General features: G+C 31.7%; 48 protein-coding genes and 1 pseudogene (1 of these 49 cut by a window edge). 29 read left to right on the top strand and 20 right to left on the bottom strand.

The features are described from left to right. The 4 genes and pseudogenes from ACY3IT_RS02950 to ACY3IT_RS02965 all read right to left on the bottom strand — a co-directional run. Nucleotides 1-184 carry the 5' portion of a hypothetical protein gene (locus tag ACY3IT_RS02950; RefSeq protein ID WP_463083660.1) on the bottom strand. Its footprint begins 101 nt before the window's first position, so 184 of the gene's 285 nt are visible here — the first part of the coding sequence; it begins with the start codon at nt 182-184; its stop codon lies off the left edge, out of view. Further along, nucleotides 174-593, bottom strand: a complete 420-nt coding sequence (gene mntA, locus ACY3IT_RS02955) for a type VII toxin-antitoxin system MntA family adenylyltransferase antitoxin (RefSeq protein ID WP_463083304.1) — start codon at nt 591-593, stop codon at nt 174-176. The genes ACY3IT_RS02950 and mntA overlap by 11 nt, the downstream gene beginning before the upstream one ends. 38 nt (nt 594-631) lie before the next feature. Next, nucleotides 632-1,540, bottom strand: a complete 909-nt coding sequence (locus tag ACY3IT_RS02960) for a hypothetical protein (protein WP_463083305.1) — start codon at nt 1,538-1,540, stop codon at nt 632-634. 431 nt (nt 1,541-1,971) lie between these two features. Continuing rightward, nucleotides 1,972-2,154, bottom strand: a pseudogene (locus ACY3IT_RS02965) (ABC transporter permease subunit); the annotation flags it as partial. A gap of 293 nt (nt 2,155-2,447) precedes the next feature. Between ACY3IT_RS02965 and ACY3IT_RS02970 the strand changes: the two are divergent. After that, nucleotides 2,448-2,579, top strand: a complete 132-nt coding sequence (locus tag ACY3IT_RS02970; RefSeq protein WP_463083306.1) for a hypothetical protein — start codon at nt 2,448-2,450, stop codon at nt 2,577-2,579. A 77-nt stretch (nt 2,580-2,656) separates the two neighbouring features. On the opposite strand, the gene ACY3IT_RS02975 is transcribed toward ACY3IT_RS02970, so the two are convergent. Both ACY3IT_RS02975 and ACY3IT_RS02980 read right to left on the bottom strand, forming a co-directional pair. After that, nucleotides 2,657-3,373: a carbohydrate ABC transporter permease gene (locus ACY3IT_RS02975; protein WP_463083611.1), complete on the bottom strand. Its 717-nt coding sequence runs from the start codon at nt 3,371-3,373 to the stop codon at nt 2,657-2,659. Further along, on the bottom strand, nt 3,289-3,510 hold the full coding sequence (locus ACY3IT_RS02980; protein WP_463083307.1) for a hypothetical protein: 222 nt from the start codon (nt 3,508-3,510) through the stop codon (nt 3,289-3,291). Before ACY3IT_RS02980 ends, ACY3IT_RS02975 begins: the two co-directional genes overlap by 85 nt. A gap of 273 nt (nt 3,511-3,783) precedes the next feature. Here ACY3IT_RS02980 and ACY3IT_RS02985 point away from each other — a divergent pair, with 273 nt between their 5' ends. Together ACY3IT_RS02985 and ACY3IT_RS02990 are read left to right on the top strand one after the other, a co-directional pair. Continuing rightward, entirely contained in the window at nt 3,784-4,071 is a 288-nt protein-coding gene (locus ACY3IT_RS02985) for an RNA recognition motif domain-containing protein (RefSeq protein ID WP_463083308.1), read from the top strand. Between the two features lie 81 nt (nt 4,072-4,152). Then, the gene (locus tag ACY3IT_RS02990; protein WP_463083309.1) at nt 4,153-5,298 is read left to right on the top strand and encodes an alanyl-tRNA editing protein; all 1,146 of its coding nucleotides are present in this window, start codon (nt 4,153-4,155) and stop codon (nt 5,296-5,298) included. Here the strand turns inward: ACY3IT_RS02990 and ACY3IT_RS02995 are convergent. The 9 genes from ACY3IT_RS02995 to ACY3IT_RS03035 form a co-directional block, all read right to left on the bottom strand. Then, nucleotides 5,277-6,941, bottom strand: coding sequence for a GGDEF domain-containing protein (locus tag ACY3IT_RS02995; protein ID WP_463083310.1), 1,665 nt, complete (start codon nt 6,939-6,941; stop codon nt 5,277-5,279). The two genes, ACY3IT_RS02990 and ACY3IT_RS02995, sit on opposite strands and share 22 nt — an antisense overlap. Nucleotides 6,942-7,038: 97 nt before the next feature. Then, the gene (locus ACY3IT_RS03000) at nt 7,039-10,125 is read right to left on the bottom strand and encodes an alpha-mannosidase (protein WP_463083311.1); all 3,087 of its coding nucleotides are present in this window, start codon (nt 10,123-10,125) and stop codon (nt 7,039-7,041) included. After that, entirely contained in the window at nt 10,122-11,150 is a 1,029-nt protein-coding gene (locus ACY3IT_RS03005) for a methionine synthase (protein ID WP_463083312.1), read from the bottom strand. Before ACY3IT_RS03005 ends, ACY3IT_RS03000 begins: the two co-directional genes overlap by 4 nt. Continuing rightward, on the bottom strand, nt 11,147-12,124 hold the full coding sequence (locus tag ACY3IT_RS03010) for a methylcobamide--CoM methyltransferase (RefSeq protein ID WP_463083313.1): 978 nt from the start codon (nt 12,122-12,124) through the stop codon (nt 11,147-11,149). Before ACY3IT_RS03010 ends, ACY3IT_RS03005 begins: the two co-directional genes overlap by 4 nt. Nucleotides 12,125-12,142: 18 nt before the next feature. Beyond that, complete coding sequence (gene ilvD, locus ACY3IT_RS03015; protein ID WP_463083314.1) at nt 12,143-13,822, bottom strand: dihydroxy-acid dehydratase; 1,680 nt, start codon at nt 13,820-13,822, stop codon at nt 12,143-12,145. A gap of 65 nt (nt 13,823-13,887) precedes the next feature. Next, a complete protein-coding gene (locus ACY3IT_RS03020) occupies nt 13,888-15,045 on the bottom strand; it encodes an iron-containing alcohol dehydrogenase (protein WP_463083315.1) in 1,158 nt (385 codons plus the stop codon). A gap of 84 nt (nt 15,046-15,129) precedes the next feature. Continuing rightward, on the bottom strand, nt 15,130-18,399 hold the full coding sequence (locus tag ACY3IT_RS03025; protein WP_463083316.1) for a diguanylate cyclase: 3,270 nt from the start codon (nt 18,397-18,399) through the stop codon (nt 15,130-15,132). Further along, entirely contained in the window at nt 18,399-20,594 is a 2,196-nt protein-coding gene (locus ACY3IT_RS03030; protein WP_463083317.1) for a diguanylate cyclase, read from the bottom strand. Before ACY3IT_RS03030 ends, ACY3IT_RS03025 begins: the two co-directional genes overlap by 1 nt. A gap of 35 nt (nt 20,595-20,629) precedes the next feature. Continuing rightward, nucleotides 20,630-21,832 carry an iron-containing alcohol dehydrogenase gene (locus ACY3IT_RS03035; protein ID WP_463083318.1) on the bottom strand — a complete coding sequence of 401 codons (1,203 nt, stop codon included), beginning with the start codon at nt 21,830-21,832 and terminating at the stop codon, nt 20,630-20,632. A gap of 69 nt (nt 21,833-21,901) precedes the next feature. Between ACY3IT_RS03035 and ACY3IT_RS03040 the strand changes: the two genes are divergently transcribed. The 6 genes from ACY3IT_RS03040 (at nt 21,902) to ACY3IT_RS03065 (ending at nt 29,019) form a co-directional block, all read left to right on the top strand. Then, the gene (locus ACY3IT_RS03040) at nt 21,902-22,795 is read left to right on the top strand and encodes an AEC family transporter (protein ID WP_463083319.1); all 894 of its coding nucleotides are present in this window, start codon (nt 21,902-21,904) and stop codon (nt 22,793-22,795) included. Between the two features lie 27 nt (nt 22,796-22,822). Further along, nucleotides 22,823-24,223 (top strand): alpha-glucosidase AglA, encoded by a 1,401-nt coding sequence (gene aglA / locus ACY3IT_RS03045; RefSeq protein WP_463083320.1) that lies wholly within the window; start codon nt 22,823-22,825, stop codon nt 24,221-24,223. A gap of 65 nt (nt 24,224-24,288) precedes the next feature. Then, the gene (locus ACY3IT_RS03050) at nt 24,289-26,001 is read left to right on the top strand and encodes a ribulokinase (RefSeq protein ID WP_463083321.1); all 1,713 of its coding nucleotides are present in this window, start codon (nt 24,289-24,291) and stop codon (nt 25,999-26,001) included. Between the two features lie 24 nt (nt 26,002-26,025). Continuing rightward, complete coding sequence (locus ACY3IT_RS03055) at nt 26,026-27,036, top strand: 2-hydroxyacyl-CoA dehydratase family protein (protein WP_463083322.1); 1,011 nt, start codon at nt 26,026-26,028, stop codon at nt 27,034-27,036. After that, nucleotides 27,011-28,237, top strand: coding sequence for a 2-hydroxyacyl-CoA dehydratase subunit D (locus ACY3IT_RS03060; RefSeq protein WP_463083323.1), 1,227 nt, complete (start codon nt 27,011-27,013; stop codon nt 28,235-28,237). Before ACY3IT_RS03055 ends, ACY3IT_RS03060 begins: the two co-directional genes overlap by 26 nt. Then, nucleotides 28,234-29,019 carry an acyl-CoA dehydratase activase gene (locus ACY3IT_RS03065; RefSeq protein ID WP_463083324.1) on the top strand — a complete coding sequence of 262 codons (786 nt, stop codon included), beginning with the start codon at nt 28,234-28,236 and terminating at the stop codon, nt 29,017-29,019. The genes ACY3IT_RS03060 and ACY3IT_RS03065 overlap by 4 nt, the downstream gene beginning before the upstream one ends. 6 nt (nt 29,020-29,025) lie before the next feature. Here ACY3IT_RS03065 and ACY3IT_RS03070 read toward each other — a convergent pair whose 3' ends face one another. Continuing rightward, a complete protein-coding gene (locus tag ACY3IT_RS03070; RefSeq protein ID WP_463083325.1) occupies nt 29,026-30,036 on the bottom strand; it encodes a LacI family DNA-binding transcriptional regulator in 1,011 nt (336 codons plus the stop codon). A gap of 371 nt (nt 30,037-30,407) precedes the next feature. On the opposite strand from ACY3IT_RS03070, the gene ACY3IT_RS03075 reads away from it, so the two are divergent. The 13 genes from ACY3IT_RS03075 to ACY3IT_RS03135 all read left to right on the top strand — a co-directional run bounded on the left by ACY3IT_RS03075 (nt 30,408) and on the right by ACY3IT_RS03135 (nt 46,524). Beyond that, nucleotides 30,408-32,879 carry an alpha-L-arabinofuranosidase C-terminal domain-containing protein gene (locus ACY3IT_RS03075; protein WP_463083326.1) on the top strand — a complete coding sequence of 824 codons (2,472 nt, stop codon included), beginning with the start codon at nt 30,408-30,410 and terminating at the stop codon, nt 32,877-32,879. 275 nt (nt 32,880-33,154) lie between these two features. After that, a complete protein-coding gene (locus tag ACY3IT_RS03080) occupies nt 33,155-33,904 on the top strand; it encodes a LamG domain-containing protein (protein WP_463083327.1) in 750 nt (249 codons plus the stop codon). A 30-nt stretch (nt 33,905-33,934) separates the two neighbouring features. After that, the gene (locus tag ACY3IT_RS03085) at nt 33,935-34,669 is read left to right on the top strand and encodes a LamG domain-containing protein (protein ID WP_463083328.1); all 735 of its coding nucleotides are present in this window, start codon (nt 33,935-33,937) and stop codon (nt 34,667-34,669) included. Nucleotides 34,670-34,783: 114 nt separating this feature from the next. Further along, nucleotides 34,784-35,779 (top strand): LacI family DNA-binding transcriptional regulator, encoded by a 996-nt coding sequence (locus ACY3IT_RS03090; RefSeq protein WP_463083329.1) that lies wholly within the window; start codon nt 34,784-34,786, stop codon nt 35,777-35,779. 22 nt (nt 35,780-35,801) lie between these two features. Further along, a complete protein-coding gene (gene arfA, locus ACY3IT_RS03095) occupies nt 35,802-37,340 on the top strand; it encodes an arabinosylfuranosidase ArfA (protein ID WP_463083330.1) in 1,539 nt (512 codons plus the stop codon). Between the two features lie 18 nt (nt 37,341-37,358). Beyond that, a complete protein-coding gene (locus ACY3IT_RS03100) occupies nt 37,359-38,048 on the top strand; it encodes an L-ribulose-5-phosphate 4-epimerase (RefSeq protein ID WP_463083331.1) in 690 nt (229 codons plus the stop codon). 18 nt (nt 38,049-38,066) lie between these two features. Further along, complete coding sequence (locus ACY3IT_RS03105) at nt 38,067-39,551, top strand: L-fucose/L-arabinose isomerase family protein (RefSeq protein ID WP_463083332.1); 1,485 nt, start codon at nt 38,067-38,069, stop codon at nt 39,549-39,551. 207 nt (nt 39,552-39,758) lie between these two features. Continuing rightward, the gene (locus ACY3IT_RS03110; protein ID WP_463083333.1) at nt 39,759-41,006 is read left to right on the top strand and encodes an extracellular solute-binding protein; all 1,248 of its coding nucleotides are present in this window, start codon (nt 39,759-39,761) and stop codon (nt 41,004-41,006) included. A 31-nt stretch (nt 41,007-41,037) separates the two neighbouring features. Continuing rightward, the gene (locus ACY3IT_RS03115) at nt 41,038-41,943 is read left to right on the top strand and encodes a carbohydrate ABC transporter permease (protein ID WP_463083612.1); all 906 of its coding nucleotides are present in this window, start codon (nt 41,038-41,040) and stop codon (nt 41,941-41,943) included. A gap of 4 nt (nt 41,944-41,947) precedes the next feature. After that, nucleotides 41,948-42,823: a carbohydrate ABC transporter permease gene (locus ACY3IT_RS03120; protein WP_463083334.1), complete on the top strand. Its 876-nt coding sequence runs from the start codon at nt 41,948-41,950 to the stop codon at nt 42,821-42,823. A 1-nt stretch (nt 42,824) separates the two neighbouring features. Continuing rightward, nucleotides 42,825-44,252, top strand: coding sequence for a family 43 glycosylhydrolase (locus tag ACY3IT_RS03125; RefSeq protein ID WP_463083335.1), 1,428 nt, complete (start codon nt 42,825-42,827; stop codon nt 44,250-44,252). A gap of 147 nt (nt 44,253-44,399) precedes the next feature. Beyond that, nucleotides 44,400-45,374, top strand: a complete 975-nt coding sequence (locus tag ACY3IT_RS03130; RefSeq protein WP_463083336.1) for an NGG1p interacting factor NIF3 — start codon at nt 44,400-44,402, stop codon at nt 45,372-45,374. Next, on the top strand, nt 45,358-46,524 hold the full coding sequence (locus ACY3IT_RS03135) for a glycosyltransferase family 4 protein (RefSeq protein ID WP_463083337.1): 1,167 nt from the start codon (nt 45,358-45,360) through the stop codon (nt 46,522-46,524). Before ACY3IT_RS03130 ends, ACY3IT_RS03135 begins: the two co-directional genes overlap by 17 nt. On the opposite strand, the gene ACY3IT_RS03140 is transcribed toward ACY3IT_RS03135, so the two are convergent. Together ACY3IT_RS03140 and ACY3IT_RS03145 are read right to left on the bottom strand one after the other, a co-directional pair. Further along, nucleotides 46,489-47,076: a helix-turn-helix domain-containing protein gene (locus ACY3IT_RS03140; RefSeq protein ID WP_463083338.1), complete on the bottom strand. Its 588-nt coding sequence runs from the start codon at nt 47,074-47,076 to the stop codon at nt 46,489-46,491. The two genes, ACY3IT_RS03135 and ACY3IT_RS03140, sit on opposite strands and share 36 nt — an antisense overlap. 3 nt (nt 47,077-47,079) lie before the next feature. Beyond that, entirely contained in the window at nt 47,080-48,468 is a 1,389-nt protein-coding gene (locus tag ACY3IT_RS03145) for a radical SAM protein (RefSeq protein WP_463083339.1), read from the bottom strand. 252 nt (nt 48,469-48,720) lie between these two features. Between ACY3IT_RS03145 and ACY3IT_RS03150 the strand changes: the two genes are divergently transcribed. From ACY3IT_RS03150 to ACY3IT_RS03180, 7 genes are all read left to right on the top strand, one after another. After that, nucleotides 48,721-50,601 carry an ABC transporter substrate-binding protein gene (locus tag ACY3IT_RS03150; protein ID WP_463083340.1) on the top strand — a complete coding sequence of 627 codons (1,881 nt, stop codon included), beginning with the start codon at nt 48,721-48,723 and terminating at the stop codon, nt 50,599-50,601. Between the two features lie 48 nt (nt 50,602-50,649). After that, entirely contained in the window at nt 50,650-51,651 is a 1,002-nt protein-coding gene (locus tag ACY3IT_RS03155; RefSeq protein WP_463083341.1) for an ABC transporter permease, read from the top strand. A gap of 31 nt (nt 51,652-51,682) precedes the next feature. Beyond that, the gene (locus tag ACY3IT_RS03160) at nt 51,683-52,543 is read left to right on the top strand and encodes an ABC transporter permease (RefSeq protein WP_463083613.1); all 861 of its coding nucleotides are present in this window, start codon (nt 51,683-51,685) and stop codon (nt 52,541-52,543) included. A 4-nt stretch (nt 52,544-52,547) separates the two neighbouring features. Then, entirely contained in the window at nt 52,548-53,537 is a 990-nt protein-coding gene (locus ACY3IT_RS03165; protein WP_463083342.1) for an ABC transporter ATP-binding protein, read from the top strand. Then, nucleotides 53,534-54,487: an ABC transporter ATP-binding protein gene (locus tag ACY3IT_RS03170; protein WP_463083343.1), complete on the top strand. Its 954-nt coding sequence runs from the start codon at nt 53,534-53,536 to the stop codon at nt 54,485-54,487. The genes ACY3IT_RS03165 and ACY3IT_RS03170 overlap by 4 nt, the downstream gene beginning before the upstream one ends. Before the next feature lie 87 nt (nt 54,488-54,574). Further along, nucleotides 54,575-55,129: a macro domain-containing protein gene (locus tag ACY3IT_RS03175; RefSeq protein ID WP_463083344.1), complete on the top strand. Its 555-nt coding sequence runs from the start codon at nt 54,575-54,577 to the stop codon at nt 55,127-55,129. Next, nucleotides 55,126-56,235: a DUF362 domain-containing protein gene (locus tag ACY3IT_RS03180; RefSeq protein ID WP_463083345.1), complete on the top strand. Its 1,110-nt coding sequence runs from the start codon at nt 55,126-55,128 to the stop codon at nt 56,233-56,235. Before ACY3IT_RS03175 ends, ACY3IT_RS03180 begins: the two co-directional genes overlap by 4 nt. Nucleotides 56,236-56,264: 29 nt before the next feature. Here ACY3IT_RS03180 and ACY3IT_RS03185 read toward each other — a convergent pair whose 3' ends face one another. Further along, nucleotides 56,265-56,465: an FmdB family zinc ribbon protein gene (locus ACY3IT_RS03185; RefSeq protein WP_463083346.1), complete on the bottom strand. Its 201-nt coding sequence runs from the start codon at nt 56,463-56,465 to the stop codon at nt 56,265-56,267. Between the two features lie 5 nt (nt 56,466-56,470). Beyond that, complete coding sequence (locus ACY3IT_RS03190) at nt 56,471-57,583, bottom strand: oxygen-binding di-iron domain-containing protein (protein WP_463083347.1); 1,113 nt, start codon at nt 57,581-57,583, stop codon at nt 56,471-56,473. Between the last annotated feature and the right edge of the window lie 88 nt (nt 57,584-57,671).

Consider the following 57,671-nt stretch of genomic DNA (forward strand, 5'->3'; position numbering starts at 1 on the left):
AAATATGATTACCAATGTCTAATATTATGTTTATCCCTGCTAAAAGTCCTCTTTCAAGGGTCCATCTAATTGATAGATTATTTATGAACTCTTCTTCTTCAATATCTTTGTATTTAAGAAGTTCTCCATAAATATTATTTAGCTCTATTAAGTTTTCTTTTATCAGGTTTTTATCAAATGTCATATGCTTTTTTAATAAATTCTAACTGTTTTCTTCTAAAAGCTTCGAGATCTTGGCATTTTTTGAGAATATTCATTTCGTATTCGTTTTCTATTTTTGTATTTTCTTTAAAAATGATTTCTCCATTCTTTATAATGTGTAGAGCAATAAATGGAGAGACTTGGGATAAGTCTATAAGATCTATTCTTTGGGTGTTAAGGAATTCCTTTATATCTTCAAGTAATCTAAAATAATCTCCCTCAAGAATTACTGCTATATCTATATCTTCAGGATTTTCTTCTTTCAAAATAGATCCAAAAAGATATGCAATCTTTACTTTATTCTTAATAAATACTTCTTTTAGATTATTTATTTTTTCTTTTATATCCTTTGACAAAGTGGGAAAATTTTTATACTTCTCCTTAACACCCATTTTTCTCTCTACTTAATTTTATTTTATTTTAACATATTTTATTTACTTACTAAAAACATACTTACATAGAGCCCTTCTCCTTGTGGTATAGTAGCATTTAATAAAAGTCCTGTGTTAGGTTCATATTCGTATTGAGCAATTGGATATTCTCTCATGTTGACCTGAGTTAATATTCCTCCATATTGCCCTCTTCCTACTATATCCCAAGATAATCCAATTTGGGATATGCTAATAATTGAATTTTGTCTAAGAAGTTGAGGGTTTATATAATATGGTCCTAAGTAGTAATTTCCTATTGCTTGCTTTCTTACTTGTCCTTGAACATCAATCAAAAATAAAGTACCTGAAGAAGATAATGCTGCAAATCTACCCATTCCAAGGGGAGTACTCATACCGTGATAACCTTGGAACAAACTTACAGATGAATAAAATTGATAAGTAGGGGAGAATTTAACAGCTGGGGGAGGACTGGTAATTTGTGGAATGTTAGTATTATATACTCTTACTAACTGGAGCTCTACAGCTGTAGATGAGCTTAATCTTTGCTTTTCTAATATAGATATTTTTTGTACTATTCCTTTGTTATCAAGAATAAATAAAATTCTTTCCATAGATTGATAATCAGAAGCCTCTATAAGGAAATAGTATAGATTATTTCCATAAGGTCCAAATTCGTATTTTAGACCAGGAGGAAGACCAGCTACTTTTACTTTTTTAACATAATCTTCCGCTTCTTGTGGATCAATAAAAATTTTACCATTAAGAAGTTCTGTTGATAAATTTAAAGATGGGTATCCAGAAGATATGCTTTGAGTAATTAGAAGGCTTATGCTGTAGACATTTAACTTATCAATATTAGTGACAACATAGATATAGTATCCTTGAGCTGCTCCTCCAGAAAAATCATCTCCTATTCTGGTACCTGAACCCATATTTGTTTGATACACAAAGGTAACTCCAGGCTTTACTCATGAAGGTATTTTTGTAAAATTAGGTTGAGGATTTTCAAACTGTCCCCATGATAAAGAGAATATTACAAGATAGAATAATAGAAGAATAAATAATAATTTAAGTCTCATATTTATCCTCCTTTTCTATCTTTCTAATTTTTAACTTAAATAATTATAAAACAATTAAATATGAATTCAAATGACTTATATCACATTTTGTAATATTAGTTATTTTCTATCTTTAGATGATCAGAAAAATAAAGATGCTGTTACAAGAGGATATAGTAGTATTTTCTTACGAACTATCCTTTTATTACCCCTGAAAGAGTTCCTCTTTTCATAAAATTGAGAGTGTAAGAGTAGAAAATTATCATAGGAATAGTAGATAGCATAGATATAGCAGAGATTTTTCTCCATTCTACTTTAAACTAAGAAAGGTAGCCTGCCATAAGCACAGGAAGAGTAGCAGTATGAGTTCGAGTTAGAATTAATGAGTATAAATATTCAGTATAGCTTGACATAAAGGCTAATATTGAAACAGCAATAAGTCCTGGCAATACATTAGGAAGAACAACTTTTAGGAAGATCTGAAAGGGAGAAGCTCCATCAACAAGGGCTGATTCTTATATTTCTAAAGGAACCATATCAAAAAAAACCTTTTAAATACCAGATACTTGTAGGGATTATCCCCACAGAATGACTAATTCCTACTCCCAAATAGGTATCCACTAATTTTGATTTTGCCATTAAATAAAATATAGGGAAGGCAAGCGCAAACCAAGGAAATAATCTAAATAATAAGAATAAATAATATAAAAATTTAGAAAGTTTATTTTGTGATCTGGAAAAAGCATAAGCAGAAGGAATAGATGTAAAAATAGAGAGAAAAGTTGCAAAAAATGCAATGATAAGAGAATTTAAAGTAGCATTCCAGATCTCTTTGTCCTTTAAGGCATCTATATGGTTGTTTAAAGTTATTTCTTTGGGAAATCCAAACTTAGTAGGAAGTTCAAAAACCAGAAAGAGAGATATTTAAGGAGTAAAATATAGGAAATAATGCCCATCCTAAGAGAAAAAGAACAATAAGAAAAATAAAAAATGTTCTAAAAGGACTCATCCTTTTTGTCTCCTTAATATGAGGAGAGTAATTACAAATGTTACTATAACATTAATAACTCCCCATGCGGATCCCATACCATAATCATATTGTAAGAAAGAAACTTTAAAAGTAGCAACTGGAAGAGTAGTAGAAGAAGTTCCAGGTCCTCCTTGAGTCATTATCCAAATTAAAGAAAAACTTCTGATAACATCAATAAGTCTTAAAAGTGCTACTAATAATATTATAGGATAGACCATAGGAAAAATAATATGCCTTACTTTTTGCCAATAGGTAGCTCCGTCTACCTCTGATGCTTCCAATGGTTCTGTATCTAAACTTTCCAATCCTGCTAATATCATCAAATAAGACATAGGGGTTCCATACCATGCATTTGCGATAGATACTGCAGGAAGAACAGTTTTAGGATTAGCAAGCCAAATTTCTCTTGGTAAACGTAGAAATTCCATTATATGATTAATTAAACCAAAAGGTTCACTATACATTAAAGCCCAGAGAATTGCAGTCGAAGAGGGGATAAAAATCATGGGTAAACTGAAAGGACTTCTGAAAACTTTATATCCTAAAAAACTTTTATAGGTAAGGAGGGCCGCCAGTTTTGCTAAAAATAGAGGGATAAAAGTAGATATTATAACCCATATAAAAGTATTATAAGCAGTTTGAATAAAAATATTACTTTTAAAATTTTTATATAGATTGCAAGCCCAATAAATTTATTGGTATGTCTTATAATGGAATAGTCAAGAAAACTAAAATATAAAGTTAAAAGTATAGGATATACAAAAAATATAACCATAACTAAGAGAGCAGGAAGAATAAAAAGATTATATTGCCAACGAAAGATTTTCACTGGCTACCCTCCTTATTTTAGCATCTTTACTTCATAATCTCATTAAATCTTTCAATTAACCTGTCTACCATTTGTTTGGGAGCATAGGTTCCAACAACCATATTTTGGGCTTCATCTATAAAGGCGGTAATTAATTGAGGACCTTGTTTTACAAATCCTAATCTTGGAGGTGCACTATAAGGGAGACTTTCGACTAATCTCAGAAATAAGATTTGACAAATAATTTTAAAGGAGTATAATTAAAGGATAAAATTTTTTAGGAGGTACGTGAAATTGGTTAAGACACTGTATGTAGGAAACCTATCATGGCAGACCACAGAGGATGATCTGCGAGGACTTTTTGCAAAAGAAGGGGATATACAAAGTATTAGGTTGATAACTGACCGTAATACTGGAAGATCCAAAGGATTTGCTTTTGTAGAAACATCAGAAGATGTGGCTCAAAAGTTAATTGAATCTTACAATGGTCTTGAGTTTGATGGAAGAAAGATCATTGTAAGTGAAGCAAAGCCAAGAGAAGATCGTAGAACTTCCAATAGGTCTCACAATCGTAGATTTTAAATTATTAGCTGATAATTTAAAAAAGAACAAAACCCCTGCTATTTATGGCAGGGGTTTTTGTTTTATAGTATAATTAACATTATGAATACTAAGAAAATCTTTTATAATGATCCAAATATTGTAAATTGGGAAAACAAAGTTATTGATATTAAAAAGGAAAACAACTTTTTTATTCTTTCCCTCTCTGAAACCATTTTTTATCCAGAAGGTGGAGGACAACCTTGTGATAAGGGAGAAATTAGATCAGATAATTGGATTCTTTTAGTTTCCCACGTATGGGAAGAAGATGGTAAAATTTGGCACAAAGGCATTTTAAATGGTTGTAGAGAACCTTTAATTGATGAAAAGGTTGAGTTATATGTAGATATTGATCTTCGTAGAGAATACATGGAGCAACATACAGCTCAACATCTTCTTTCTGCTTTAATAGAAAAGAATTATTCATTGGAGACTACTGGTTTTCAAATTTTAGAAGACCACACAAAAATAGAGATACCATATAGAGGCTTTGATCCTAAGGGTTTTGTGAATGAGATAGAGAGTACAGTGAATAGGTACATAAAAGAAGATATTTCTGTGAAGGTATATTGGAAGGATGAAGATATTCGCATAGTAGAAATAGTAGGCCTTGATGTGAATCCTTGTGGAGGACTCCATGTGAATAGATTAGGAGAAATAGGATTGTTTAAAATAGTAGATTTTTACAAAAAGAATAATGATTTATGGAGGGTGGAATTTGTGGCTGGTTCAAGGATCTTGAAAAGATTAAGTATGAGGGAAGAAGAATATAAGTACATTAAAGAAAAATTAGGAAATCCTGATATTTATGATGGTATTAGTAAGTTGTTTACAAAATTGGAAACCTTAGAAAAAGATAATAAAAGATTGAGGGAAAGGATAAACAAGTATGTAGCAAAAGAACTTATAGGTTTAGCTGTAAATAAAGAGAATATAAGAATAGTCTTAAATATTTTAGAAGAAGATATAAATACAATCAAGTTTGTTGTTCAGGAGATAATGAAAGAAAATGGTATTTTGGGTATAATTTTAAATTCACAAGGACAAGCGATAATCTTTAGAAGCTATGATGTGTCAACAGGGCTTTTTAATAAAATTTTGGAAAAGTTAACAGAAATAGGATGGAAAGGAAGTAAAGGAGAATACTTTTTGCAAGGAAAGGTTGAAGATCCAGAAAAAGCAATTAATTATATTAAATCTTTATTGTAATCTTTACTATAAATAAATACTTTATCTCTTTCTTCTTTGGCCATATATAGTGCGTCATCTGCAAGTATCAATAATTCTTTGGGATTTTCTGTGTGTACAGGGAAATTTGCTATACCTATACTTAATGTTCCTATTCTTTTTTCTATATCTATTGGGATTATGTGTTTTTCAGTATTCCATTTTACTCTCATTTTTTCTCCTACGTTATAGGCTGATGCTAAATCAGTTTCAGGTAATATACAGGCAAATTCTTCTCCTCCTAATCTTCCTATGCTATCAATAGAACGAGTATTTCTTAGGAGAAAAAGGGCAACTTCTTTTAAAAATGAATCTCCCACTATATGACCATATAGGTCATTTATGTTTTTAAAATGGTCTATATCAATAAAAAGTATACTTAAAGGATGTTTAAATCTTTGAGCTCTTTTTATTTCATTTTCAAGGATTTCGTCAAATTTTCTTTTATTGAAGACACCTGTTAAAGGATCAATTGTTGATAATTTTTCAGTGTATTCATATAAAAGGGTATTTTCTAAAGCTATTGTAAGATGGTATAAGATGGAAATGAAGGTATCTTGTAAATCTTCAAAAGTTATCATAGAGATACTTATAAAACCATAAAGTCTTTCACTTGTTCTTAATGGAATTAATACATAGTCTTCAGGTATATTTTTACAAAAGAATTTAAGGTCATGATATGTAAATAATTTGTTGTCTTTTAGGAATATTAGCATATCAAATATTTCTTTTGCCTCATCCTTATTCAAGATTTGCAAATTTTGATATAGATCTTCTCTTGTTAAGGAGTTTTCAAGATATATATCATAAATTTTTACTGGAAACTCAGGATTATAAAATTTAAGTATGACGTTAATCACATCTATAGATTTTTTAGAGAGATTAAATTCAGAGATAAATTTAAGTAGTAAATTTAGATATTTCTCTTGATTTTTAATTGTTTCCTCTTGAGTAATTATGATATTCCTTAAAGAGCTTTCAAAATCAAAGATTTTTCTTGAGAGATCACCTATTTCATCATTTTTATTAAAAAATTTGTCCCTATTTAGGTTTAAGAGATTATCTTGAGAAAGGCTTTGGGCTAATTCTTCTAATGGTTTTACATATGTATGTTTCATGGAGTAATAAAATAACAAGAGGAAAAAAATTTGTAGTGCTATAAGGGGAATTGAGAAGGAAATAGTAGATTTTAAAAATCTTTCTTCAAAGGGATGAGTATTAAAGCTGAGAATTAGCTTTAAATTTTTGCTCTTACTTGAATATATATAGTAATACTTATGGTTTTTCAAATCAAGAATCGAACCTTTATCTTTAATTAATATCTCTTCAGGTAATCTTTCAAAGTCAGTGTTTAGTCTAAGTTTTATACTATTAGGGTTTTCTTGAATTAAAATTCCCTCAATTTTGCCAAGGTAAAAACTTTTTTCAAAAACTCTTCCATTAAGAATATCTTTTGGATCCTTTTCAATTCTATCCATATATGTAGTTACATAGTTTTCTATCTCTTTATTAAAAATCAATAAATATTCGTGTTTTATAATGCTTATAAATATTATCTCTATAAGAATAAAAAATATGAGAGATATTCCCGCGTAGAATAAAAAGATTTTATTTTTTAATTTCATTCCCTCTTTAAAATATCCCCTTCCCTTTAATTGTCACGCTTTAATTTCAAAAATATAATTTTCAATACTAGTTTATATCATAAGTATTATGTATTTTTCAATAAATTATTTTCAAGGTTTTTATTTCAAAAGGTTTAACTTTTATTTCTAAGATCTGATTTTTCAAGTTTAATTCACTATATTCTTTCTCTAAAAGATTTGTTTCATATATCTTTTTTACTGGAAAATTAAATTTGAAATTAATGATTTCTTCTTTGCCTAAATATTCTGCAAATCTTAATATCAATCCTTTGTGATCTTCTGATTGTTTTAAAGCACCAATAATTATGTTATTTTTATCCCAGCTTAAAATAGACACATCTTCAATTGAAAAATTACCTATTATAGGGATAAGGGTTTTATTCAATTCTTCAGCTTCTTTTAAAGTCTTTTCTCCCAGGGTTCCTTTGTGGGGTAGAATGGAATAAGTAAAGTTATGGTTTCCAAGATCAGCTGTATAGTCAGGAGAAAAGGGCGATCGCAATAAGGTTATTCCTATAATATTTTCATTAACGCTATGTCCATATTTTCCATTGTTTAAAATACTTACACCAAAATCTCCTTGCGATAAATCTATAAATCTGTGTACTGGTATTTCAAATTGGGCTTTTTCCCATGAAGTATTTTTATGAGTAGGTTTTGTATATGTCCCATAGGGAACTTCATAGGTTACAAATGGTGATAGTAGATCAAATGGGAAATATGCTCTTAACATTACTCTTTTTTCATTCCATTTTATTTCTGTTTCTATGTCTATTCTTTGTGAGAATGAATGGAGGGTATAGTATTGAATTATTTCCGAATTTCTATACTTTCTTATTACTTTAATTTTTCCTCTTAATGGGCCTCTTTCAGTTAATTCAATTTTTTCAGCCCTGAGCTCCTCGCCATATTTCTCATACTCTAATGGGATATCCCAGGCTTCCCAATATCTTGGTCTATCAGAGTAGGCAATAATTATATTACCTTTATCAACAAAGAGATTTTTATTTTTCTCTTTATATAGTACCTGGAAAGAGCCATCTTCATATACTTTCAGTCTTATTAATGAGTTTTCTAAGACATTATTATAAGCTTGAAGATCAGTATTATATGGTAAATTATTATTTTCTTTTTTAATATTTAAAGTAATTAAACTTAAGGGTGGTATGGTTATATTTTTTGAATAAAGGAATACTCCTTTATCTGTTTTTTGAATTGGTATCTCTGTATCTTTATAATGAAATCCTTCCATATCTTTCATTTCTAATTCTGTTTTTAATTCTTGAGGGAAAGAGGTAGGATTATAGATAATAATTTTCTTTTGAGAACTATCTTCTTTAATATCTAATTTAGCATCTAATATTTCTTTTAGCTCTTTTTCAGTATCCTCATAAACTTCTTTTATTGAAGATCCGGGTAGTATATCATGAAATTCATTTCTTAATAGCTTTTCCCAGAGTTGAGTGAGCTTTTCATAAGGGTATGGTAGATCTTTCACAATGTTTAAGATAACAGATAGACTTTCGAGGGTGAAAAGGTAATTTTCTGCTAATCTGTGAAGTTTTTTGGTTCTTCCTTGGGTTGTAAAGGTCCCCCTGTGGAGTTCAAGATATAGATCTCCATAATATACAGGAAGTTTTTCTTTAGATATCTCTTCAAGAAATTTTATAGGATTTTCAAATTTTATATCTGGAATAAATGGTAAATCTTTCATTATATTTAATCTTTCTATCATTTCATAAGTAGGTCCACCACCACCATCACCATATCCAAAAGTATAGATCATTCTTTCTGATAAATTTCTCTGTTGATAATTTCTATAATTTTCTATAATTTCTTTTATTTCTGTTGATCCATTATAGCCACCATATCTGGCATATATATGAGCAATTATTCTAGTTCCATCAATCCCTTTCCAAAGGAATAAATCATAAGGAAATAGATTAGTTTCGTTCCATGAAAGTTTTGTGGTTACAAAATATTCAATATCTGATTTTTTAAGAATTTGAGGTAAATTAGGATTGAAACCAAAGGTATCTGGAAGCCATGCTATTTTACATGTTTTTTGAAATTCTTTTTCAAAGAATTTTTGGGCATATAAAAACTGTCTTACTAAGGCTTCTCCTGATGGGAGTTGAGAGTCGCATTCTACCCACATTCCTCCTTCTACTATCCATTGTTCTTTCATAACTTTTTCTTTTATTTTTTGGAAAAGGAAAATGTTATTTTCTTTTATATCTTTATAGATTTGGGCACTACTCTGTAAGAATTTGAAATCTGGATAAAGATCCATAAGTTGAAGGATAGTGGAAAAAGTTCTTTGGGCTTTTCTTATAGTTTCTTCTCTTGGCCAGAGCCAAGCATAATCTATATGAGAATGTCCTACAGCATAATATTCTCCTATATTTGGATATTTCTTTTTTAGGTTTCTGACTTTTTTGAGAGCTTCGTAAGCTTGTGATATTATTTCTTCTTTTAGTTTATAAGGTATAGGTGTTTCTGTCTTTGGAAATTCTGGCATACTCCATAAATTTTTCAAAATATCCATGGTAAATTTTGTGTTTTGAATTTTTTCCAAGAATTTTTCATTACTACTTATCAGTTTTATCTTTCCAAGGGTTTCTTCAAGTATAATCTCTATTTTTTGTTGTAGATCTTGGTTTATATTCTCTAAATAAAGGGCAAATTCTCTTATAATACTGAAGATAAGCCATGCTTTATAGATTTCTTCATCTTTTTGAAATATGAAGGCTTCATTGAGTACTGGATTATATTGGTGTTGGCCAAATAATCCCTTAGGTACAGCTTCAATAATAATATCCAACTCCTCGAAATAGGGTATTTTATGTTCCTTATGATATTGGTTTATACCAGCATATGGTGTACCATTTATAAATAGAAAGGCTTCTCCACCTACATCTAAGAAGATGTAAAGGGAGGATTTTTCAAAATCTTTTGGAAGACTTATCTTCTTTCTGAAATAAACAGGGAGAGATATTTTTTTCCATCTCTCCCCTAATTTAATAATCTCTAAATCTTTATCATTTAGTTTTTCTTTAGAATCAGTAAAATACCATTCATCAAGTATGAACTTGTTAATTATTGAATAGGCATATATTTCATCAAGCCAAAAATTCCATTGCTCTAAGAGGTATTTTCTCATAGTTCTAATTTAATAGTAATTTCTGATGGATAGCCTTGTTTTATAAGTTCTTCTCTTATCTCATTGACTGCTTTTACCATATTTTCCATTTTTGCTCTTGCTTCTTCCCAGGTTCTTGTCTTTAATCCACAATCAGGATCTATGAATACTTGTTCAGGGCGAAAATGCTTAAGAGCTTCCCTTATTCTTTGCTTTATCTCATCTACACTCTCTATTTTATGGGTATGGACATCTATAACTCCTACTGCAATATATTTATCGGGTGGAAATCCTGCATTTTCTATTAGCGGATAAAGTTTGTCTGCATTATTTGTAAATTCTAAGTCAAATTGGTGTACAGGGAAATTTATTATTTCTTTCCATATTGGTCTGAAATCTCCATAACATATGTGAGTAATTATAAAGCTTCTTAAACCTCTGGTAGAAACTTGAAAGGCTTCTTTTGCTATATGGATTTCTTCAGGATGGGTAGGGACAGCAGGTTCATCAATCTGTACAAATAATGCTCCAGCCTTCTCTAAATCTAATGCTTCTTGATTTATTACTTCTGCAAGATCTAAAACTAAATCTCTCTTATTTTCATAATATTCATTAAAGGACCAATCTGCTATTGTATATGGACCTGTTAACATTCCTTTTACAGGCTTTTTAGTTAGACTTTGGGCAAACTTAAACATATCTACTGTTATGGGTTTTGTTCTTTTAATTTTACCTATTACAATTGGTTTTTTGTAGTATCTGTTTCCGTATGATCTGACAAGACCACTTATAGTAAAGCCTTCTAAATTTTCTGCAAAATATGTAGCCATATCTCCTCTTTCCATTTCTCCATGTACTAATATGTCTACGCCTATTTCTTCTTGCATTTTAATAACCTCTTCTGTAGCCTTGAGCTCCAACTCGTGAAGAGTAGAGTAGGGAATTTGACCTTTTGAGTATTGATTTCTTGCTTTGACGAGATAGTCTGGTTTGGGAAAACTACCAACACTTGTTGTAGGAAGTATGGGAAGTTTTACTTCTTTCATTTTTTCTCACCTCTTACTAAGTTTACTCCTTTAGCTAAATTTACCAATTTTTCATATGCTCTTTCTCTTGGTAAATATTCAAGCCCAGCGCTTGGGCTAATATAGAGATTTTTATCTTCTACGTAGTTTAGAGCTTGTTTTATTAATTGGGCGATTTGATCAGGTGTTTCTAATTTTGTATTTCTTGCATCAACTATGCCATAGCCTAAGCCAATATTTTTGGGAAAATCTTTTAGTATCTCAAAATTCTCTTTTCTTGATACAAAATCTATTCCAAATATATCAATTGGTAAATCTTTTATTCTGTCTTTTAAAGATAAGACTGTATGAAAGTATGTATATATAGCTAATTTTCCTGAAAAATATTTTCTAATTTCCTTGTATATTTCTAGGAGAAGATCAAAATCTTCTGGATAGTATTGAATAGAAGGTTCGTTAAACTGGAGATATTTAACCTTATTTTCTTCTAATAACTTTACTTCTTCAATTAATGCTTTTACATATGCTTTTGTTAATTTCTCTAAATCCTTATAATACTCATCTCTACTTAATCTTGCAATAGTATATGGGCCTGTTAGAACTGCCTTAACAGGAATATTACCTGCCCACTCTTGAGCTTTTTTCCAATCATTAAGTATGATAGGTTCTCTCCATTTTATTTCGTCTTTTATGATTGGTTGTCTATAGTAGGTATTATTATCAAAATATCTAAATAATCCTCCTATTTCGATACCATCAAGTTTTTTGGCTATATAACTTTGACCATCCTCCCATCTTATCTGACCATCTGTAATAAGCTCTACTCCTGCACTTATTTGTTCTTCAATTACTTCTTTTGTTACTTCATCAAAAATTTTCTCTAATTCTTCCTTTGTAATCTTTCCTTGATCATAAGCATGAATTGCTTTCCTTAATTTTGGTTCTCTTGGGGGATTTGGTATTTTAGGATAATGATCTACAACCGTAATTATCATCTTTAAACCTCCTTACTATTAATTGTCTCCATATATATCTTTTAATACTGCTCCTTGGCTTGCAGATGTTACTAAAGCAGCATAACGTCTTAAGTAGCTAAACTCAATCTCTCTTTTAATAGGTTTCCATTCTTTCTTTCTTTCTTCTAATTCTTCTTGAGATAATTTCACATTTATTTTTCTATTCGGTATATCTATTTCAATAATATCTCCATCTTTAAGGAGAGCTATAGGTCCACCCTCAGCAGCTTCAGGAGATACATGTCCTATGGCTGCTCCTCTGCTTCCTCCTGAGAATCTACCGTCGGTTATTAATGCCACATCTTCATCAAGTCCCATTCCTGCTAATGCAGAAGTGGGACTTAACATTTCTCTCATTCCAGGCCCTCCTTTTGGGCCCTCATATCTTATAATTACCACATCTCCTTTATTGATTTTGCCCGCGTAAATCTCTTTTATGGCTTCTTCCTCACTATTAAATACCCTTGCAGGCCCTGTATGTTTTAACATCTTAGGGCTTACCGCAGATTTTTTAACTACTGCACCTTCTGGGGCTAAATTTCCATATAGTATAGAAAGTCCACCATCAGAGGCATATGGATTTTCTAAGGATCTTATCACATTTCTATCTCTAATAACTGCAGATTCTGCAATTTCTCCAATGGTTTTACCTGAAACTGTTATGGCATTGGGATGTAATAGATTACCCTTCAAAAGTTCTTTCATTACTGCTGGTATTCCTCCTGCCTCATGTAAATCTTGAATATGTTGAGAGGATGCAGGACTTAACTTACATATATTGGGTGTCTTTTCACTAATTTTTTGGAAAGTATCAAGAGGTAAATCTATTTTTGCCTCTTTTGCAATTGCTAATAGATGTAAAACTGTATTGGTGGAACCTCCCAAAGCCATATCTACAGCAATAGCATTTTCAAAGGCTTCTTTTGTTAATATATCTCTTGCTTTTATTCCTGCTTTTACTAATTCCACTATTCTCTTCCCAGCTTCTTTTGATAATCTTTTTCTTAATCCATCAAAAGCAGCAGGTAAAGTACCATTAAAAGGTAAAGCTATGCCAAGAGCTTCAGATAGACAATTCATAGTGTTTGCAGTAAACATTCCAGAGCAGGAACCACATCCTGGACAGGCATATTGTTCTAAATCAAGCAAGTCTTCTTCTTTTAAGTTTCCTGCCTTTACTTGTCCTATACCTTCAAAAATACTAATTAAATCTACATCTTTACCTTGCCATCTTCCAGCAAGCATAGGTCCACCACTTAAAATAATAGAAGGTAGGTTTAATCTTGCTGCAGCCATAAGCATTCCGGGTACAATCTTGTCACAGTTGGTTATAAGTATAATTCCATCTAACTGGTAGGCTTCTACCATAGCTTCTATTGAATCTGCTATTAATTCTCTGCTAGCGAGAGAATATTTCATTCCTTTATGTCCCATTGCAATACCATCGCATATACCAATGACTCTGAATTCCATTGGGGTTCCGCCAGCTTCTAAAATTCCATATTTTACTGCTTGGGTAATCATATCTAAATGGATATGTCCTGGTATCATTTCATTTCCTGAGTTAACAACTCCAATAAGAGGTTTTTCTAATTCATCCTTAGTATATCCCATTGCGTAGAAAAGAGATCTATGAGGAGCTCTTTCTATACCTTTCTTTACTGCATCACTTCTCATTTTTTCTACCTCCTAAAGTAACCTTTTGATAATGCTAACAATAGAAAGTTAAGATTGTCAATAGTTTATAGACACATTTGTAAAATTTTATAAACATCTTCTTTTGTTAATTTTTTTGTATTACCAATAGGTCCAAATTGAGTTGCTTTTTCTGCCATTTCTTCAAGTTTTTCATCATTTATTCCTACTTTTGAAAGTTTTGTGGGTACACCTATACTTTCGTAGAAATCAATTAATCTTTCAATCCCTTTTAACCCTACTTCAAAATCATCATCTCCTGTTATACCCCAAACATTTCTTGCAAAATTAGCGAATTTGTGAGGTATCACATCTAATACATATTTCATCCAATGAGGAAAGACAATAGCAAGACCTAAGCCGTGGGGTATATCATATATGGCAGATATAGCATGTTCAATAGCATGGGTTGCCCAGTCTTGTTCCTTTCCAGCACCGATTATTCCATTTAGGGCATTTGTACCGCACCATAGTATGGTTGCCCTTGCGTTGAGATCTTCTGGATTTTCAATAATTTTGGGGGTTGTTTCTATTACAGTTTTCATTATTGCTTCTGCAAATCTATCTTGTAAAATAGCATCATCAACCCTATCAAAATATTGTTCAAATACATGAGAGAGGATATCTACAATACCATAAAGGGTATGGTTAAGAGGAACGGAAGCAGTATTTTTAGGATCTAATATAGAGAATTTGGGATAAATATAAGGGCTTGAAATAGCTAATTTTTCTTGAGTTTCTAAATTGGATATTACTGCATTTCCATTCATTTCTGATCCTGTAGCTGCAAGGGTAAGTACTACACCAATAGGTATTGTAGGTTTTATAGGCTTCCTATACTTAAATAGATCCCAAACATCTCCTTCATAGGTTAAACCTGCAGCTATAGCTTTAGCAGTGTCGATAACACTACCACCACCAACAGCTAAGAGTAGATCAATATTATTCTCTCTTACCATATTTATTCCTTTTCTTACTAAGTCTACTCTTGGATTTGGTTTAACTCCCTCCAACTCAAAAATTTCTAAGCCCTCTTCCTTTAGGCGTTTGACAACTCTATCATAAAGTCCTATTTTTTTTACACTTCCTTGTCCTATTACAAGAAGAATTCTTTTTCCATAATTTTTTGCTTCTTTTCCTACATCCTCAGTGGTATCTACTCCAAATATAATTTTTGTAGGATTATGAAAAACAAAATTTCTCATTTTTAGTCCTCCTTTCGGTTTAAGATTTTAGAAAATTATATTGCTTAAAGATAAAATTTACAATCTAAAATAATTTTCAAATATTTAATCTATTTCGCCTTTTTCAAGAAGATCAACAAAGATCTCTGCAATCTCGGGATCAAATTGTCTTCCAGCATTCTTTTTAATCTCTTTTATAATTTCTTTTTTAGAAAGAGCCTTTCTATATGGTCTATCTGATTTCATAGCGGAATAAGCATCAACAACTGCTAAAATCCTTGCTAAGAGGGGAATATCTTTTCCTTGAAGACTTTGGGGATATCCTTTACCATCATATCTTTCATGATGATAAAGAATTGCTTGTAGAAGTTTCTCCATTTTTGGTAATTGATTGAGTATTAGATAACCAAGTCTTGGATGTTCTTTTATAATTTTCCATTCTTCCTCTGTTAACGGTCCAGGCTTTTTGAGTATCTCAGAGGGTATACCTATTTTGCCTATATCATGTAATTTACCTGCAATTTCAAGAATTTCAAGATCTTCTTTAGAAAGCCCTAATTTTTCACCAATTTTTTTAGCATATTTTGAAACATCTATAGAATGCGTAAAAGTATAGTTATCTTTATTATCAATTGCATTTACAAGACCTAAGAAAATATCAAATTTAGGTATTTCTTCTTTTAGAGGAGTAATATCAGAGGAAGAAAGTAGAGCAAATCTTCCACCTCCGGAAGTTTTAGCCTTATACATGGCAGTATCTGCTAATGTAAGGAGTTTTTCGGGTTCCAATGTATCAAAGGGGTATGATGCTATACCAATACTTATATTTAATGGTATTTTATTATTTTGTGGAGTTAATAGTGGTATATTTTTAAGATTATTTAGTATTCTTTCTGCCAACCTTTTTGCACCTTCTATGGGGGTTTCGGGTAGAATAATAGCGAATTCGTCTCCTCCATATCTCCCTAAAATATCTACTTTTCTACAGGATTTTTTCAATATACTCGCTACCGTTTTTAGTACTTCATCTCCAAAGGTATGTCCATATGTGTCATTAAAGAGTTTAAAGTTATCAATGTCTAATATCATCACAGAAAGAGGACGATTATATCTTCGAGCCCTTGTTAATTCTTTCTGGAATGTTTCTTCTAAAGCTCTTCTGTTTAATATACCTGTTAGAGGATCTGTGGTTGCAAGTTTTTTAGTTTCCTCAAATAGTTTAGCATTTTCTAAGGCTATTGCAATAAAACTTGACAATGTAGAAAGTAGTCTAATAGTATGTTCGTTATATGCATCTATTTGGTGATGTTTTAAAATAACGACTCCTATTACTCTATCTCCTATGGTTATAGGTATTCCTAAGAAAACTTTATTCTTTTTGGTTTTGCTTTTCTTTAAAAGATACTTTTTGGTTTCTATAATTTTTAAAATTCTCTTTCTATCATTAGCTGTTATCTGATCTCCTTCTTTTGTGTTTATTTTTTTTGCTACAATCTCAAAATTGCAGTTAGAATCTTCTTGTTTGCAGTTTACTATATAAAGAGCGTCAAAATCAGTAAGTTTCGATATTTCTTTTATGATTAGATCCCAAAGGAGTTCAACTTCAAGGGCAGATGTTATTTTTTTACCAATGTCGTTAAGTATTGAAAGTTCTTTTATGTGACTTTCTAATCTTTTTTCATACTCTTCTCTTTCTTTAAATATGATTGCACCTTGTAATGCTGCACTAAGCTGTGCTCTTAAAAGTTCATAAACTATACCTTCTGAGGGCCCTATTTCAAAAAGGGCATAACCTATAGAGTTCTCTTTGTAAAATAGAGGAGATACAATATAATTTGCTCTGTAAGAAGGTAAAAATTTATCAGGAATAATTTGATATATATCAAAAGATTCATTAGTTATGATTTCTTTTCCATCCTTATATCCTAAGGCTAAAATTCCCTCTTTTAAAGGAGTTTTTGAATCCTTATACTCAACAATATAAAAACTTCTTATTCCTAAGTTGATGATACTATTTTTTGCTTGCTCTAATATTTCTCTCTTTTCAAAACTTGATGTTAAGCTTATTCCTATTTGAGTAAGGTAATTCATCCTTTCTTCCGTTTTATAACTTCTGTAACCTTGGAATCTTTCGGAAAAATCACTTATTAACACTCTTGCTTGATGCAAGAGATTTTCTGCATAGTGAAGAGTTTCATCATCTAAATAGTAGAACAAAAACTTTCTTAATAAAGATATGTAATCTTGAAATATACCTGTATTTCTTCCTTCTTGTTCTTCCTCTTTTAAAATCCAGTTTAAAGTTGATATAAATATTTTAAAACTTCTTTCTTTTAGATTTTCAATAAAAGCATAGTATATTTTTTCTAATCTTTCTAATGTTTTTGAATCTAATTGGGATAAGTTTCTTAATAAGTATTCTGTAAATTTATCTTTTAAATTTTCAAGGTTTATATAATCTAATTTTGTAAATTCTTTATCTATATCAACTTTTGCCTTTTCTATAGCAGAATATGTACATCCACATGAGTCTCTTATAATGAGTTTTGTAGGTAGATAAATTTGGTCAAGTATTGTTTCTCCAGAGATAAGATTAACAAGACTTTCTACACTTTTCCATCCCATCTCATATAGTGGTTGAGAGACTGTTGTTAATGGTGGAGTAATAAATTTTGCCCCTTCTGTATCATCAAATCCTGTTACTTTTATATCTTCTGGGACAAGAATTCCTCTTTCTTTAAGCTCTTCAACTGCTCCTATAGCCATCTCATCATTTGAGCTTACAATAACCTCTATATCTATTTTTCTTTCATCAAGGAAAGTTTTAACAGCTCCTCTTCCTGAATTATATAAGAAGTCTCCATGATATATATTTTGGGGATTAATAGAGATTCCATATTCCTTTAAGACATTTATGAAGGTTTCGTATCTTATTTTAGCCTCTTCATTATTTAAAGGACCGGTAATAAATGCAAATTTTTTATAGCCATGATCTTCTATGAGATGTACCAAAAGCTCTTTAAAACCTAAAATGTTATCAATAATTATACTTGGAATTTTTTCTATGGTTGTTCCAATACTTATAGTTGGAATATCCTTTGAATAGTTATGACAAAAATTTACCAATTCCTTATGAGTTATATAAGGACATATGGCTGAAGAAAATATTATCAGGCCATCAACGTTTTTCTTAGAAATAAGATTATATATAAGATTTCCCTTTTTATCATTTTCATTGGGCGTATTTAGATGTTTTCCTGTAAAGCACAGGATATCTAAATTGTAGTTTTCTCCAGCTGAAAATACTCCTTCTAAGATACTCCATTGATAATTATAGAGATTATCTACTATTACTCCTATTTTCATTCTGCTCATCAAAGTTCCCCCTTAAAACTAATTATAGAATATTGCTTACCCCCTAAACTTTTTGCCTCATACATAGCCAAATCTGCAAAATTTATAAGTTTTTCAAGCTCTATTGTAGTATCTGGATATACCGCAATGCCTATACTTATACTAAGATAAATTCTAGCCTTATTAGGAGAAAAAAGCTCTATTTTATCCACATTTTTGATTAGTTTATTTGCCACTTTAATTGTATTTTTTAAATTTGTCTCAGGAAGAATAATGATAAATTCATCCCCACCATATCTTCCCACAATATCCACTTTTCTACAAGATTCTCTTAATATTTTGCCCACTGTTTTTAATACTTCATCTCCAAAGCTATGTCCAAAGGTATCATTTACCATTTTGAAATTGTCCAAATCTATAACCATAACAGATAAAGGACGATTATATCTTTTAGATCTTTCAATTTCTCTTTGTAGGATCTCATCTAATGCTCTCCTATTAGGTAGGCTAGTTAATGGGTCAGTAATAGCTAATTTTTTTAATTCTTCAATTATTAAAGCACCTTTAATACCGCCACTTATTTCTGCTCTGAGTATCTCATAGATTACTCCCTTTTTAGGCCCATATTCAAATACTATATATCCCAAATGGTCATTTTCAACAAAGAGAGGTTCGAGGACAAGATTTAATCTCCTTTTAGGTAGTAAAGATTCTGGTATAATTTCTTCTATATCAAATATGCCTTTTTCTTTTGTTTTTATATTTCCATCTACTACCGATAGAATATTTTTGACTTTTTTATAGTTTGAATCTTTTTGATACATAAATATATAGAAAGTATTTAAATCTATTTCTGGTAATCTATAGCTTACCCTATTTAAAATTTCATCCATTTGAAGAGTAGATAGAAGGTCAGCTCCAATATATCCTAAATGATCAATTAAATCATTGGTTTTGAAAATCTCATGTTTTAATTTTTTTTCTTTATAATCTTTTAAAACATTAATTGATTGTAAAATAAGGTTTTTGGCTTTTTGATGAAGAGAATTTTCAAAATGCATATCAATAAAAGAATTAATATTATTAAAAGTTTCTTCCAATAACTCAGTATCTACATTATTATTTAACAATAAACTTTCTATTTCGGTAATAAAGTTTTCTTCAGTTCCGATGACACTATTATAAAATTTTTTTATTATATTTTTTATCCATTTAATATTTCGAGGGCTTTTTGTTTCTATATTTGAAATCAAATATTCATTTAATAGAGAATAAAAATCCTCTTTATCCTTTTTGAGATCAAAAATTTTCGACCAAACTTTTTCTTCTTTTTTTGATAGTCTAATATAAAATCTTGTACAACCACAAGACTCACGGATTGTCATTTTTGTGGGTATTTCTATCTTTTTAGGAATTTCTTTTCCTAAAATAAGAGAATGACACATTTCTAAAGCTTTTTTTCCTAATTCTGATAAATTTTGTTCCACCGTAGATAAAGATGGTTCTACAAAAGTGGACTCCAATATATTATCAAATCCTGTAATGGCAATTTCATTTGGTACTTTTATCTTTCTTCTTTTAAGTTCTTCAAGACCTGCTATTGCCATGTTATCATTGGAAAAAACAATGACATCAGGTTTTATTTTCCTTTCATCTAAGAAGGTTCTTATAGCATATATACCTTGAGGGGTGGTGAAATCACTTTCATATATATATTCTGGTTTTATTTCTATATCGTATTCTCTAAGTGTTTCGTAGAAAGTGTTGTTTCTGATTTGAGCTTCTTCGTTATTTATAGGTCCAGCCACATATGCAATACTTCTATATCGGTGATCTTCTATCAAATGAATGAGAAGTTCTTGGAAACCTTTTCTGTTGTCGCTTATTACACATGGTATTTCTTCTGTTTCTAATCCTAAACTTACGACGGGTAATTGAGGATAAAATCTTTTGTAAAATTTAATTATTTCTTCTTTTGGTAAATTGAATCCAACTACAAGTCCTAATATTATTAGTCCATCCATATTCTTCTTAGATATTAAATCATAAATCCTATTTCTTCTTTGGCTTTCAATATTGTTTGGATTTAGATCTCCCCCTACAAAGACATAAATATCAGTATTAAGTTTTTCTGCTTCAGAGAAAATTCCTGATAGAATTTTCATCTGATAGCCTTCATATAAATAGTTTACAATTACCCCTATCTTTTTTCGCATTAGCTTCTCCTATAGTTAATATTGTTAACAATTTATTATACTACTTTTATAAAATCTTTTAAAAGACCTAAAAAATAATATAATGTAAGAATAGTAAATCTATCTCTGATAAATAGGGAATAAAGAATAGCTTTTTTTAAATCTTCTTTTTTTATGTTCCAATCTTCTATATCCAATGAGAATCTGATTTTTTTAAATCCATCTATTATTTCTCGTTTCTTTTTAGAAAGGTTTTCAGCAAGAGATTTAATATCATCTTGATGGAGTTTTATTTTTTCAATGAGGCTTTTTCTGAACTCAATGTTATTAAACATTTCTATTCTTTCTATATTTTCTTCTATTATTCTATTATGTATTTTGGGAAAATTTTCTTCTATCTCTTTTCTCCATTCCTTTATATCTATTTCATAATCTACATATTGATCCATTTTTTCAAAGTCAAATTCTAATATGAATTCATATAATTTAATCACGTAAAAGGTAGCTATTCCTACTTTTATTCCATGAAATAGATCATATCCCAAAAACTCTAAATAATGGGCAATATGATGCTCTGCTCCTGAAGCTGGACGAGAGTTTCCTACCTTTGTCATTAATTCTCCTGATTTTACAAGACCCTCAAACAATGGTTTAATAAAATCATTTTTGTCTATACTTTTTAGCGTATCTTCACAAGCTTTTAACATTTCTTCTGCTACATTTGTATCTAAAGGTTCATCTAAAAGAATGTGAGCAAGCTTCCAATCTGAAAGAGCTGTATATTTCCCCATTAAGTCTCCAAAACCTGCTTTTATAAGTAAATGGGGGGCATTTTTAAGTATTTCTAAATTTGCAAATATAAGCTCAGGGGGTTTTGCTGGTAAAGTGGTTTTGATTCCATCTATGGTTAGTGCGGCAACTGAAGATGCATATCCATCCATAGATGGGGCTGTTGGTACAGATATAAATTTTAGATGTTGTTTATAACTTACGAATCTTGCTATATCTGTTATACTTCCCGAACCTACTGAGATGATTACATTGTCGTCATTGGTGTTTATGATTAATTTACAAATGTGTTTTTCGTCTGCATGAGTATTATATGGTAAAACAAGCAGTTTTGAGTTGTCACCAAGATTTCTATAGATGTCTTTCCCGCATACTTCATAAGTATTTTCGTCACAAAGAATTAATGGGATTTCCTTTTGTTTTTTTATATAATCTAAGAGATTGGAAAAATCATTGTCCCATATAAGCATTTTCTCCTTACCTCCTTTTATTATAAATGGTATAATTCTTTTAATATTTAGTCAAAATAGTATTAAGATATGACAGAAAATATAATAACAAACATATTTATCATATTTCTGGGATATTTTATAAAGAAAATAAAAATACTTCCTTCCGAGGCAGGATCAACTTTAAGTAGATTCGTAATATATATTACACTTCCCGCTACTATTCTTAAAGTATTTTTAACATCTTATATAAGCCATGATATCTTTTTTTTGCCTTTTATTTCATTTTCTTTTGGAATAGTCGTATTTATAATTGGTTTTATTTTTTTAAGAAATAAGAAATTAGATAATAATCTGAGATGGACTTTGCTTATTGGTATCTGTGGGTATAATGTGGGGCTTTTTTCTTATCCTTTTATAAGAAGTTTTTACGGAGATGAGGGACTTTTATATATGGCCATGTTTGATATAGGAAACTCTTTTATAGTTTTTGGATTATCATATGCTTTGTCTATTCTCTCAGAGGGAAATTGGTCTCTTTCTGAAGTTAAAAATGTGATTAAGAAGGTGTTATTATTTTTTCCATTGGATGTATATTTTGTATCTCTCATTTTAAATCTATTGAAAGTAAATTTTCCTTCAATTTTTATTTCCATATTAAATTATTTATCTTTATCTAATTTTACGCTTGCTCTTTTTACAATCGGTTATTTTCTTGATTTTAAATTGGATAAGAAAGAGATAGAGGCTTTATTTTATGGCCTTGTTATAAGATTTATACCTGGAATATTATTTGCTATTTTTTTGAGGAGATTTTTAGAGGATTCTCTATTTATTAGGATTATTTCCTTGGGAGTTTTATTACCAGCACCTTTAGTAGTTGTAATTTATTCAAATGAAATGGGATTAAATTCAAGATTTGCCTCTTTATATGTTTCTTTAACCATATTAATTGGAACTTTCTTCCTTATAATTTTTAAATAAAAAAATAGCTCAAAGGGGGATGTCTATATGAAATTTACAATTATAGGTTCAGGAAGTATAAGATTTTCAATGCAGATTATAGGTGATATTGCAAAGACCCCAAATTTTCATGGTTCTACCATATCATTGGTTGATATTCACGAGGAAAGATTAAAAGCCTCTTATATTTTAGCAAAGAAATATGTAGAAGAGCTTGGAGTGGATTTAAATTTTGAGAAGACAGCAAAGCTTGAAGAGGGTATAGAAGGAGCAGATTTTGTTATAAATACAGCAAATCCTTTTCCAAAAGAACATGATGATGGTTTTGTAAAGTACGATATTGTTACAAAGATTGGCGAGAAGCATGGTTATTATAGGGGTATTGATAGTCAGGAATTGAATATGGTATCTACTTACACTTATGTTTTAATTTCTTATTACGATATGAAATTGGCCCTTGACATAGCTAATAATATAAAGAAATATGCACCATCTGCTTGGCTTTTGCAGACAGCAAATCCAGTATTTGAAATAACACAGCTTTTAACACGCGTTACAGATATAAAGGTTGTAGGTATATGTCACGGTTTTAATGGAGTTTTTGAAGTATTCAATACTCTTGGTCTTGATACTAAGGATGTAGAATGGCAGGTTGCTGGTGTGAATCATGGTATATTTTTGAATAGATTTTTATATAAGGGAGAGAATGCTTATCATCTTCTTGATAAATGGATGGAAGAAAAATTATCGAAATGGGAACCTAAGAATCCTTGGGATTTACAGATGAGTCCAGCGTCTCTTGATATGTATAAGTTTTATGGGATGCTGCCCATTGGTGATACATGTAGAAATGGTACTTGGAAATACAATTATAATCTTGAAACTAAAAAAAGATGGTATGGTAAATTTGGAGGCATAGATAATGAGGTTGAAAGGCCTAAATTTCATGAACAATTGAGATTTGGGAGAAGAAGAATGATTGAATTGGCCAATGAAGTTGAGAAAAGTAGAGATATTAAACTTCTTAAACTTTGGCCTGAAATATTTAATAAAGATAAATTAAGTGGTGAACAACATATTCACTTTATGAATGGTATAACTTTTGGAGATAAAAAGAGGTTAATTTTAAATGTTCCAAATAATGGGACTATCTCAGGAATACCTGATGATGTGATAGTAGAGGTGCCTGTATGGGTGGATAAAGAGGGAATACACTATGAAAAAATAGATCCGGATTTGACTCAAAGAATAAAAATATTTTATTTATTACCAAGAATTCTACGAATGGAATGGGTCCTTGAAGGTTTTTTATCAAGAGATATTAAAGTTCTTGAGGAGATATTAGTGAGAGATCCAAGAACAAAATCTTATGAGCAGGTAAAAAAGGTTTTAAATGAAATATTGGATCAATCTTTTAATTATGAATTAAAAGAATATTTAAACTATTGAGGTATTTTGTTTATTAATTTTTTTTAGTAAAATTATTAGTAAAAATATAGAAGGAGGTGTGTTTTATGGGAAAATATGCTATAGGGCTTGATTATGGTACTAACTCTGTTAGAGCTTTAGTGGTTGATATCAATACAGGAGAAGAATTAGGGTCTTACGTTTTTAATTATGAACATGGAGAGGCAGGAATTATTCTCGATCCTAAAAATCCCAATGTGGCAAGACAGCACCCAGCGGATTATATAAAGGGCTTGGAGGTTTCTATAGAGGGGGCTCTCATAGAGGCTGAAAAAAATAATAAAGAATTCAAAAGAGAAGATGTTATAGGAATAGGAATTGATACCACTGGTAGTACACCACTTCCAGTAGATAGAGAGGGAATACCATTAGCTTTTTACGATGAGTTTAAAGATAATATTAACGCTTTAGCATGGCTTTGGAAGGACCATTCCAGTTATGAAGAGGCTGAGGAAATCACGAGATTAGCTAACGAGGGAGGATATCCTTACCTGAGAAAGTATGGAGGAGTATATTCATCGGAATGGTTCTTTTCAAAGATTCTTCACTGTTTACGGGTAGACCCTAAGGTTTTTGATTCTGCTTATACATGGGTAGAGATATGTGATTTTATCCCAGGAGTGCTTACAGGTAAACAGAAACCAGAGGAAATAAAGAGGAGCGTATGTGCAGCAGGTCATAAGGCTATGTATAATCCTGAATGGGGTGGACTTCCAAGCAAAGAGTTTTTAGGAAAATTACACCCAAAGCTTGCTGATTTAAGAGACAGACTTTATGATAAAGCTTATACTTCTGATATACCATTTGGTACTATTTCTCCCTATTATGCAGAAAAATTTAGACTAAGGGGAGATGTGGTAGTAGCAGTTGGTGCTTTTGATGCACACATGGGAGGAGTTGGAGCAGGTATAAAGCCAGGTATTCTTGTAAAGGTTATAGGTACTTCTACATGTGATATGATGGTTGTTCCTAACACTGAGAAAATTCCTGATATACCAGGTCTATGTGGTATTGTAGATGGATCTATACTTCCTGGATATTATGGATTGGAGGCTGGACAATCGGCAGTAGGTGATATATTTAACTGGTTTGTTAAATACTTAACTCCAAGAGAATATTTTGGAGAGGAAGCCCGAAATAAGGATCTTCATCAATTGTTGACTGAGCGTGCTCAAAGATTAAAGACTGGAGAAAGTGGGCTTTTAGCCCTTGATTGGAATAATGGTAATAGGACTGTTCTTGTGGATGCAAAACTAACAGGGCTTCTTATAGGACAGACTTTACATACCCGTCCTGAAGAAATATATAGAGCATTGATTGAAGCTACAGCTTTTGGGGCGAGAGTGATTATGGAAAGATTTGAAGAATATGGAGTAAAAGTAAATGAAGTTATAGCTTGTGGGGGAATTCCTGAAAAGAATCCTTTTATAATGCAGATTTATGCTGATGTTTTAGGTAAAACTATAAAAATATCTTACTCTTCTCAGACTCCGGCTCTTGGGGCTGCCATATTTGGGACAGTTGCAGCGGGGTATGAGAGAAGTGGCTATAGAAATGTGGAAGAAGCCCAGAAAGCCATTTGTAGAGTGAAGGACGTAGTTTATAATCCAAGGAAAGAAGATAGAGAGATATATAATAGATTATATAATCTCTATAAAGAATTACATGACATATTTGGTACAAAAGAAGCATCCTATAACCTATATCATGTTATGAAAGACCTTATTGAAATAAGAGATAAAGTTAAAGGAGTAAAGTAATACTTGATGATATAATACCATTTAATGGGAGATATATATGGATATAATGAATTTTTGAAAAATGAGATTAAAAGAGGGGGATATGTGGGGTATATGTGCTCATATATCCCCCCTGAGATTATTCACGCTTCAGGTTTCAAACCACTATTATTAACTTATGATTCTTTGTATCCAGAGAGAGTAGATTCTTATTTTCCTAAATACTTTTGTCCATATCTTAAAAATATAAGTGAATTTCTTTTTAGGGAAGATATAACCCTTGAAAAAGTAGTTGTTACAGATAGCTGTGATTCTTCAAAGAGAATTTATGAATGTTGGAAAGAATTGGGAATAGTTAAAGATGCATATTTTTTAAAAATTCCCTTTGATAGGAGAGAAGAAGATGTATTATATTTCTCTAAAGAATTGAGAGATCTTTATAAGAATTTTTTAAATGGAAAATCTGAAGATAAAATATTAGAAAGTGTTTCTTATTTTAATAATTTAAGAGAAAAAATAATTTGCCACTCAAATAGTTATTCATTCTTATCTTACTTCTATATTTCTTCTGGAGAGGCTTATATAGAAAAGGAAAAAGATTATGAATATAGAATAAAAGTTTACCTATTAGCTTCTATGATTCCAGTTAGTTTTATCGATTACTTAGAACAATTTGGGATTAAGGTGGAATATATTGACTCATGTTTTGGTAATAAAAATCTGGAAAGGATAGAATCTTATAAAGATGATCCTTATTATAATATTTCTTTTCATTATCTTAATAAAATGTCTTGTATAAGAGATCTGAGTTTAAATAAAAGGTTAGAAAAAATTTTTGTTATAAAGGATAAAATAGATGGTGTAATAATTTACACTCTAAAATATTGTGATCCTATCATATATCATGGAGGTTTATTGAAGAAATTACTAAAAGAGAATAATATACCGACTCTTATCATTGACGATGATTATACCCTTTCTTCCAAAGAACAAATTAGGACACGCATAGAAGCTTTTATGGAGATGTTATATGAACATAGAGAAAATAATATATGAAAAAAATGACCTATTAAAAAAGCTATTAAATTTTAGTCCAGTATTTTGGGGAGCAAAAGCATTTGTACTTAAAAGATATAAAAACGAGCATGTTACAAAGGTTTCTTATCTTTATGCTATAGATTTGGTACGTTCTATCTATAGTAATAAGAAAAAAGTAGTAATGGTAAATATTTTCACACCAACAGAAATTTTCTATGCTTTAGATTTGTATCCATTACTTCCTGAGGTAGCATCTGGTTTTCTAGGGGCTATGGGTTTAATAAGGAGGCCCCTTCAAGAGAGCGAAGAAGTTGTGAGTGCAGCAGATGTATGTAGTGTGCACAGGGGAATTATAGGTTTGGCAAAACTTAATATTTTCCCTAATCCTGATTATCTTGTAACTTATACTAAACCATGTCATTCTCCTATATATTCTTTTAATATTATTAGCAGATTAAAAGGAGGAGAGTACTTTGTCTTAGATTCTTACGATAAAGTAGATCATTTAGCTGAAAATCTTGAGGAATTATATTATTACATGTCTAAAAGGTTGAATATAAAAGATGCAAATGATAAATTAAAAAAGACTATACACCTTTCTAATGAAGCATATAAATATTTTGAAGAGGTTAAAGAACTAAGGAGAGATCATACTGTTATGGATGGCAAAGATTTTCTTGATTTTGCAGCTATGATTTTTTCATCCTTTGGTTCTAAGCATGGGGTTCTATTTTTTAAAACTTTAAGAGACGAGATAAAGAGGAGAATAAAAGAAGGTAAAGAATTAAAACCTAAAATTAGATTATATTGGATGCATCTTGGCCCTTATTTTAAAACCGATTTCTTTTTGTGGATGAGAGAAAAAGGAGCTTATATTGTATTTGAAGAATCCACATCTATATCTTGGGAGATTTTAGATGAAAATAATCCCTTTGAATCGTTAGCCAAAAAAATGCTTAATCTTAAGGCTTTTTCTACTTTAGAGGAGAGATTTAAATTGGGTACAGAGAATGTAAATAAATATAAGGCTGATGGCATAATAATTTTTAATCAATGGGGTTGTAGACAAGGATCAGTACCCTCTTATTTATTAAGAAGAAAATTTATGGAAGAGGGTATTCCTACAATAGTTATAGACGGAGATCTAATTGATGAAACTAATTTTCCGAAAGAGCAAATAAAAACACGTTTGGAGGCTTTTTTTGAGGTGATATCATGAATTACTACTTAGGTGTTGATATTGGATCTACAACTACTAAGATTGTTTTAATATCTGATAGGGGTTTTGATAAAACTGAGATTATTGATTATGGTATACAGGAGACTGGTCCAGATGGAAATAAAACGGCATTGGGGCTTATAAATGATATATTGGATAAGCATGGTATAAGAATGGAAGAGATAAAAAGTATTGTGGCAACAGGATATGGAAGGGTAAAGGTTAATTTTACGGATAAGACTAAGACAGAGATATCTTGTCATGCTAAAGGAGTAAGTTTTATTTTCCCAAATGCAAGAACAATAATAGATATTGGAGGACAAGATTCTAAAGTTATAAAAGTAGGAAAAAATGGGGCAGTTGTTGATTTTGTTATGAATGATAAATGTGCTGCAGGAACTGGGAGATTTTTAGAGATTATGGCAGAAGTTCTTCAGGAAGATCTAAAAAATTTTGGACATATTCACAATATGGTTCCTGATTATGTTGAGATAACTAATATATGTACTGTTTTTGCTGAGTCGGAAGTAATAACACTGATTACAGAAGGTATTGAAAAAGAAAAAATAATAAAAGGCTTAAATTATTCAGTGGCCAAAAGGGCATTATCATTAGCAAAAAGAGTAGGTATAGATAAAGATATAGTTATGAGTGGTGGTGTAGCTAAAAACAAGGGTGTAGTTCAAACTCTTGAAAATTTACTTGGGTTAAATGTGTATGTTCCTGAAGAACCACAAATAATGGGAGCATTAGGAGCTGCACTTTTTGCCAGAGAAATGTAATTTCCTTTATCTTATAGGGGCTGGTCCAGTAGATTTTCTCACTACAAGGTATGTGTGAATATAAGATACTACTTTTTCTCCCTTTTCAATGAGTCTCAATATTAGTTCAGCTGCTTTAGAGCCTACTTCTTGTTGAGGAAAAACCACAGTAGTAAGAGGAGGGTTTACATAGGAAGCCATCATAATATCATCTAATCCTACAATGGATATATCATCTGGTATTTTTAAACCTTGATTTTGAGCTTCTCTTAAAGCTCCTATTGCCATCATATCGTTGGAAGCAAAGACTGCTGTTGGTCTTGGATCAAGCTTTAGTATTTTCCTCATAGCTTCTTCTCCACTTCTCATTTTAAAATCTCCCTCAAATATTCTATCCTCTGGTAAATCAATATGGTATCTTTTAAGAGCCATTTTAAAAGCCCTAAGCCTCGCTTGAGCAGTTTCTAAATCTAATGGTCCTGTTATTATAGCAATATCTGTATGGCCTAGATTAATTAAGTGTGTTACTGCTTCAGATATTCCTGACTGAAAATCTACTAAAAGTCCGCTTACATCTAATCCCTCAATATTTCTATCAAAAACTACTACCGGAATTCTATTAAGCTTGAGAAGTTCTATAACTGAATCATCTAATCTATTTGTCATTATAATTACACCATCAACATTTCTATCAATAAATCTTTTTATAGAAGTACATCCAAGGTCTGGATCATAGTCTGTATTACATAAAAATAAGCTGTATCCATGCTTTAAGAGTACATTTTCTACTCCAATCACTACAGCAGGATAAAAAGGATTTGTTACATCACTTATAACTAAACCTATTGTATATGTTTTTTTACATTCTCTTTCTGGAGCATAACCTAATTCTTGTGCTATTTTTAATATCTTCATTTTGGTTTCTGGATTTAATGAACCCTTATTATTAAGGGCAAAAGACACAGCTGAAATAGACACTCCAGCTGCTTTAGCTATATCTTTAAGTTTTACTTTCTTTTTTATCTCCTCTTGTTTCATGGTAATCCCTTTTGTTGAATTAATAAAATTTTATTATAAACTATACTATTTTTTTTCTTTTTAGTCAACATTTACTCTTGACTTTAAGAAATTTTAAGTTTATATTATTTAGTAAAAGTATTAGTGAAAAATAAAGATGTATAGTAAGATGAATGTAAAGTTAAAATTTTTTAAGGGTAAGATTTTTGATGCAATTAACGTTAATATGAATATAGATATTTTTAAAATTTTGGTGGTTTCTTTGTTCAAGTTTAATTTTATAAGAGTATGGATGTTTAAATTACAATAATAGCATATATAGACAATGTAAAATTATTAATATACTTTATTCCGGAAAGGTTTCCATAAATTAGTATAAAAGGAGGTAAAAAATGAGACTTAAAAGAACACTATTGTTACTTTCTATATGTATGCTTTTAATGTTGAGTATAGAATTAGGGTCTGAAAATATCGATACATTAGAAGTTGATACTTCAAAAAGAGGAATAGAAATTAGTCCTATATTATATGGAGTTTTTTTTGAAGACATTAATTACGCTGGTGACGGAGGATTATATGCGGAGCTAATTCAAAATAGATCATTTGAATTTCCTACCCCTTTACATAGTTGGTCTATAAATTCGTTGGGTAAAGATAAAGCTGGATATATTATTGAAAAGAATAATCCTATAAGCTCTAAAAACCCCACATATTTACGAATTGTTATAAGTAGTATTGATAAAGGAGTACTTATTTCTAACCAAGGATATCATGGTATTACTGTAAAAAAGGGAGAAAATTATAGAGTTGCTCTTTATGCCAGAAGTCCAGATGATAGTATAAAAAATATTTTATTTGAAGTATCGGATAGGAAAGGTAATATTGGATTTAGAGGAATTATAGAAGGAATCGGAAAAAATTGGCAAAAATATGAAAAAACAGTAACTTGTGAGAATGAGATAGAAGATGGAAGGTTTGTAATTACTGTTAATCACAAAGGAATATTAGATTTGGATTTTATATCTTTATTCCCTCAAAACACATGGAAAGGTAGAAAAAACGGTCTTAGATATGATTTAGCAAAGTTAGTTGCAGATCTGAAGCCTTCCTTTGTTAGATTTCCAGGTGGATGTTTAGTACAAGGAAGAACAATGGCTGATGCTTATCGTTGGAAGAAGACTATTGGTGATCCATCTGAGAGACCTACAATACCAAACTTTTGGGGATATTACCAGAGTTTAGGTTTAGGATTTTATGAATATTTTTTATTTTGTGAAGATATAGGAGCGGAACCTGTGCCTGTTATAAATTGTGGTATGGCTTTTCAAGGAAGTGGCCCAAATGATATGGTTCCTTTGGATAAACTTGATGAGTATATACAAGATGCTTTAGATTTAATAGAATTTGCCAATGGTTCGGTAAATACAAAATGGGGAGCTATAAGAGCTCAACTTGGGCATCCTGAACCTTTTAATATGAAATTTATAGAGATAGGAAATGAGCAGTGGGGATACGATTATTATGTGAGATATGAGAAGTTTTATGATGCTATAAAGAGAAAATACCCCAATATAAATGTAATTTTTGGGGTAGGTCCTTCTCCAAGTGGTAAAATTTTTGATGATGGGTGGAATTGGGTTAAGAGTAAAGGAAAAGCAGATTTAGTGGATGAGCATTATTATATGGCACCTGATTGGTTCTTATCTAATACTGATAGATATGCCAACTATGATAAAAATTATAAAGTGTTTGTAGGAGAATATGCTGCCCATGGGAAAGGAAGAAGAAATAATTTAGAGTCTGCATTATCAGAAGCCGCATATCTTATAAATATTGAGAAATATTCGGATGTAGTAAAAATGATTTCTTATGCACCTCTATTTGGAAAAGAAGGAGCAAGTCAATGGCAACCAAATCTTATATGGTTTGATAATAAATCTTCGTATGCTACACCTAATTATTATGTAATTAAGATGCTAAATGAGAATAGAGGGAAATATATCTTACCTATGAATTTAAATATTCAAGCAGATCCTTCTAAAATGAATATTACAGGAATGATAGGATTAGGATCTTGGCAAACAGCAGTTGAATATAAAGATTTAACAATAATAGATAATATTACTCGAAGCGTACTTCATGAGGATAATTTTAAAGATACTATGAAAAATTGGATTGTTTTTAGAGGTATATGGACACAAAGGAATGGTGTATTCTCTCAATCTACTCTTTCTGAGAATTGTTTCACTATAACAGGAAATAAAGAATGGAAAAATTATACTATTCATGTAAAGGCAAAGAAAAATTCTGGGAGAGAAGGATTCCTTATAATGTTTGGTGTAAAAGATTTTGATAATTTCTACTGGTGGAATATAGGAGGTTGGGGAAATTCTTATACTGCAATAGAAAAATCTGTAAATGGTATAAAAAGTATAGTAGGAAATTCAGCTAATATTAGAGTGATAGAAGATAAATGGTATGATATCAAGATCGAAGTAAATGGGAATAGAATTCGTTGTTACCTTGACGGAGTATTGGTTCACGATGTAGAGGACAAAATGGAAAAGAAAGAAATTTATGCTAGTGCTGTGGAGGATACAAATGGAGATGTAGTATTAAAGGTGGTTAATATTTCAGAAGAAAATAAAAAGCTTAATATTTCTTTAAAAGGAATTTCTAAAAAGGCTATATTACCTGTTGCAGAGGTAATTGTTTTAACTTCTAATGATTTAAAAGATGAAAATTCTATGGATAATCCTAAAAAGATTTTCCCTCAAATTATGAGCTTTAGTGGAGTTGGAGATAATTTTGTTTACGAATTTCCTAAGTATTCTTTGACTATTATTAGGATAAAGAAAAAATAAGTTTGTTAATTCATATTGAGGGGGATGTTGTAATCCCCCTTATCTTCCTATTGACTATTTAAAAGTATGGGGTTAAAATTTAAATAAAAATTTTATTAACTAAGATTATAAAATGATATAGTTTTTATTGAAAATTTTATTTTTATATGTATATGGAAACCTTTCCAGAAATTGAATAACAGGGGGAGGTGATATTTGAAAGATTTTTCAATTCTATGGTGTTTATAAAAGATATAGTTTTAAAATTAAATATTAATTTAAAGGGGGTTTAAAAGATGAAAAAAGCAATAAGTGTATTAGGAGTTTTAGTTATGTTGTTGCTGATTGCAGGATGTAATAAAACAGGAGAAACATCTTTACAACAAATTCAACAGATACCACAAAGGCTTGAACTTCCCAAAGGATTAGTGGCTTATTATCCTTTTGATGGAGATTTAAGAGACGCTAATGGTTTGTTAGGAGAGGGTAAAGTTATTGGTCCTAAAGTTGATCAAACAGGTGGACAAGTAAGTTTTGGAGATGGAGTTGTTGGTAAGGCATTAGTTTTAGATGGAAATTCTGGAGTTTTACTTTATGAAGGGTCTATAGAAACATATGAATATTCTATAGCTCTTTGGATTTACCCTGAGGAATTAAACTATTACACTACCGCTTTTTTTGCAGCTGTAAATCCTGATACTTGGATAAGTATTGTCCCCGGAGGTCATTCATTATTTGAAGGTAGAGCTGGTTTTTGGTCTGGAAGTGCATGGTTTGATGGTTGGACAGATGTTAAATTTGAGGTTGGGAAATGGTATCACTTTGTCGTTACAGTAGATAATGGATTAGTTAGAGTATATATAAATGGAGAAAAAAGATTTGAAGGTAAGAAGGTACAAGATTTATTTAGAGGAGATAAAGTTGTAATAACCTTAGGAGTAAATTGGTGGGATCTACCCTTTAAAGGTAAAATTGATGAACTAAGAATTTATAATAAGGTTCTAACTGATGAAGAGGTAAGAGAGCTTGCAAGTTTAGGAAAGTAGATTTTTGTAGATGAAGGGGGAATTAAGTGTATGAGAAAGATAGTTAGCTTAATAATTATAACTTTATTAATAGTTTTTTTATCAGGTTGTAGTAAACCCATAACAACATCTTCTGCAGTATTGTTGGCCCATTATAAATTTGAGGAAGATTTAAGTGACTCTGTAGGAAACTATGGTGAAGGACAAGTTTGTGGAGGTAAAATAGGTGAACCTGGAGGTAATATTACTTACACTGTAGGAATTGATGGAAAAGCGGTTTATTTAGATGGGGCTTCTGGAATACTATTGCCTAATAATTTAATATCTACTTATCAATATAGTATATCGCTTTGGTTAAATGCAGAGACCCTTTCCTATTTTACCCCAGTCTTTTTTGGTGCAGTTAAGAAAGATGTACCAAGTGAGTGGTTAAGTATAATTCCAGGTGGACATGATTTATATGATCCTCCAAGTCAACTTGCGGTATGGTCAAATTATAATAATGGACAGGGATGGTATGATGGTAAGACAGGATACACATTAGAAACAGATAGATGGTACCATATTGCAGTAACAGTAAACAATGGTAATATTAAGATATATATAAATGGTGAAAAGAAATTTGATAATGGTGGTTTTCCAGATCTTTTCACAGGAAAAGATGCTCTTTTTGCTTTAGGAGTAAACTACTGGGATTCACCTTTTAAAGGAGTAATTGACGATTTAAGAGTTTACAATGGTGTTCTGACTGATTCTGAGGTTTTGTCTCTTGCCACAAAACAATAAATATGTTTTTTACATGAGGTAGGAGGGGTTACTAAGCTTCTCCTACCTCATTTTTATATTGAAAAATTTTTAAAAATATAGTATAAATTTTACTAAAAAAAGAGGGAGATTAAAGTGAGACATGTTACAATAAGAGATGTTGCAAAATTAGCTGGTGTTGGAATTGCTACAGCTTCCAGGGCCCTTAATAATAGAGGGGAGGTTAGTCCAGCTACAAGAAAAAGGGTTCTGGAGGCTGCACAAAAATTAGGGTATGTACCTAATTCTCTTGCAAGAGGTCTTTTATCTGGAAAAACAAAAAAAATTGGAGTAATTATTACTACTATATTAAATCCATTTTATGCTAATTTAGTAAGTGGTATAGAAAGCATTCTGGTATCAAGAGGGTATAATTTAATTTTATATAACTCCAACGAGGATCCCAAAAAAGAGAAAGAAGCAATTCTTTCATTAATAGGACAGAGAGTAGATGGCATTATATTAGCTCCTATTGAATATGAATCTCAAAATGTAAAATATCTTTGTGAGAATCAGATACCCTTTGTATTAGTGGCAAGAAGAACAGCTGATGAAAATACAAACTATGTAGTTTGTGATGATTTCTTAGTGGGAAAAATGGCCACAGAACATTTGATAGAAAGAGGGTATAGAAAGATTTTTTTTCTTAACTCATGGAGAAACTCGAGTGCAAAATTAAGGTTAGAAGGATATAAAACTGCTTTAAGAGAGGCAGGTTTATTGATTAATCCGAAACTTATTTATTCTTTACATCCAAATTCAGATTTAAAAGCTATTATAGAGAATATTTTTTCTATGAAAACAAGACCAACTGCTATTTTCTGCTTTTGTGATTCTATAGCTGTAGAAGTTATGAAAATTTTAAAAAATATGAAACTTAGAATACCTGATGATGTTGCTATAGTGGGATGTGATAATTTAGATTATACGGAGTTATTAAATCCGTCTCTTACAACTATTGATATATCAAAGTATGATATGGGTGTAAAAGCAGCAGAAGCTCTTTTAGAGATCTTAAATACTGAAAATGCTGAGAAACATTTATTTCAAAAGGTTTTTACACCTAAGTTGGTGGTAAGAGAATCTACTTAAAATATAAGGAGGTTGTAATGTTATGAAAAAAGCTAAGGTTATACTGGATAAAGATTTTACGATTTCAGAAGTAGATAAAAGGATTTATGGGTCTTTTATTGAACATTTAGGAAGAGCTATATATACAGGGATTTATGAGCCTGGTCATCCTCAGGCCGATGAACAAGGATTTAGAAAAGATGTTATTGAGTTAGTAAAGGTCCTTAAAACTCCAATTATAAGATATCCTGGAGGCAACTTTGTTTCAGGATACAATTGGGAAGATGGTGTGGGACCAAAAGAGCGAAGACCTAAAAGACTTGAGCTTGCTTGGAGAAGTATAGAACCAAATGAGGTTGGGATAAATGAATTTGTAGATTGGACTAAGAAGGTTGGCTCTGAAGTAATGATGGCGGTAAATTTAGGGACTCGTGGTATTGATGAAGCACGAAATTTAGTAGAATATTGTAATTTTCCTGGAGGTACATTTTATAGTGATTTAAGGAAGAAGCATGGTTATCCAGAACCTCATAAAATAAAAGTTTGGAATCTTGGGAATGAAATGGATGGGGAATGGCAGATAGGACACAAATTACCTCATGAATATGGAAGATTGGCAAGAGAAGTAGCAAAAGTTATGAGGCAGGTTGATCCAAACATAGAACTTGTTGTATGTGGAAGTTCTGGTCCTGGTATGCCTACTTTCCCAGAATGGGAGAGACTCGTCCTTGAACATACATATGATGTGGTGGATTATGTATCTTTACATTACTATGCTAATTTTCCAAGTGGTCCTGAGTTTATTGAGTTACCTAATAATCCAGATTTAGCAAGTTTTATGGCAAAGAATTTAGATATGGATAGATTTATTAAGACTGTAGTATCCACAATAGATTATGTAAAGGCTGTTAAAAGAGCTAAGAAAGATATTTATATATCTTTTGATGAATGGAATGTGTGGTATCATTCATTTAATAAAGATAGAAAAATTGAACCATGGCAGATAGCACCGCCTCTTCTTGAGGAAGATTATAATTTTGCTGATGCTATACTTGTGGGATGTATGATCATAACACTTTTAAGACATGCTGATAGAGTTAAAATTGCATGTTTAGCTCAATTGGTTAATGTGTTGGCTCCTATAATGACAGTTAAAGGTGGTATAGCATATAGACAGACTATTTATTATCCTTTCTTGCATGCTTCAAATTATGGACATGGAATAGTTCTAAATCCCAAGATAGATTCTCCTAAGTATGATTCAAGGCTTTACACAGATGTGCCTGTTATAGAAACTATTGCAACATACGATGAAGAAGAAGATACGATAAATATATTTGCAGTTAATAGAGATGCAAAGGAAGATTTGTTGGTAGAGTATAACTTGAAGGGGTTTGAAAAATTTATAGTACTTGAGAATATAGTATATGAAAACAATGATCCTTTTGAAGGAAATACCCCTGAAAATCCTGATAAGGTTGTACCTCATTTAGCAGATAATGCCAAGGTTAACAATAATATTCTTGAGGTTTTACTTCCAAGATTGTCTTGGAACGTTATTAGATTGAAAAAGATAAATTGATGAAAAGGGGTAGTTAATATGCTGTTACCCAAGTTAAGAAAAGAAGTATATGAGATGAATATGGAACTTCCTAAGAATGGTCTTGTTGTTATGACAAGTGGAAATGTAAGTGGAAGAGATTTTGAGACAGGATATATAGTCATAAAACCAAGCGGAGTAAAATATGAAGATTTAACACCAGAAAAGATGGTAGTGTTAGATATTGAAGGAAATATTGTGGAAGGAGATTTAAAACCTTCAGTAGATACTCTTTCACATCTTGTGGTTTATAAAGGCCGTAAAGATATAGGTGGTATTGTTCATACTCATTCACCCTATGCTACAAGCTTTGCATTATTAGGTAAACCTATTCCTGTTTATCTTACTTCTCATGCAGATTATTTTGGTGAAGAAATACCTGTTGCGAGATATGCTTCTCCATTACCATTAGAAGATGTAGGTAATGCGTTATTAGAAGTAATAAATAAAGAGGATAGACCAGAATGGGTAAAGAAGCACTTACCTTTTGTACCAGTAGTGCTTTTAAAAAGTCATGGTGTTTTTACTTTTGGAAGGACACCATCGGAAGCCCTGAAATATGCTGTGATGGTGGAAGAAATTGCTAAGACTTGTTATTTGGCTTTAACAATAGGTAAACTTGATCTTCTTCCTAAGGAAGAGATTGAAAAATGGTTTAAAAGGTTTCATGAGGTTTATGGACAAAAATAAAATAAGGAGGTGATTTTTTTGAAAAATGTTCCTGAAGTGAAACTTGGTATAGTAGCTGTAAGTAGAGATTGTTTTCCTATTGAGCTTTCTCGTAATAGAAAAAATAAAGTAATTGAGGAATGTAATAAAAAAGAAATACCGATAATAAATGTGGAAACAATAATAGAAAACGAAAATGATACTGTTAAAGTATTAAATGAAATTAAAGAAAAAGGGATAAATGCTTTGGTAATTTATCTTGGAAATTTTGGTCCTGAAGGTCCTACATCTCTGCTTGCTCAAAATTTTGATGGGCCTGTTATGGTATGTGCAGCTGGAGAGGAAACGGGTAAAGATTTATTCAATGGTAGAGGAGATGCTTACTGTGGTTTTCTAAGTTTATGTTATAACCTTGGTCTAAGAAATGTAAAAGCTTATATACCACATTATCCTGTGGGTTTACCTTCAGAAATTGCAGAAATGATAAAGGATTTTATACCAATAGCAAGAACTATTCTTGCTTTAAAGAAATTAAAGATTTTCTCTTTTGGTCCAAGACCTCAAGATTTTGTTACAATGCACACACCTATAAAACCCCTATATGATATAGGTATATCTATAATGGAGAATAGTGAATTAGATCTCTACGATGTATATAAGCGAGCTGAAAATGATCCAAGAATTCCTGAAGTGATGGAAGATATGGCTAAAGAACTTGGAACTGGAAATAAATATCCAGAATTGCTAAGAAAATTAGCTCAATATGAAATTGCATTAATTGATTTTATGGAGAAAAACTTAGGTGCTTCTGAATTTGGTATATTTGCAAATAAGTGTTGGCCGGCCTTTGAGAAATATTTTGGTTTTGTTCCTTGTTATATAAATTCAAGACTTGCAACAAGAGGAATCCCTGTTGCTTGCGAGGTTGATGTTTATGGTGCACTTAGTGAATATATTATTTATACTACCAGTGAGATGCCAGCTACTCTTTTAGATGTAAATAATACTGTACCTTATGATCTTATGGAAGAGCAAAAAGATAAAATGAAAGATTATAAACCTACAGATCTATTCATGGGATTTCATTGTGGAAACACTCCTTCTTGTTGTCTTATTGATTATTCTATGAGATATCAATTGATTATGCATAGATTAATGGAGCCAGATAAGGAGCCTAATATTACCAGAGGTACTTTAGAGGGAAGATTAAGACCTGGTGAAATGCTCCTATTTAGGTTACATGCAACTCCTGATGCAAGATTAATCTCATATGTTGCTGAAGGAGAAATTCTTGATATGGATCCAAGATCTTTTGGTAGCATAGGTGTTTTTGCAATTAGAGAGATGGGGAGATTCTATAGATATGTGATGTTAGAAAAGAAATTTCCTCATCACACTGCAGTTGGTTTTAAGCATGTTGCAAGATATATTTATGAGGTGCTGAAACTACTTGGTATAGAGGAAATTTATTATAATTTGGGACCCAATGAAAGATATCCTCATGAAAATCCTTTTTTAAAATAGAGTGAGATAAGGTTCTAAAGGGGAGCATCAATATGTGCTCCCCTTTTTGATGAGTTATATGAAAACCTTTTCGGGTAGGATTAATGTGTTAAATATAAGAAAGAAATTTAGATAAATAAAGGATTTTAAAATTTATACTTGACATTTATGTTTTTGGTTGATAAAATTTTTAATGAAAATTTTATTAAAGTAGGGGAGGTGACCTCTGTGAAAAAGATTCTTCCACTAAGTATCCTTTTGATTCTTCTTCTGTTTATTCTCAATATTTCTTCATCGCAAACCAAAGTTCAAATTACTTTTATGACCCCATTAAGTGGTGCTGATGGAGCATATATGGACCAAATAATACAGAATTTCAACAAGGAAAATCCTGATGTAAATGTGGTCCACATGGTTGTAGGTAGTTCAGTTGAATATAAGCAAAAGTTATCGACTGGTTTAGCTACAAAGTCTGCCCCACAGGTTCTTCTTATTAGAAAGTTTGATTTACCAATGTATCTTAATCAAATGAAGGGATTCACATTAGGAGAATTAGCAAAATACGGAGTGAATATAAAAGATGTATACCCTAATTTATTGGAAGGTTTAGTTAAAGATAACAAGTATTATGGAATACCACTTGATGTATGGATTTTTTACATGGCATACAACAAAGCAAATTTCAAAAAAGCAGGGCTTGACCCTGAGAGGCCTCCAAGAACAAGGGATGAGTTTATTAAGGCAATGGAGGCTTTAAAGAAAATAACACCAAAAGGATTAACACCTTACTATGAAAATCCTACATGGGCTTGGATATTTGTTCATTTTCTCTGGCAATTTGGTGGAGATCTTTTGACTCCTGATTTTAAGAAGCCAGCATTTAAAGATGCAGCTGTTCAAACCCTTAAATTCCTTATGGATCTCCAAGAAAGAGGTATTTTCCCAAAAGCTGCTGTAGATCCTGGTCCACCATTCCAATCAGGTCAAACTTCTGTCTTAATTACTGGAATATGGACTATAAACCCATGGTTGCAGGCTCTTGGAAAGGATTTTGGGTATGCCCCATGTCCACAAGTGGGTACTAAAAAAGCAGTATTTGGTGGTTCCCATATTATAGCTTTGCCTGAAGTTATGGTTCAAGATTCTAAGATATATCAAGCTTCAATGAGATGGGTAAAATATTTATGGGATCATGCTCTTGATTGGTATGCAGCAGGGCAAACTCCTTCAAGAAGGTCTATAGCTACTTCTGATGAATTAAAGAAGAAACTACCCCATATATATGTGGTTGCACAGCAATTACCATATGTAAAAACATTTCAATTCTTCCCTTACATTTCTGAAGTATTAGATGAAATAGCAGTCTATTTAGAGGATGTTCTTATAACAAGAAAATTAACTCCTGAGCAAGCAATGGAAAGAGCTGAAAAAGCTGTGCAGAGAATTCTTGATGATTATTGGTCAACAGCAAGGTAAATATATAAGGGAGAGATATGAAATGGCTACTATGAAACTGAAAATTTTTTCTAATAAAGTGTGGTGGGAGCTTGGGAACTGGGGGTTCCTGCTCCCCCACTTTTTCTTTTTTGTTTTGTTTATTATTATTCCACTTATCTCAAATATACAGATAAGTTTTTATAATTGGAATCTTTTAGGACAAAAAACTTTTGTGGGGTTTCAGAATTTTGTGCGTATTTGGACAGATGATAGATTTTGGCTTGCAGTAAAAAATACAGTAATTTTTGCAGTTGTTAGTATACCGTTAGTAATTATAGTTGCTATGATTATTGCCTTAATACTTAACCAAAAGATTTATGGTAAATTATGGTTATTAATAGCTTTTGTTTCTCCCACATTCTTTGGTTCTGTTGGTATCCTTACAACTTGGAAATGGATATATGCATCTTATCCAACAGGTCTTCTAAATTATTATCTTACAAAATTTGGTATTCTTAGTGAAGCTATTTCTTGGTTTGAGACTCCTGCCAGAGCATGGCTTTGTATAATTATAACCACTGTATGGTGGATTGTTGGATTCAGTGTTTTACTATATCTTGGTGCTTTACAAAGAATACCTCCTGAGCAATATGAGGCTGCAAAAATTGACGGGGCTGGTCCTTGGAGAATTTTCTGGAATGTAACTCTTCCTTGGATGAGAAATGTACTCTTTTTTGATGTTGTAAGACAAGTACTTTTAGCGTTCGGATTATTTGACCAGGTTTATTTCTTTACTGGAGGAGGACCTGCAGGAAGTACAAGGACAATGGTTTATTATCTCTATTTAATTGGTTTTACTCGTCAAGAATTAGGACAGGCTGCTGCTATTTCATGGTATATATTTGCAATTGTGTTAATTTTTGCTTTGATTCAACTTTTTATGCTTACTAAGACAATTAGAAGTGCAGAGGAGTGAAATTATGCAAGAAAAAAACTGGCTGAAACTCTTAAAGAGTAATAAAGAACTACAAAGAATAGTATTATCAATTATACTTTGGATAATTGCTGCTATTTGGTATATTCCTATTTTTTGGATGTTATCTACATCCTTGAAATCTTCGCAAGTTGCTATAACTGAGAATCCTCCAAGATGGATCCCTCAAGAACCTACCCTTGAAAATTATAAGATCGTATTTTCACCTGCCAGTGGTATAAGTGTAATGAGGGGGATAATAAACAGCTTCTTTGTGGCAATTATTTCAACCTTTTTGGGTCTTGTTATAGCTACTCCAGCTGCTTATGCTTTATCAAGATTAAGATTTAGAGGAAAAAATGTAATTTTTTGGAGCTATGTAGCTATTCTTGCTTTTCCTGGGGTATTATTTTTGGTGCCTCAATATTTTATTATTCATAGATTAGGGCTTATGGATAATTATTTGGCATTGATATTGCCTGGTCTTGGAAGTACTTTTGGAGTATTTTTGTTAAGACAGTATATGTTAGGTATTCCAAGAGAATTGGAGGATGCAGCTTGGATTGATGGTTGTTCCAGATTAAGATTTTTAGTTACTGTTGTTTTGCCTTATGTTAAGCCAGCTTTAACTACTTTAGCCTTAATGTCCTTTTTAGGATCTTGGAATAGTTTCTTATGGCCTTTACTTGTATTGAACTCTCCTGAAAAATTAACTCTTCCCATAGCATTGGTAAGGTTTAGTGCGGGTTGGGGAGATCCTTTTAGAGGAATTGGACCTTTAATGGCAGGAGCTTTTGTATCAGTAGCTCCAACTTTAATTATATTTATTGTTTTCCATAAGTATCTAATGCAAGGAATCTCTTTAAGTGCAGGTGAGAAATGATATGATAAAGAAGATAATATTGATAGCTATTTTGTTATTAATTATATCCTGTAAAAATGTTTATACTCAGAGTATTTTATATCCTCCTGAACCACCAAAAATAGAGTTATTTGATGCTTCTATTGTAAATGATGAAAAGAAATGGTCTATTAATAATGTTCATGACCCTTCCATAATTAAGGCTCATAATGGTTGGTACTATATTTACTCTACTGATGTAAAAGCTTATGGAATTCCAAGACCTGGAATTCAGATAAGAAAATCAAAAGATCTTATAAATTGGCAGTTTGTAGGATATGTTTTTGACAATGATAAATATGTTTTTAAAGGTATTCCTCAAGAAGCCTTTGAATGGAGCAGAGCTTCTACTTTATGGGCTCCTGATGTAAAATTCTTTAATAATAAGTACTATCTTTATTATTCTGCATCTACTTTTGGAAAGAATCAATCATATATTGGATTAGCAACATCTCCTAATCCAGAAGGACCATGGAAGGATGAAGGCTTAGTTATAAAATCTAAGCAAGGTGATCCTGTTAATGCTATTGACCCATGTCTAATTTTTGATGAAAATGGAGATACATGGCTTTCTTATGGATCTTTTTGGACAGGTATATATTTGATTAAAATTGATAAAAGAAATGGAAAACCAGCAGAAAAGGGCTTTGGTGTAAATATAGCAAGGAGAAAAGGAACAGTTTCTGGTGCAATTGAAGGTTCTTATATAATTTATAATCCTAAATTCAAGAAATATTATCTATTTGTGTCTTACGATTCTTTATCTTTAGATTATAATGTGAGGGTTGCAAGATCTGATAGAATTACAGGACCTTATGTGGATTATAATGGTAATGTTATGACCGATTTAACACTTCCTCCTAATGAGGTGGGTACTAAGATACTTGGTGGTTATAAATTTAAGAATGATGATGGTTGGATAGCACCAGGTCATAATTCGGTACTTGTGGATGGTGATGACTGGTATATAGTACATCATGCCAGGCCGGCTTTAAATAAGAATTGGATGTATTTGCATATTAGGAGAATTATATGGACAGATGATGGATGGCCGGTAGTATTACCTGAAAGGTATGCAGGAGAGAAAATTCAAGAAATTCCTCAAAGTTTAATAATAGGTGTCTGGGAGAGAATTGTATTGGATCCTTATGTAAAAATACAAGCAGAATCACAAGAGATAAATCTTTTAAATAATGGATATGTAGAAGGTGATAATAAAAGAGGAATTTGGGAATTTTTGTCTCCTAATACTTTAAAAATTAAATGGGTAGTAGATGAAAGACAACAAAAATATGAATCAGAGACTGTAAAAATTTTACCAGCATGGGATTTTGAAAATTGGAAACCTACTCTTGTTTTTACTGGTTTAAGTGGAAAAGGTATAGCAATTTGGGGAAAAAAGATTAAATAGCTTTTTGAAATAAACTATCTAAGGGACTATCCTTTATTTTTAATTTATGAATAAGGATAGTCCCTTTTTTGTTTAAAAAGATTTTTATTGTTATAATATAAGTAAATTGGGTGAATAAATAAGGAAAATTAGGAGGATTTTAGAGATATGAAACTAAAAGAAATATACGAGCTTTTTGTTAAACTTGGTATGGAGAATGATCCGAGAGGATGGGATAAGGTTCAAGAGATTTTAGAGAGAGCAAAAAAAGACTATGAGAAAATGGATGAAAAAAGTAAAAATAAATTTGACAAAGAAAAGTTATTTAACCCTTATGCAGATACAAGAATCTTAAATGGGAATATTGAAAGGGAAGTAAAGAGAGTCCTTGTAGGAATTGATATTGATACTTCAGAAATTCTTTTAGCAAAAGAGCTTGAAAGAAATGGTATTAAGATAGATTTAGTGATTTCTCATCATCCTGCTGGTCCAGCTTATGCAAATTTTTATGAGGTTATGCATTTACAAGAGGATTTACTCTCTAAAATTGGAGTACCTATTAACTATGCAGAAGGTGTCATGTATCCCAGAATATTAGAAGTAGAAAGAAAAGTTATGCCAGCTAACCATAATAAAAGTGTAGATGCAGCAAGATTGCTAAATATCCCTTTCATGTGTTGTCATACTCCTGCAGATAATTGTGTAGCTACTTATCTTCAGAAAATATTTGATTTGAGAACTCCGTATGATTTACAAGAAGTTTTAGATATACTTGAGGAAATACCAGAATATCGAGAGGCAGGAAGAAGAAATAATCCTCCTAAAATCCTTGTTGGTAATCCTAAAAATAGAGCAGGAAAGATTTTTGTGGATATGACTGGAGGAACGGAAGGTCCTGTAGATATAATTTCTAAACTATCAGAGGTAGGAGTAGGAACGATAGTAGGGATGCATATGAGTGATGAACATAGGAAAGAGGCTGAAAAATATCATATAAATGTGGTTATTGCAGGGCATATGGCTTCTGATTCATTAGGTATGAATATTCTTATGGATTACTTAGAGAGAAATGGTATTGAGATTTTAAATTGTGCAGGTTTTATTAGAGTTTCGAGGGTGAATGGTAATGAAGGAAAAAATTAAAGTTAATATAGTTTCAGAAGCTCAAGCTTGGAAGGTAGAAGGTCAAGGGGTTTATACAGCTACTCTTGTTCTTATGGAAGCTTTGAAAAAAAGAAATGATGTGGAAGTATATTTAAATGGAAGTGGATTATATGATATAGCTCATTTACATACTCCGGGCCCATATGCAGTAAGTAAGGGACTTCTTACTGGTAAAAGGCTTGTAATATCAGCTCATGTAGTTCCTGAATCAGTTTTAGGAAGTTTAGTTTTAGCTAATGTTTGGCTTCCCTTTTTTACCCTCTACCTTAAAAATTACTATAATTTAGCTGATGTGGTTGTAGCAGTAGCTCCAAGAGTAAAAAGGGATTTAGAGGAGATAGGAGTAAAGGCTCCTATTGTTTTTGTACCAAATCCTGTAAATTTAGAAAGATTTTATCCAGATTTAAAATTAAGAGAAGAGGGTAGAAAAAGATTAGGTATTAATAACAAAGATTTTATGGCTATTTGTTCTGGTCAGTTACAACCTCGAAAAGGTGTAGATACTTTTATTGAGGTGGCCAAAAGTTTGCCATATATAAAATTTGTATGGGTAGGAGGACAGCCCTTCTCAGTTTTAACAGCTGGTTACATGGAGATGAATGAAAAGATAAAGACTGCTCCTTCTAATGTTATCTTTACTGGACTTGTACCCTATGAAGATATGCCTTTGTATTTGAATGCAGCTGATATATTCTTTTTCCCATCTTTTCAAGAGAATTTTCCAATGGCTGTCTTGGAAGCTGCATCTTGTGGTTTACCCTTACTTCTTAGGGACAATGTGGAATATAAAGAACCGTATAAAGATAAGTATATTCCAGCCAAAAATGATGAAGAGTTTAGAAATTATATTGTAAAATTATTTGAAGATAATAGCTTTAGAGAAGAATATAAGAAGAAAGCTTTAATGCTTGCTCATGAATATAGTACAGATAATGTAGCCCAAATGATGATGGATGTTTACAGAGAAGTTTTAAAAAATCCTCCAAGAATGCGTAGAGATTACATTACCTTAGAACCTTTTAGGGAGGAATGGAGGAAAATATTTCGTAATGTAAAATATAAAGATATTTCCCATTCCTCCCTACGTAGGAGATCAATCTTGAAGAAGACCGAAGATAAAATTTACTAATAATTTCTTTTCTTCTGAAGCCAACTGATTTATGGATGTTATATAATCATCAATACTTTTTTTAACACTACTTTCTGGAATTAATTTATATAGATTCTTTGTATAACTCATTAGTAAGAAAGGTATTACAAGGAGAATCAATTCCCAATTAGATTGATAATTTGATAATAGAAAAGCTAAGAAAGATTTTAATTCCTTAGAAAGCTTTATTTCACTAAGTAGTAACGTTATAAAGGATATTACTATAAGCAATGGTTTAGAATACTTTTCTAAATTATTATTCTCTTTATTTATGTTTTGTTGAATCCCATCTTTTATCTCTTTTGGTAGAAAGAATACTTTGCCTCTACCCTTTTTACTATTTTGGAAATCTTTTAGATATACCATATCTATATAACCATCTTTAGATAAAGTTTGGAGAATATCGTACGCTGTAGCTGGACTTACTGATAGTCTCTGAGCTACTTCTTCATAGTGAATTGGCCTATTGTATGTTTTATATAAACTTCTTAATGTCTCTAAAAATTGTATTCTCCTTTTTGTAAGGCTCACCTTTTATTTCACTCCTATCTTTTCTTCAGTATTTTCTTCTTGTATATTTCCATAGAATTCCTCTTTCCATATAGGATTAAGTACTCTTCTCAAATTCTTGGCATATTCATCCAGGATATTGGAGAATTTAGTTATCACATCATCTGCACCCTCATGAGTAGGATGTGCTCCTGTTTTAGCAACAATTTCCCTAAGAATCCAAGGAGAATCAATAATCATACAAGGTAGCAAAAGATTTTCATGGAATGGTTGTCTTTTTCTTATTTCTTTGAAGAAATCTGAATTTAATACTTCTATAAGAGATTTTTCCTTAATATTGTCTACTGCAAAATGGGTAAATATGCAAGGTTCTACTTCTCCTTTATTGTTTATATGGAGATATTTTCTGCCACCTGCTATACAGCCACCCACATAGGGTGCATCATTCCAAAAGTCCATTGGGAATATGGGTAAATGACCTCTAATTTTTCTTATAAACTTTCCATATTCTGCCCTTTGTTCAGGAGTAGGCATTAATGACGGATCGTCATCCTTTCCAACAGGCATATAGAGGAAAGTCCAACCAAAGAAAGCACCTTTATCAGCTAACCATTGATAAAATTCTGGTTTAGTTACTGCATCATAGTTGTATCTTGTAAGAGTTATAGAATAACCAAAAGGAATACCTGCTTCTTTTAAAAGATCCATAGCCTTTATAACTTTTTCATATACACCATTACCTCTTCTTTTATCTGTTTCTTCTTGACCACCTTCAATTGAGAGAACTGGAACTACATTTTTACTTTTCCAAAATCTTTCTATTTTATCTTCATCTAAAAGAGTTGCATTTGTAAAAATTTGAAATACAGATCTTTTATGTCTATTAACAATATCCAATAATTCTGGATAAACAAAAGGCTCTCCTCCTAATATGGTATAAAAATATGTACCAATATCTTCTCCCTCTTTTATTATTCTTTCAAGAACCTCGGGAGGAAGATCATCTTCTTTTCTGTAATTTCCTGCATAGCATCCTATACATCTGAGATTACATCTCATAGTAGGACTGATAAGGATAGTATAGGGGGTAGGTATGTTCTTTTTTTGGTTATTTTTGTCAAAATATACCCAGAAAAACCCTACGTTTAGTATTACATTTGTGAAAATTCTACTTGCATAATTAGGATCGTAATCGGTAAATGCCCTGTGAATTAAGCGCTTCACTGCAGGTTCATTACATAAATATTCCTCTACAGTATCAAGTATTTTGTCGGTACCTTCATCAGGGCTAAATTTTCTTGCCAAATTTATAAGTTTAGGGATTCTTTTTTCATGATTCTTTGAAACATATTTAAATAGGTTTTCAAAGAGTATGTCACCTATGTACATTTTAATTTTTAATCCTGTATTCATCCTCTCACCTCCAAAAAATCCAAAATAACCAAAATTTTATATAATTATAGATCTCAATTTTCTAAAGGTCAATAATGTAACTTTGTTGTTTTTAATATGTCCTTCTTAAATGTTTATTGACAAAACTATGATGAGGTTTATAATATAAAACAAAACGATTGCTTTAATGGTTTCCTATAAATAAAAGGAGGTGAAAAAGTTTTATTTTGTTTTTATCCTTTATAGAATAAAGTTTTTGGGGTAGGTGATTTTATGAAGAAATTAGTTTTCATGAGTTTAGTATTATTAATGGTAATCACATTATCTCAAACAGCCTTTTCACAGTTAGGACCAAATGTACCAAGAAATGAAACTTTGATTGCTAATATTCTTACAGGTAGAGTGGTTACTCCGGATAATTTTAATGTTTGGGCTGCCACTTGGCGTACTCCAGATAGAGGTATTCAGCAGCTTATGTTAGAACCGCTATGGATTGTAGATCCTGCCACAGGCAAAGCAATTAACGCATTAGCTGCCGCTTCTCCTCTGTATAGTAAGGATTTCAAAACCCTAACTGTAAAACTAAGACCTGCTTGTTATTGGAGTGATGGTGTCGAAATTACTGCGGATGATCTAATCTATACAATAGAGCTTGCTAAAAGTAATTCAGGAATGAGTTATTATGCTTCTTTCCAGGAAGTTGTTAAATTAACTAAGATTGATAAATACACTGTTAGGATTGACCTGAAAGAGCCTAATGCAAGATTTCATACTTATTTCTTAGATAGATGGGGAGCTTGTAGGCCATTACCAAAACATGTTTTTGAAAAAGTAAAAGATCCAGTATCTTTTGATTTCAAACCACCAATAAGCTCAGGGCCATATGTATTACATAGCTATGATCCAGGTGGATACTGGGTACTCTGGCAGAGGAGAGAAGATTGGCAAAGAACACCAACAGGAAAACTCTTTGGAATGCCACAACCTAAATATGTACTCTTCTACTACTATGGACCAACTGAGAAACAAGTCCTTGCCCAAAACAACCATCAATTAGACATGGCAGATCTAACTATGGAAGGGTTGAGATCAGTATTATCTACAAATAAATATGCAAGGGCATATATGAAGAACTTCCCATACATCGTTAATGTAGACCCATGTATTACAGGAATATATTTTAATACTTCAAAAGCTCCATATAATAATAAGGAAGTTAGATGGGCATTAGCTTTATCAATTGATATAGTTGAATACTTAGCAACTGCTTTTGATGGTGCAGCTACTATGGGAGCACTTCTTGTACCTCCTACACCTGCATATTTGAAATGGTATTATGAACCTTTGGAAAATTGGATGAAAAACTTTACTATTACGGTGGATGGTCAAAAAGTTAAAATTTATGATCCAGATGCACCTATGAGACTGGCTGAATATGCTAAGAGAAGAGGATATACAGTTCCAAATGATCCGAAAGAAATTAGGGCAATATTTGGTTATGGATGGTTCAAGTATGCACCTGATATAGCTGAAAAATTATTGATAAAGAATGGATTTAAGAGAGATAAAGATGGAAAATGGCTAACACCAGATGGTAAACCGTGGAAAATAACAATTCTAGCTCACACTAATCCTGCCCATCCTGATTTTAGAAATAGTTTTGCAGCATCCCAGCAATGGAAAAAATTTGGAATAGATGTAGAGGTAGTGACAACAGAGCAAAGAGCCACGATGCTACAAGTAGGAGATTTTGAGGCTTCTTCTGATTGGCCAGCTACAGAACCATGGGGTGGACATCCTGATATGTATAGAAGTTTTAATGCATGGAGATCCGAATATGTAAGACCAATAGGTGAACGTACATTTGGTCATGCTAGTAGATGGTCTGATCCAAGGATGGATAAAGTGATAGAAGAGTTGGCAAATACTGATTGGAACAGTGTAAAAGTTAAAACTTTGGGATTGCAAGGATTAAAAATTGCATTTGAAGAAATGGCTGGAATTCCAACTTGTGCTTATCCAGGTATAGCAAGCTATGATGAATATTACTGGACCAATTATCCAACAGTAGAAAATCCATATTGTATACCATATCATCATTGGCCCAATTTCAAGTACATGTTACCATTCTTGAAGCCAACAGGAAGAAAATGAAAAATAAGCCCCCCGAAAGGGGGGCTAAAAAATGGAAGGAGGTATGGAATGTTTAAAAGATATCTGATACCAAGGTTAATACAATATCTGTTAGTAATTTTTGTTGGTGTAACCATTGTTTTTTTTGTTCCCCGCCTTACTCCCGTGGATCCTGTACAACAGATGATCAATACAATTACAAGAATGGGAACCTATCTTGATCCAAAGGCAGTAGAAAAAATGACAGAGACCTTGAAAGAGTTATATGGATTGAAAGGAAATTTATTTGAGCAATATTTTGCTTTTTGGGGAAGACTTTTAAATGGAGATTTTGGGCCATCACTTTTTAGATTTCCTATTCCAGTTATAAAACTTATAGGGGATTCTTTGCCATGGACCTTGGGACTTCTTACGATAAGTACTTTTTTATCTTGGTTTATAGGAAACATATTAGGTGGAATTGTAGGTTTTTATTATGATAAAAGGTGGGCAAGGGTTATGGAAAGTATAGCTATGGTTATAAGGCCAATTCCCTATTATATATTTGCTCTTATAATTCTCATCGTTTTTTCGTACCTTCTTAAATGGTTTCCTTTGGGTGGTGGTATGCCTGTTGGTGTTGTACCAAGTTTTAGTATTAAATTTATATTTGAATTGTTTAGGTATGCTTTCTTACCTTTAATTTCAATGATGGTATTAGGGATTGCAGTAACATTACAAACTATGAGGCTTATAGTTTCTAATATTGTAAAAGAGGATTTTGTAACTTATGCAAGGGCTGGAGGAGTAAAAAGAAGAATAATCGCTTTTAAATATGTGATTAGAAATGCTATGCTTCCTCAGGTTACTAATTTGGCTTTATCTATGGGGCAAATATTTAGTGGGGCTCTTATTACCGAAATTGTGTTTTCTTATCCAGGAATGGGAACTTTACTATATAACGCAATTGCTACGGGAGATTTTAACTTAATTATGGGAATTGCCACTATATCTATTTTTGGTATTTCAACCTTTATCTTGCTTATAGATCTATTGTATCCATTATTTGACCCTCGTGTTAGATATAGATAAAAATTTTTGAAGGGAATGAGGTAATAATATGGTGGGTATCTTTAAAGATTTATTGAGAGATGGAAAATTCAGGGTAGGATTTATAATTATATGTTTGATTCTCTTTTTAGCTTTGCTTTCTTTTGTATCTCCCTATGATCCTACAAGATGGAATGTAGCTCCAAGAGATTTACCTCCATCATTGCAACATATTTTGGGTACTAATTCTCAAGGGCAAGATGTATTTTGGCAACTTACCTTTGCCATAAGGAACTCTTTAACTATAGCTATAATAGCTGCGTTTTTCTCTAGAATAATAGCTATTATTGTTGGGCTCGTAGCTGGATATAGAGGAGGAAGGCTGGATAGATTTTTAATGGGAATAAATGATAGCTTCTTGGTTTTGCCACTATTGCCAATTTTGATATTAATTTCATCTCTTATCAAAGGGAGGCTAAGCTTTGTAGGCTTAGGTCTTATTTTGAGTGTTTTTGGATGGAGTTGGGATGCTCGAGTAATTAGATCCCAGATATTAAGTTTAAGAGAAAGAGATTTTACATATACTGCTCTATTATCTGGCACAAATACTATTCAATTAGTATTCAAAGAATATTTTCCCTTCGTTATTCCAATTGTTTTTTCAACATTGATAAACAATATGTCATGGGCTATTGGAATGGAGATAACTCTTGCTATTTTAGGTTTGACTAATCTTGAAATTCCAACCTTAGGTACAGTTTTACAGTGGGCTATAAGTTATCAAGCAATGCTTTTAGGTTTGTGGTGGTGGTTGTTAACTCCTGTCGTAACATCAGTATTGCTTTTTGTAAGTTTATATCTACTTTCTGTGAGTATAAGTGAGTATTTAGATCCTCGAACAAGAATACAAAGAATTAGAGTTATAAGGGAGTGATGAAATGGAGATCTTAAAGGCAGAAAATTTAAAGGCTTATTATCTATTAGATATAGGGGGTAAGCTTCATTCTGTAAGAGCAGTTGATAATATAAATATATCTATTAAAGAGAATGAAATTTATGGCATTGCTGGCGAATCAGGGTGTGGAAAGAGTACTCTTATTAAAACTCTTTATGGTATGGTAGAGCCACCACTAAATGTAGTAGGTGGAAAAGTCTATTATAGAATAGATAATGAATATAAAAATATTTTTTCTACGAATGGGTCCTTAGAGAGTATAAGGTGGAATTATATTTCATATATTCCTCAAGGATCAATGAGTGTATTAAATCCAGTGGTAAAAATAATTGAATCTTTTTGGGATTTTATTGGCTCTCATGTTGATATTTCTGATAAAAGTGCTTGGAGAAAAAATATAGAAGAGCATTTTGCTTTACTAGGATTGCCCACGAAGGTTTTGGATGCTTATCCTCACCAATTGTCTGGGGGTATGCGACAAAGGGTTACAATAGCTCTTGCTACTATTCTTAGTCCGAAGATCATAGTAGCTGATGAACCTTCTACTGCTTTGGATGTAGTGGCTCAAAGAGCAGTGATTCAATTATTAAAAGAAATACAAAAGAATTTGAAGAACACTGTTATTCTTGTTACTCATGATATGGGTGTACATGCAAGTATATCTGATAGGATTGCTATAATGTATGCTGGAAAGATTGTAGAGGAGGCTCCTACATCCGAGATTTTTGAGAGCCCACTACATCCTTATACTAAATATCTTATAGGAGCTTTGCCCAAGATTGGAGATAAATCATATAGGGTAAGTGCTCCAGGTGCACCACCATCCCTTTTAAACCCACCATCTGGTTGTAGATTTCACCCAAGGTGTGGTCAAGCTATGGAAGAATGTAAAGTTAATGTACCTGAATTTGTAAGTGTAAATTCAGAACATAGAGTAGCATGCTTTTTATATTCAAAGGAGAGAGAGCTATGAATAAAGAGATACTATTAAGGGTTGAGAATTTAACAAAAATTTTTACATTGGGTTCTATGTTTTCTCGAGTGAAGATAAGTGCTGTTAATAATGTCTCCTTTAATATTAAAGAATCTGAAATTTTTACGCTTGCTGGAGAAAGTGGTAGTGGTAAGACTACAGTTGCCAAGATTATTTTGGGATTTCTTGAACCTACATCTGGAAAGATAATATACAAAGGAAAAAATATAATAGAATCTCAAAAGGAAGATAAGAAGTCTATAAGAAAAGAAGTACAAGCGGTTTTTCAGAATCCATTTGAAACTTTTAATCCATTAAGAATGGTCCATAATTATCTTGTAGAAACTGCTAAAAATCTTGGTGCAAATAGTAATTATCAGGAAGTGATAGAAAATGCATTAAATTTGGTAGGACTTACTTGGAATGACGTGGTAAATAAATATCCAAGTGAGTTTTCTGGAGGACAGCTTCAAAGAATATCTATTGCCAGGTCTTTACTTACTAATCCTACTCTTCTTGTGGCTGATGAGCCTGTATCAATGGTTGATGCTTCTTTGAGAATGTCCATTGTAAATCTCTTTGCAAAACTTAAAAAAGAAATAGGGTTAAGTGTTTTATATATTACTCATGATCTTGCCACAGCATATTATGTTAGTGATAGGATCGCCATAATGTTTAGAGGTGAAATAGTGGAAATGGGATCTGTTGATAAAGTACTAACAGATCCTAAGCATCCATATACAATGTTACTTAAAGAATCTATTCCAGAACCAGATCCAAAGAAAAAATGGACTAAGGATATTAAGATTCTTACTTTAGAGGAAGAAGAATATCAAATGAAAGGTTGTAAATTTATAAGTAGATGTCCATATAGAATGGATAAATGTAAAAATCCAGTACCAGATGTGGAGGTAGATGGAAGAATTGTTAAATGTTGTCTTTATACCTAATATTTAGATAATAATTTTTTCATGCCCTTTTGCTTCTCTTTTCGGTTTATAATAACAAGAAATAAACTGAGAGGGAGGTGAAAGGGCATGGAAATTTTATTTGAAAAAGATATAAATGATGTTAAGTTAAAGGTTGTTAAAGGAGATATAACTCAAGAAAATTTAGATGCTATAGTTAATCCAGCGAACTCCTATTTAAAACATGGAGGTGGGGTAGCAGGAGCTATAGTTAAAGCAGGTGGTGAAACAATACAAAGGGAAAGCGATGAGTATGTTTCCAAATATGGACCTCTTCCAGTAGGATCAGCTATGGTTACATCTGGTGGAAGTTTGAAGACAAAATATGTTATCCATACTGTAGGTCCTCGATGGGGAGAAGGAAATGAACAAGAAAAGCTTCGAAAAGCAGTAAGAAGTGTCTTAGAGATTGCAAAAGAAAGGGGTATTAAATCTATAAGTATCCCTGCAATAAGTTGCGGAATTTTTGGTTTTCCACCAGAGCTTGGCACCAAAATTATTGTAAATACTGTTCTTGATTTTATAAAGCATAATCCAAATGTTTTCGATGAGATTCATTTCATTGGTATAGATAATGAAATTCCAAATCTTTTTATTAAGGCATTAAAGGAGGAAAATTTATGAAGTCACCTGTATATTTTTTATCACTAAGAGCAAAGAATGAAAATCAATCTGTTCTGAGAAGATTAAAAAGACTTGCTAAAAAGCTTTTAGAAGAAAGAATGTCAAAGGGAGATATAGTAGCTATAAAACTTCATTTTGGAGAGCCAGGAAATCATGCCTTTTTAAGACCTATATTTGTTAGACAGGTGGTGGAAGCTGTAAGAGAGCTTGGAGGAAAACCTTTTCTTACTGATGCTAATACTTTATATAAAGGTGGTAGAGCTAATGCTGTGGATCATTTAGAATCAGCCATTTACAATGGTTTTGGATATTCCTCTGTAGGAGCCCCCATAATAATAGCTGATGGAATTTATGGGGATTATTATAAGGAAGTAGAGGTAAATTTAAAACATTTTAAGAAGATAAAAGTGGCAGGAGCTATACATGATGCAGATTTTCTCTTAGTTTTAACTCATGTTAAGGGTCATATGAGTGCTGGATTGGGTGGAGCAATAAAAAATGTAGGTATGGGGTGTGCACCAAGATCAGGAAAACAAATGCAACATGCCCAATTTAAACCTGATCCTAACCCCAACCTTTGTATTGGCTGTAAGAGATGTGTAAATCACTGTCCTACTGGAGCCTTAGAACTTGTTAATAAGAAATCTAAGCTAACAAGGCCTGATTTGTGTATAGGTTGTGGCGAATGTGCAGTTGTTTGTCCTACATCCGCTATAAAAATTTTATGGAATGAATCTGCTATAGGATTACAAGAGAAAATGGCAGAATTTACTTATGGAATGCTGAAACAAAAAGAACCAAAATATGCCTTTATAAATTTTGTAATGGATGTATCTCCAGATTGTGATTGTGCAAGTTGGCATGATGCTAATATTGTTCCTGATGTGGGAATTTTAGGTAGTTGGGATATAGTTGCAATAGATCAGGCATCTTGTGACCTAATCAATTCACAGATTGGTCTAAAAGATACAGCTTTAACAGATAATTTTAATCCTGGAGAAGATAAAATTAAAGCTATACATCCTAATATAGATTGGAGTTTGCAAATAAAATATGCAGAAGAAATAGGACTTGGAAGTAGAGATTATGAATTAATTAGAATGTAAAAAGGGAGAGGTAACAGCCTCTCCCTTTCTTAATGGCAAGAGCTACAATTTCCTCCTGAACAGGAAGAACAACCTGATGATCCTTGTTCAATTCCAGATGTGGCAAACAAAGATATAAGTTTTTTTAGATTTTTACTTCCACACTTAGGACATCGTATCTCTTCATTAGAATATACAAGTTTTTCAAATTTTTCTCCACATTCTTCACATTTAAACTCAAATATAGGCATTGATATCACCTCTGGAATATTTTAAAGATTCTTCTAAATGGATTTTCAGAAACTCTTTGTCTTTCATATAATATACCTTCAGGGATGTCAAGATTATATTTTCTAAGAGTTTTAATTATATCAATTCTTAAGCTTTCTCTTTCTTCTCGTTGGGCATCCTCGCTAAATTTATCATAAAGCAATTCAATGGCTGTTTCTGGTTGGATTCTAAATTCTGTTGCTACTCCATTTTCAAAATGTATTAATTCTGGGAAAAATGGAGAAGAGTTAATCTCCTTCAGTTTTTGCATTAATTTTTCTTTATCTGAATAGTTATTCTTTAAATTTTGTAAAATCTCATTAAAGGCATAGAGGTAAAATTGTTGTTGGGATTCATATTTCTTAATATAATCTAAACCTACTTCTAAATCGTTGAGTTTAGCTAAAAAATCAACAATTAAATTTTTTCTTATTATGTCACCATGTTGTGGAAGTATAATATCGGGAAGAGGAGTTAACCTACCTATTTTATCTATTGCAAGTCTCAAGGCTTCTTTTGATGGCATATATATTTCATGAAAAAGTTTGATTCCCTCCCAGGAATCTTCAGTAGCAAATACCCCATTAACTTCTCTGGAAGATAGACCTCCTAAAAGGTCACCTGAAAAGAGGGCTTTTTTCTCTGGAATAAATAGCATCCAAGCCCCTCTAAAGTGGCAGAAGGGTGTATGTATAAATTCTAAGGTGTCATTGGTTTTAAGTACTACTTTTCTATTTGGGAAATATTCTATGGCTTGAAATCTTTCTCTAGGAATACCATAAAATCTTATTAATCTCCATGTATCTTCAGATGTAATAAGAAGAGCATTTTTATTCATATCCATTATAGGTGCTAAGGATGATGTAACATCTGGATCCTGATGATTTACGTAGATTAAATCTAAATTTTCTACTCCTCCTATAAGATCGTTTAATGTAAAGATTAAGTCTTTAAAATATTCTTGGGGTGTTGGGTCAACTAGAAGGTACACTCTTTCTTTTCCATTTAAAGAAACAAGATATGAATTAGATAAAAAGGGCTGTTCCGGTGTCTGTATCACAGTAATATTATCATTTATCTTTGTGACTTTTAATGGCATATATAAACTCACCTCTTACATTTAAATTTTACATTTATTTTACTACTTTTTTAAAAATATGTATAGGGTCTAATTTTTAGTAAAATAA

It is taken from the genome of Dictyoglomus sp. GBS, from assembly GCF_055179815.1.

Bases quoted from the DNA above. Each gene is read 5' to 3' on its own strand.
- mntA (WP_463083304.1), bottom strand. From the start codon at position 593: ATGGGTGTTAAGGAGAAGTATAAAAATTTTCCCACTTTGTCAAAGGAT.
- ACY3IT_RS02970 (WP_463083306.1), top strand. From the start codon at position 2,448: ATGATAAGAGAATTTAAAGTAGCATTCCAGATCTCTTTGTCCTTTAAG.
- ACY3IT_RS02990 (WP_463083309.1), top strand. From the start codon at position 4,153: ATGAATACTAAGAAAATCTTTTATAATGATCCAAATATTGTAAATTGG.
- ACY3IT_RS02995 (WP_463083310.1), bottom strand. From the start codon at position 6,941: ATGAAATTAAAAAATAAAATCTTTTTATTCTACGCGGGAATATCTCTC.
- ACY3IT_RS03000 (WP_463083311.1), bottom strand. From the start codon at position 10,125: ATGAGAAAATACCTCTTAGAGCAATGGAATTTTTGGCTTGATGAAATA.
- ACY3IT_RS03005 (WP_463083312.1), bottom strand. From the start codon at position 11,150: ATGAAAGAAGTAAAACTTCCCATACTTCCTACAACAAGTGTTGGTAGT.
- ACY3IT_RS03010 (WP_463083313.1), bottom strand. From the start codon at position 12,124: ATGATAATTACGGTTGTAGATCATTATCCTAAAATACCAAATCCCCCA.
- ilvD (WP_463083314.1), bottom strand. From the start codon at position 13,822: ATGAGAAGTGATGCAGTAAAGAAAGGTATAGAAAGAGCTCCTCATAGA.
- ACY3IT_RS03020 (WP_463083315.1), bottom strand. From the start codon at position 15,045: ATGAGAAATTTTGTTTTTCATAATCCTACAAAAATTATATTTGGAGTA.
- ACY3IT_RS03025 (WP_463083316.1), bottom strand. From the start codon at position 18,399: ATGAGCAGAATGAAAATAGGAGTAATAGTAGATAATCTCTATAATTAT.
- ACY3IT_RS03030 (WP_463083317.1), bottom strand. From the start codon at position 20,594: ATGCGAAAAAAGATAGGGGTAATTGTAAACTATTTATATGAAGGCTAT.
- ACY3IT_RS03035 (WP_463083318.1), bottom strand. From the start codon at position 21,832: ATGCTTATATGGGACAATGATTTTTCCAATCTCTTAGATTATATAAAA.
- ACY3IT_RS03040 (WP_463083319.1), top strand. From the start codon at position 21,902: ATGACAGAAAATATAATAACAAACATATTTATCATATTTCTGGGATAT.
- aglA (WP_463083320.1), top strand. From the start codon at position 22,823: ATGAAATTTACAATTATAGGTTCAGGAAGTATAAGATTTTCAATGCAG.
- ACY3IT_RS03050 (WP_463083321.1), top strand. From the start codon at position 24,289: ATGGGAAAATATGCTATAGGGCTTGATTATGGTACTAACTCTGTTAGA.
- ACY3IT_RS03055 (WP_463083322.1), top strand. From the start codon at position 26,026: ATGGGAGATATATATGGATATAATGAATTTTTGAAAAATGAGATTAAA.
- ACY3IT_RS03060 (WP_463083323.1), top strand. From the start codon at position 27,011: ATGAACATAGAGAAAATAATATATGAAAAAAATGACCTATTAAAAAAG.
- ACY3IT_RS03065 (WP_463083324.1), top strand. From the start codon at position 28,234: ATGAATTACTACTTAGGTGTTGATATTGGATCTACAACTACTAAGATT.
- ACY3IT_RS03070 (WP_463083325.1), bottom strand. From the start codon at position 30,036: ATGAAACAAGAGGAGATAAAAAAGAAAGTAAAACTTAAAGATATAGCT.
- ACY3IT_RS03075 (WP_463083326.1), top strand. From the start codon at position 30,408: ATGAGACTTAAAAGAACACTATTGTTACTTTCTATATGTATGCTTTTA.
- ACY3IT_RS03080 (WP_463083327.1), top strand. From the start codon at position 33,155: ATGAAAAAAGCAATAAGTGTATTAGGAGTTTTAGTTATGTTGTTGCTG.
- ACY3IT_RS03085 (WP_463083328.1), top strand. From the start codon at position 33,935: ATGAGAAAGATAGTTAGCTTAATAATTATAACTTTATTAATAGTTTTT.
- arfA (WP_463083330.1), top strand. From the start codon at position 35,802: ATGAAAAAAGCTAAGGTTATACTGGATAAAGATTTTACGATTTCAGAA.
- ACY3IT_RS03100 (WP_463083331.1), top strand. From the start codon at position 37,359: ATGCTGTTACCCAAGTTAAGAAAAGAAGTATATGAGATGAATATGGAA.
- ACY3IT_RS03115 (WP_463083612.1), top strand. From the start codon at position 41,038: ATGAAACTGAAAATTTTTTCTAATAAAGTGTGGTGGGAGCTTGGGAAC.
- ACY3IT_RS03120 (WP_463083334.1), top strand. From the start codon at position 41,948: ATGCAAGAAAAAAACTGGCTGAAACTCTTAAAGAGTAATAAAGAACTA.
- ACY3IT_RS03125 (WP_463083335.1), top strand. From the start codon at position 42,825: ATGATAAAGAAGATAATATTGATAGCTATTTTGTTATTAATTATATCC.
- ACY3IT_RS03130 (WP_463083336.1), top strand. From the start codon at position 44,400: ATGAAACTAAAAGAAATATACGAGCTTTTTGTTAAACTTGGTATGGAG.
- ACY3IT_RS03135 (WP_463083337.1), top strand. From the start codon at position 45,358: ATGAAGGAAAAAATTAAAGTTAATATAGTTTCAGAAGCTCAAGCTTGG.
- ACY3IT_RS03145 (WP_463083339.1), bottom strand. From the start codon at position 48,468: ATGAATACAGGATTAAAAATTAAAATGTACATAGGTGACATACTCTTT.
- ACY3IT_RS03150 (WP_463083340.1), top strand. From the start codon at position 48,721: ATGAAGAAATTAGTTTTCATGAGTTTAGTATTATTAATGGTAATCACA.
- ACY3IT_RS03155 (WP_463083341.1), top strand. From the start codon at position 50,650: ATGTTTAAAAGATATCTGATACCAAGGTTAATACAATATCTGTTAGTA.
- ACY3IT_RS03165 (WP_463083342.1), top strand. From the start codon at position 52,548: ATGGAGATCTTAAAGGCAGAAAATTTAAAGGCTTATTATCTATTAGAT.
- ACY3IT_RS03170 (WP_463083343.1), top strand. From the start codon at position 53,534: ATGAATAAAGAGATACTATTAAGGGTTGAGAATTTAACAAAAATTTTT.
- ACY3IT_RS03175 (WP_463083344.1), top strand. From the start codon at position 54,575: ATGGAAATTTTATTTGAAAAAGATATAAATGATGTTAAGTTAAAGGTT.
- ACY3IT_RS03180 (WP_463083345.1), top strand. From the start codon at position 55,126: ATGAAGTCACCTGTATATTTTTTATCACTAAGAGCAAAGAATGAAAAT.
- ACY3IT_RS03185 (WP_463083346.1), bottom strand. From the start codon at position 56,465: ATGCCTATATTTGAGTTTAAATGTGAAGAATGTGGAGAAAAATTTGAA.
- ACY3IT_RS03190 (WP_463083347.1), bottom strand. From the start codon at position 57,583: ATGCCATTAAAAGTCACAAAGATAAATGATAATATTACTGTGATACAG.